Source organism: Sinorhizobium sp. P24N7 (assembly GCF_042436655.1).
Taxonomy (GTDB): domain Bacteria; phylum Pseudomonadota; class Alphaproteobacteria; order Rhizobiales; family Rhizobiaceae; genus Sinorhizobium; species Sinorhizobium meliloti_A.
Genome location: NZ_JBHMIW010000003.1, coordinates 225,238 through 280,416 on the forward strand (window position 1 = coordinate 225,238; position 55,179 = coordinate 280,416).

Sequence of the window (55,179 nt, forward strand, 5' to 3'; positions counted from 1 at the left end):
ATCGACCAGATGCCGGGGGTCGTGGAAACGGCAGTCATCGGCGTGCCGCATCCGGACTTCGGCGAAGGCGTCACGGCTGTGGTCGTCCGGAAGCCGGGTGCGACGATCGACGAGCGCGCCATTCTCGATGGTCTGGAAGGCCGGCTGGCGCGCTACAAGCAACCGAAGCGGGTGATCTTCGTGGACGACCTGCCGCGCAATACGATGGGCAAGGTTCAGAAGAACGTCCTTCGCGAAACATATGCGCGTCTTTATGCAGGAGCCGAGGCGCGCGCGTAGGCATCGCGCGCACGCCGAGAGATTGCTTCTAATCGGTCAGAGCATTCAACGTTTCACAGAAACACTGAAATGCTCTAACCATTTGATCCAAAGCACCTCCGGACGGAAAACCGTTACACTTTCCTCATCCCGCTCTACGAGATGGCGAGCACTTCGAGCTCCTGATCGCCGACACTCGCGATGTCCCCGACAGATTTGCCCATAAGAACCCTTGCCACGGGGGACACGTAGGAGATCGAACCGGCCTTGGGATCGGCTTCATCCTCTCCGACGATCCGATATTTCTGCACCCGTCCGTCATCACGGCTGAAGGTAACCGTGCTTCCAAATGCGACCACATCGAATGAAGCCGGATCGGAGACGAGTTGAGCCGTTCGAACTCTTTCCGCGAAGTAGCGCAGATCCCGCAAGGGGCCCGCCGCCTGTCGCCGCCGTTCGTTCACGTCCTCGATCGTGCTTGCGGCATCGTAGGCTTCGCGAGCCTGTTGGAGGTGCAATTCCAGATCCTTCAATCCCTTTGCGGTGACAAGGTTCGGATGGGGTGAGACCGGCCGGTCAGGCAGCAGTGTTTCCGAGGCCGTCTCGGCACTTTCTTCCTTGATGAAGGCAACGCTCACCGGCGAACTCCGCTTGGACGAGGCACTCTCTCCTTAGGAGCGATCGCACTCTGTTTTCTCGGAACTATATAGGGCGATGACAGGAACGGACAGTGTCGACACATCGAGTTTCTGCTCATTCTCTCCCCGACGGAATAGAAGCCTCGCCGTTCCGTTACTCCCGGGCCATTCAACGGGAGAAGCGGGATGTTAAGTTTCCTAAAGAAAGATCCGCGGGTCATTCAGTTTGTCTGCCATCCGGAAGACGACGGCGTCGTCGCGCGGCCGGTACCGGCCAAATCGGTTCTGCCTGATTGGTTCCGCCGGCTGCCGGCGGTCGACAAAGGGCACCTGTCGGCAATCAACAACGGTCTGACCGTCAAACGCTGCATGCCCTTTCTCGATGCCATGACCACTGGCTGGATCCTGCCGATCGCCGCGACGGTGCGCCTTGACATCAAGGATGACGGCCGCAGCGTCGAGGCCGGCTGGGAGTTCGACCGGGTAATGGTCAGCAACCACGGCGCCCATCAGGTGGCGGGAAATCCGAAAGAGCCCTCCCCGCCCTGCAAGTTTCACAATTACTGGTCGATCCGCACGCCGCCCGGATGGAGTTGCCTGTTTCTGCCGCCGCTAAACCGCCCGGGACAGCCTTTTGAATGCGTGGCCGGGATTGTCGATACGGACAGCTATAGCGCTCATATCCATTTTCCGTTCTTCGCGACGGCACCGGATGGCCTTCACGTCGTCGAAAAGGGAACGCCGCTTGTGCAGGTGATACCCTTCCGCCGTGCCGATGCGGCAGTCACAGCAGAAATCCGCGCCGAAACCCGCGTGGAAGCTGTTGAGCGCGAGACGGTCCACCGAAACACCATCGCCGCAGAAGGCTGGTATCGAAAGTCCGCGCGCGCCGCTCGCTAGGGCACTTCCAGAACACGTGTGTAACGGTTTGCCGTCCGGAAGTGCGCAGCTTCAGAGGTTAGAGCGTTTCACCGTTTCCAACGAGACCCTAAAACGCTTTGAAAGGTCCGGTAAAAAAGGCGGGGGCCGGAATGTCCGGCCCCCGCTCTCTTGTCGCACCGTCAGCTTTCCCGCAACCTCAGCGCCCTGTGTGCCACAGCTTGCCCGGACGATACGACCGGTCGGACCGGTTCGAGCTCGAATTGGACGAACGGTTGGAGGATGAGTTCGACGAGCTGTTCGAGGATGAATTGGAGCTCGAATTCGAGGAACTGTTGGACGACGAGTTGGAACTCGAATTGCTCGAGGAGTTGGAACTCGAATTGGATGAGCTGTTGCCGGCGACTATGATCTCGCCGTCGGTTCGGCCGGTCGTCTGGGAGGTTTGCGTCGAAGCGCGCTCCACGCCGGGAAATGAGGAGGTATATTCCCTTGCTTCGGCGGCAGAGCCCACGAGTGCCGCCAAGCCGGCGGCGATTGCCTTGTTCGTCCAGTTCTTTGTCATCTCATCTACTCCTTATGAAAACCGGACCGCTTCTTCGGTCCGCAGGAGTAACGGGCGGTGCGCGCCTCTATTCCATGATCGCGATTTTTGATGCACTCACCGTTGCGCACCTCGGAGTTCGCCGAGAGCTCTAGCCTCTTCCGCCGCCTCGAGCGGCGCCCCTGCATCAATCGCTGTCAGATAGGCGTCGAGCGTTTCCGTGGAAGATGCAGGAGCATAGCCGCCGCTCGCTACGGGTGCGATGACGGCGAAGGTCACACGCCACTCGGCCCCGGTGCGGCAGGCAACCGAAACCACTGTTGAGCCATCGGCCGAGTCCAGCTCGAACTCGCGGCACAGCGCCTGCGCATTGTCACGGAATGTCGCAATCGCCCGGAAGCGTTGCTTGGAACCCGGCAGCCGCCGTTCCTCGCCTGCGGCGACCGTGGCGAGCGCCTCATCAAGCGCAGGACTGCCTATGGCGGCAACGCGCAAGCCACCTTCGATCGGTGCCTCGACACTTCCCCGCAGCCAATATCCGCCGAATCCCGCAACGACAGCCGCCAGCGAGGCAGCGACGGGAGCGAGCCATCGCCTTCTGTTAGATTCGTTCGCAACGCGGCGTGGGAAAGGCAGGATGCCCGCGCCCGATACAGGAGGTGGCGACGTCTTCTCCGTCACCATTCTTTCGACCGCACGCTTAAGGCCGGAAGGTACCGGCTCATCGAGCAGCGGCTCCATAGCGGTCTTGGCAGCGTGGCGCGTTTCGATGAAGAGCGCCACACGCGCGACCAGCTCGTCATCCGATTCCATCGCTCGTTCTACTTCGGCGATCGTCCCGGCGTCGAGCTCGCCGTCGGCGAACCGCATCAGTGTCTCGTCGGAGAAGTCCGTTCCTGTCATTCGTTTGTGCCCTTTATTGACTGAGAACGTCCGGTCGTCTGTGTTATTCCGGCAGCCTCGGCCAAACTCTTGCGTGCCCTCGCCAGTCGGCTCATAACCGTGCCTGTGGGAATGCCCATCACATCGGCCGCTTCGCGATAGGATAGCTCCTCAACGCAGACAAGAAGAACCACCTCCCGCTGCTCGTCCGGCAATTCGGTGATCGCCTCCGCGACGGTTTTGAGGGTCAGCCGCGCTTCGGCTTCACGTTCGCCCGATGAACCGGCGATGTCATGACGCTCGGTGATATCGTCCTGCACGCCTGCGGTCTTCTGCCGGCGCACCTGGTCGATCCAGAGATTGCGCAGGATGCGGAATATCCAAGCGTCGAAGCGCGTGCCCGGCTCGAAGCGCTCGGCACTGGCCAGTGCCCGCTCGCAGGCCGCCTGCACAAGATCATCCGCAACATCACGCGAGCGGCAAAGCGAGATGGCGAAGCGGCGCAGATTGGGCAGGAACGCCATGAGGCGTTCGCCGACATCCTTCACCGCACTGCTCATGTCCCGAAACTCCGTAATTGGCTAGAAGAAGGAATAGACCGACGACTCAGCCGTTCTGACACAATCTACAGGTAGCGGTCTCACCGTCCAAAGGAATGCGCTATCCTCCTATTAGCCTGACCTAGCCGATTGAGGTTTTCAGATGCTGACCACGTCGAAACTGGCCCTGCTCGCGCCCATTGCTGCAATCGCACTCTTATCCGGCGACATCCTGGCTCCCGGGAACATGATCGTGCGTGACGTGCTCGGAACCGGGCTTGCCCTGGCCGACGATGACGACGATGATGACGGTGGCAATGACGGCAACCGCGGCTCGCGCGGTTCCGGCCGCTCCGGCTCCTACGGCGCCGGCGCCGGATGGAGTGGCGGCAAGAGCCTGTTTCCATTCCGAGAGTTCCTGCCACGTCGGACAGCCCCGCGGCGCTCGCGCGCAGCCGCACCGGCCGCACCGATACGAGCGCCCGATGAGATCGTCGGGCTGGGTTTCAGTTCGACGGAACTCGGCGGGTTGGCGGCCGCAGGCTTCGAGCTCCTCGAACGGAACACAATGGCTTCCTTCAACGCCGAGGTGATCAAGCTTCGCATTCCCCAAGGCCTGACACTGGAAGCCGCTCGGCAGCAGGCCCGCGCCCTGGCGCCCCAAGCGGTGATCGACTTCAACCATTATTTCCGGCCGGAACAGCATCCCGATGCCCCGTGCGTCGCAAGCGACTGCCTGGCACGCGACGTGATCGGCTGGCCCTCGGCTCAAACCTGGCCTGGCACTTGCGCGGCAGGCGTGCGTATCGGCCTTGTCGATACGGCGATCAACCCCGATCACATCGCATTCGAGGCTCGCAACGTAGAGATCGTCCGCCTCGTCGACGAAGAACTGCCGGAGTCCGGCAGGCAGCACGGCACCGCTGTCGCGGCTTTGCTCGTGGGCTCAGCCACGAGCCGCACGCCGGGCCTGATACCGGGTGGCAAGCTCATCGCCGTGGATGCGTTTCACCGGGCGGGGCGGCACGACGACCGCTCCGCCGCCTTCGATCTGGCGCGCGCACTCGACCTCCTCGCTGGGCGTCAGGTTCAAGTGATCAATCTCAGCCTTGCCGGCCCGCCCAATCTCCTGCTCGAACAGGCGGTCAAAAAGGCGGGGGAGCGCGGCATCATCATGGTCGCCGCCGCGGGCAATGAGGGTCCGAGAGCCGAGCCCGTCTATCCGGCTGCCTATGAAGAGGTCATTGCCGTCACCGCGACCGACAGACGCAAACGGCCCTACCGGCGCGCCGGACGAGGGGAGCATATCGACTTCGCCGCCCCTGGCGTGGCGGTCTGGACAGCAGCTTCGGTCAGCGGCGCGCGTCCGAAGACGGGAACCTCTTTCGCCGCACCTTTCGTGACCGCGGCGGTGGCGATGATGAAAGCATCTGAAGCGGACCTCGCTCCGGAATTGCTCCGCGACAGGCTGACCGGACACGCCGAAGATCTCGGAGAACCGGGAAAGGATCCTGTCTTCGGCTGGGGTCTGTTGAACGCGCGAGCGATTTGCAAGACGAAGTCCTGAGCTAAGCAGCGTCGTCCGGTGCAAGACTTGCATGGGAAGGGCCAAACCCACCGACCGGCCACTCGCAACAGCCGCGCCATCGGCGCTGTGTGAAGACGCTGCAGCGTTGCGAGGCCGCTGTGCCTGGCTCGTGCGGGCGCATTGAATACTTGGTGATCCGTGCGACTTTCGAAGCGCATAATGGGAGCCTCTTCCGTGAGGTAGCTCTACGTTCACTGGCGGCCGGGCAGGTGATTTCCCAATGTCGGCCGCTTGCGGCCCAAATCCGAATGTTTCCAAGCGAAAGGACCACGCAATGGCGAAAAATACGATTTGCCTATGGTACGATAAGGACGCCGAGGCTGCCGCTCGTTTCTACTGTGAGATCTTCCCTGACAGCGCGGTGCGTGCCGTGCACCGCGCACCCGGTGACTACCCCGCAGGCAAAGAGGGCGACGTGCTGACGGTGGACTTCACCGTTGCGGGCATTCCCTGTATCGGCCTCAACGGGGGTCCCGCATTCAAGCACAACGAGGCTTTCTCCTTCCAGATCGCCACCGACGATCAGGAAGAGACCGATCGCTACTGGAATGCCATCGTCGGCAATGGCGGCAAGGAAAGCGCCTGCGGCTGGTGCAAGGACAAATGGGGAATTTCCTGGCAGATCACTCCGCGCGTGCTGACCGACGCGATGGCGGCCGGCGGCGACGAAGCAAAGCGAGCGTTCGAGGCGATGATGGACATGAAAAAAATAGACGTCGCTGCAATCGAGGCGGCGCGGCGCGGTTGATGCTCCATCGGATTGCGGCCCGGTTTGCGGCAAGAGCGTCCGCGTGTCCCTGTGCAGACGCTCGGACCGCCAGTTAGCTGAGCATTTCGATGTTTTATGGAAACATTGAAAGCTCTAACCCTTTGGTCCAACGCACTTCCGGGACGGAAAGCCGTTACACCCTTTTCCTGGAAGTGCTCTAGAAGGAGGTTCCTTGAGCCTTGTCTCTCCCAAGAAGCTGACGAAGTGAATTCTTCGGCATCGGCTTGGACAAATGGAAGCCCTGCAATTCGTCACAGCCAAGCTTGCGTAGAATCTCGCTCTGCTCCTCGGTCTCCACGCCCTCGGCGGTGATGCGCAGGCCTTTCGCATGTGCGACACCGACGATGGACTGCACGACCGCCACGCCACCACCGGGCCGGTCGAAGGCGTGGACGAAAGAGCGATCGATCTTGATCCGGTCGACCTCCAGGCGCTGCAACCGCCCAAATGAGGAGAAGCCCGTACCGAAATCGTCAAGTGCGAACTTGACGCCGAACTCGCGTAGCGCGGTGATGTTTTTTTCACAGACACCGGCTTCGTCGAGGAGAGCCGTTTCGGTGATCTCGAGCTCCAGTCTCGACGGCTCGACCCCGAACTGCCGCAGCAGTGAGAGAACCTGCGCGGCATAATGCCGTTGTCCAAGCTCGACCGCGGAGACGTTCACTGCAATGTCGAGGCCCGGAAATTCGCGCGCCGTAGAACAGGCTTCCTTCAGCACGAAAGCGCCGAGCCGATCGATCAGGCCGGCAGTCTCCGCAAGCGAAACGAAGGCATCCGGTGCTATGTTGCCCTTGCTCGGATGCCGCCAGCGAATGAGAGCTTCCAGCGAGCTTATCTGGTGGGACTGCGCCGAATATACGGGCTGGTAGAAGACCTCGAGCTGATTGCCGGCATTCAGGGCCGCTCGCAGATCCTGTTCCAGATCCCGCTTCGTCCTGATCAGTTCGTCCATGTGAGGGCCAAACACCGCGTACCGGTTTCGCCCGGCCGACTTGGCGTGGTAAAGCGCGATATCGGCCTTCCGCGTGATCTCGACGGGATCGGCGCCATTCCCGGTCGCGACGGCCACACCTATCGAAAGTCCGATGAGAATCGGCTGTCCGTCTATCTCGAAAGGCCGGCGGATCGAAGCGATCAGCGCGTCACAGAGCTTCTCCACCTGGTCCTGGCGGGTGCGTTCGACGATGATGGTAAACTCATCGCCACCAATTCTGGAAATGGCGGCACCAGCAGCGGTTTCCTTAAGCCGCTTCGCGACCTCGACCATCAGCCGATCGCCAACAGGATGGCCGAGTGTGTCGTTCACTTGCTTGAAGCGGTCGAGATCGAGGTACAGAAGAGCATTGGCTTGATCGATTGTCGACGTAGCGACGACCCGCGCCAGCAAACCGTTGAAAGACGCACGGTTGGCGAGTCCCGTTAACGGGTCGTGACGCGCCAGATGGTTGAGCTCCGCCTGGCTTTCCTGCAGACGTCTCGACCGCCTCCCCAGTACGATACTGAGCGCGCTGGTGAGGGCAAAGAGGAGGGCGCCGGCGACCAGAAGCACCGGCGCCGTGGCCTTCATCACATCGGCACCGGGCCTGAACGGGAGCCAGGAGAAATACCCGATCGTTTCTCCTGACGATGAAACAATCGGAGCATAGGACCGCTGCCGGCCGAGTTCCGGCAAAACAGAAAAGCGCAGGTCCTCGAAACCATAATCCTCACCGAGATGGGTCAGGAGGTCGCCGTCGAGAAAGCGGACCGCCAAGTGCAGAAATTCCCTGCCGGGCTCCTGAACGATATCACCGGTGTCCGACACGATCGGCTTCACGCTGATAATCGCCGGGCGGCCCTCGATGCGTACGAGATCGCTCTCGCCGATGGACAGCACCTGCTCGCTCGTTCCTTCCTCGTCGCCTGCTGCGAGCCTCTCTTGCAGCTTGGCGATCAGCGGCATTGCTTCGGGTTCTATGTTGCTGAAAGCTTCGTCGGTCCGGCCGGCAAGAAAGGCGTATAACGGCTTACGGTCCGGACTGATCACGAATGCGCCGTCGTGTCGGAAATAGCTGTTCATCCAACTGCCCAGGTTGGAATCGACCCACCGCGAATCCCATTCCTGCGAAATTTTTCTGACGGCGTCATCCCAGACGGTGACGCTCTCCTGATCATGGGCGATGCTGCCTTGCATCTTGGAGATGACAAGCTCGACGAGGTGTTGCTGCCGCTTCACCGCCACAGCGTCCGATTGCTGCGCCGACCAGCGGACGGCCAGGTATATGCCTCCCATCAAAGCCATTGCGATGACCATGGGCAGCATCCACCTGAAAACCGCGACTTTGCCAGCCACAAACCTCATCCGCACTCCTCCTGATAGGGCTGCTCATCATTGAGCTGAACGTCTTAAAACGCCGTAAGCTTCGCGCATGCCCTTCGGCATCTCAACGCCTGTTGAGATTCATGCAGCAGCTCAAAGTGCTACAGCGACCTTTGCACTCTCATAAGACGCGCGGCGCTGTAGGAAACTTTTCGGAGACTGCAATCTCTCCTTACCCTCATCGCTGTGCTTGTCACAGGGATGATGCGATCAAACAAGCGGAGCGGGTGACCCCAATCTCCACAGGCCCTTAGTCCGCTTTGACCGTGCTTTCCCTATCCGCACGCTTGCTTCTCCGCATGGCGTATCCGGGTGCGATCTTCGGATGAGCGAGTTTCAAAGACCGAGGCAATTCGTCTGAGAGCGCCTCGCGGACGGCGTCGCCCATCCCGAATACCACGAAGTCCGCCTGCAGCGATTCAACGAGCTGGTCTCGTTCGGTTGTTTCCGGCCGGCCATCCTCTTGCCACAGCACGATCCCGATGCGCGCCGCAGGCGCCATGCGTTTCAGCCGCCGCACGGTGAATTTGGCATGTCTCATGAAATCCCGGTCGAGAACGCTCAGGACGACGGCGTTTCGCCCCTCTACCTTCAAAGCTTTTATATTGCCCGCCTTGAGGACGTCGTGACCGGCGTGGGCCGCCTCCGCGCCCTGGATCCATAGGGTCTGGGCGAGCATCGATGCGGCAACGTCATCGAGATCACTGCGCCCCCCGACGCACAGGACGGACTTGCCGTCGCCGAGGGGAAGATCATATTCGTCCGCATCATCATCATCACCATTTTCCTGCGCTTGCGCGCCCGTTTCCTCCTCCCCCTCCTCTTCGCCGGCAATCTCCTCGAGATTGGCGATGAGGGTGTTCGCACTCTGGGCAATCTGAGCCGCCTGGGCGTTCGTCAGGGCGCCCCGAGCGCGGTCCCGCTCCGCCAGGAGCAGTGCGGGAATAGCAACCGTGTCGTAGAACTCGACGAGATACTTCTCCTCCAGCATGTCTTCCGCATTGTCCGTCGCCTCATCCGGATCTCCGGCGAGCAGACGCTGATAGAGGCGCTCCTTCGGATCGAGCACGGGCTCGTTGCCCAGCAGTATCTCCAGAAACTCGAATTGCGGGACGTGGCGACCGAGAACGACAAGGCACACGGTGAGCGGCGTCGACAGCACCAGTCCGACCGGCCCCCAGAGCCATGCCCAGAAGATCGCCGCGACGATGATCGCAAGCGGCGACAAACCGGTGCGGGAACCGTAAAGCCAAGGCTCGACGACATTGTTGCTCACGAGCTCGAGGACAATGAACAAGGCCGCCGTCCAGACGAGCAGGCTCCATCCAGGTGCCGCGGCAAACGCCAGGAACAACGGCAGAGCCGCAGCGATGACAGGCCCGATATAGGGGACGAAGCGCAACACGATGGCGAGCATCCCCCAGAGGACCGCATTGGGGATACCGAGCAGCGAGAGGCCGATGGCCAGCGGAATGCCGTAGGTGATGTTCACGACCAACTGCATGAGCAGGTACCGGCCGACGCGAGCGCCCGCGTCCTGAAGTGCTTCGGTCGTTCGATGCAGGTCGCCGTAGCCGACCAGCCGAATGAAACGGTCGCGCAGCTCCTCCCTCTCGAACAGCATGAAGATGACCACGACGATGACGAGGCCGGTCGTCGCCAAGGGCCCAAGCAGAGGATTGATGATATTCTTCAGTGTTTCGACCGGCCGCTGCGGAGAGAAAATCTCCACGAGCAACGGCTGGGTCTCCGGCGCCGGTTCGGGTGAGGCGCGCATCTCGGGTTCGGGCCGGCTGATCTCCGTGCTGATCCTCTCTATGACGCGGCCAATCCGTTCAAAAATCTGGCTTTCCGATCCGGTCTCCTTCAGGGTCCTGACCTTCTCGACGATGTTGTACTGATAGGTCGGCAGGTTCTGAGCCACCTCGCTCACTTGCATCGCTATGACCGCGCCGAATGCGGACAGGAACAGAAAAGCCGCCGTCACCGTCCCGACGACGGCCACCGAACGGGGACAACCGACTCGACGCAGCCTCGAAACCAGCGGCGCGAGCGCAAAGGTGAGCAGAATGGCGATGGCCAGCGGTAGGAAGACGTCCCGGGCGAAATAGAGGACGGCAACCGTGGCAGCAGTTGCGACGAGGGTCGGTAGACGTGAGGGCTGCGCCGCGGCTGCTGCGCTGCGCGCAAACGCGATTTGCTGCAGGCCGCCTGCGGCGGCTGCACGATCCTGGTCAACGCCACGCGAGAACTTCAGCACCACACCCTCCACCACGTCACCCGGCGGTCGACCTGGTTGCGACCAGCAGGCAAGAACCTTGTTCGCAAGTAGGTAGGGCAGTGTTTGGCGCCGCCCAGCAGATGCTCCGTTGCAAGGAACCGCAGCAGTTGCCATTTCCCGGTGCCAACGCCAAGCCGCCCACCAGCATGGCGGTCGAAGCGTCGCGCCGGGAACCATTCTGCGCCCGGCGTGTTTCTGCGACGGGGGATCAATCGCGGTCTTCTGAAGAGGTAACCACATGAAAAATATGATCATTGCCGCGGCAGCACTGATGAGCGCCGTGGCCACGACTTCACTCGCGCAGACGACGCCTTCAGCGGAAGGAGAAACGCCTGCTGTCGCAACGCCCGATTCTGAGAACCCGACGGCACCGGTCGAAGGCGCGAACAGCTTTACTGAAGCGCAAGCGAAGGAACGGATCGAAGAGGCCGGATACACCGAGGTCAGCGGATTGAAGCTCGACGACAAGGGTGTGTGGCAGGCAACTGCGATGAAGGAGGGCAAATCCGTTTCGGTCGCTCTCGACTATCAGGGCAACGTAACGGCGCAGTAGTCCACAGACTCCAAAGGAAAAGGGAGAACGAATATGAGAACAGTAACAGGGCTCTTTGACGACTATGCAGATGCTCGCGAAGCCGTAAGCGATCTGGAAACGGCAGGCGTTCCTTCAGACAACATCAGCATCGTCGCGAACAATACGGGAGATCGCTACTCGTCGGACGGCTCGAACGCGGCCGAAGGGGCCGGTGCCGGAGCTGGCCTCGGCGCGGCCGGAGGCGGCGTCGTCGGCCTTCTGACGGGGCTTGGCCTTATGGCCATTCCTGGAGTTGGCCCAGTGGTGGCTGCCGGGTGGCTTGCCTCCACCGCGGCCGGTGCGGCCGCCGGTGCAATCGCCGGGGGCGCAGCCGGTGGCCTGATCGGTGCGCTGACGGACTCCGGCGTCGATGAAGAAGACGCCCATGTCTACGCCGAAGGCGTTCGCAGAGGGGGCACTCTGATCACTGCAAGGGTCGAGGACAGTGTCGCACCGCGAGCAGAAGCGATCCTGAAACAGCGCAAAATCGTGGATCCTGCGGCCCGCAGAAGCATCTATGCCCAGGAGGGATGGTCACGTTTCGACGAAAATGCCGATCCGTACACGCTCGATCAGGTCGAACGGGAGCGTGAGCGGTACCGCGGCATGATGCCATAACGGCAGGGCTGACGTCCGCCGCTGCGGGGGCTGCAAGCGCGGCCGGCCCTCGCAGCTATTTCCGCGGCCGTCGAGCAAAATCGGTAGCGCGCGCGCGCGCGCCCCATGCTTCTTCTGGGGCGTGCTCACTTGATCTTCAGAAGCATCATCTTGCCGGCCATGGTAATGCTGTGAGCCGACTCCTCAGGCGGAACATCTGTATCGAGCGCCTTCACGAGGTTGTGCTCGCGCAGCTCGTTGAGGGTCGCGCTCGTCAGGAACTTGATCTTCTGCGGCCGTTCCTTGAACCGGTCCTTCCTCGCATAGGTGACCTGGGCATTGAGGTGCGTCCACCTCTTCCCACCCTGAGGATGGACGTCACCGTCCTTGGCAAGCTTAAGGCCCCGGATCTGCGTTGGCGTCAATTCAATCATGTCGTCGTCTTTCGTCCATCTTCGGTAAGGGAGCGGCGCAGCGACCCTGCGGCGTCGCGGAATGAAACCAGCCTCCGGCGCCGGTCGTCCCAGAGCACGAGCCGGATGCATTTGAGGCTGTCCCACAAGGTAATCCGGCCGATGCCGGCAAGTTGCGGATGGTCACGCAGTACTTCCGGCAGACGGTAATAGGGGATCCGGCTTGACAGGTGGTGCACGTGATGAATGCCGATATTGCCGGTGAGCCACCGCAGCACCGGCGGAAGATCGTAATGCGAGGCGCCATGCAGCGCCGCCTGAGGAAACCGCCAATCCTCGCCCGCCGACCAGTGAGTCTCCTCGAACTGGTGCTGCACATAAAAGAGCCAAACGCCGGCCGCACCTGCCAGCAGCACGACCGGAAGATGGATCAGGAGAAATGGTCCCAACCCGACGGCCCACACCATCAAGCCGGCCAGCGTAATGATCGCAAGATTCGTCCCCATGGTCGAAATCCAAGGCAGAGCACCCGAGTTCATCATCCCGAACGGCAGGCGTTGCTTGAACAGGAAGAGCCAGGCCGGCCCGATGCCGAACATGACGAGCGGGTGCCGGTACAGCCGGTAGCCGAGGCGCTTCATTGGCGAAAGGGCACGGTACTCGGCAATCGTCAGCGTGGTGATGTCACCAACCCCGCGTTGGTCGAGATTGCCCGCAGTCGCATGATGGGCGGCGTGTGCACGCCGCCAATAGTCGTAAGGGGTCAGGGTCAGGATCCCGAGCACGCGGCCGATCCAGTCATCGAGCCCCCGACGGGCGAAAAACGAGCCGTGGCCGCAATCGTGCTGGATCATGAACAATCGGAGCAGGAAGGCGCTGGCAGGAAGGATCGCGATCAGCCCGGGCCAGAAGCCGTTGACCAGCGAAAAGCAGGCCGCTGCCCAGAAGATGGCGAAAGGAACGAGAGTGACGAACAGTTCGAAGGCGCTACGCCCCAGACGGGGCTGCCGGTATTTCGCCAGCGTCTTCAACCACGCTCCAGCATTGTCCTCAACAAGTGAAGCGGGTGGATAGACATGTGCGCTCATTATAACCGGTCCGTTTTTCGCTCGCCCCGCGATCATCCGCCAGGGCAATGGGCTGCGCCCGTGGAACGGGTGCAGGTGTTGAAGTGTTACGCCCGGCGGGCTTTGCGGGCCGCATAGCGGCGGTCGCGTTCGGCCTTGCGGGCCGCCTCGTCGGCGACGACACGCGACACCCGATCGGCAATTTCTGCCTGGCGGGCTTCGGCTTCAGCCCTTTGCTCGGCCTCGGCGGCCGCGGCCAACGCAGCGGCTTCTGCCAGGATTCGCTCGTTCTCGGCTGTCTTAAGCGCTTCGCGCTCGGCGCGACGGGCCTCCCTGGCACGGTTGGCCGCTTCGCGCGCAGCCAGCTTTTCCTGCATTTCAGGGTCGGTCGGCTTGGGAGCGGATGCAAATTTTGTCAGAAGCCGGCGCTTTGCATCTGCCGCGGCGTTGCGTCGTTCGGCAAAGCCGTTGTCGTTCGGGTGTCTCAATCGTTGTTCCTTTGATATCGTTTGGTCGCGAAGACCGCCTTAACGGAAAAAGGCCAGACATTCGCCTGGCCTCTTCGAACCTCTTGCCGCGATGCCAGTACATCCGTGGTCATCAGCGGCGAAAAAGCGTCAGGCAGCGCGGAGCTGGCCTGCGGACATCTTGCCCGATTTGTTGTCGCGCTCGAGCTCGAAGCCGAGCTTCTGACCTTCGACGATCGAATTCATGCCTGCGCGTTCAACAGCAGAGATGTGAACGAACACGTCGGCGCTGCCGTCGTCGGGCTGAATGAAGCCGAAGCCCTTGGTGGAGTTGAACCATTTAACTGTGCCAGTGGTCATAACGAACCCTTTCTTAGCAACATAGATCACCGCTGGGCGACGCACAGCGGGGTTTCGATTTTTGAGAGAGGGAAGTTCGTCAAGAGACGCGCAAAGCGCAGCAAAACAAATATCGGCAAACCAAGTATCGATGCACTCTCTTAAACGAGAGCGGCGACCACGTCAACTTTTTGTTTTTTCGGGAAGTCGAATGCAATCTTTGGTAGAGAAATGCAAGCGGTCGCGTTCTCGGAAAGTGCGGCCGGTAGAGCGCTCCTGGGCCAGCGGACTGCAGCGCCTTTGCGACAACAAATTGCGGTGCCGCAGGCTAATGCTGCTGGCTAATATGCGAAAAGAGCGACTGCTTCAATTGCTGGCGTACCTCATCAGGCTGCTTCGACAGCGCCGTCGCAATTGTTCTAAGCTCCCGCCTTAACCCATAGAGCTGATCCAGCAGCGCAAGGATGATCGGCACAGCGTCATCGTTGACGTTCATGTCGCGCCGGAGCTCACAAACCAGGCGGATTCGAGCGACGTCGACGTCGTCAAATGAGAGCCCGCTCTCGCCTTGAGCCGGCACGATCCAGCCGCTGTGCACCCACTGGCGCAGCTGTTTGAGAGTTACAGCATCGCACTGTTCAAGGACTTGCCTCTCCGACAATTTCATGTGGCCCTCCGTAGAGCTTCGCGCGGGTCATAGGCGTGGCTCTGCCGCCACGTTTCCATGAAACGCTCGAGATCGGGATCGGTCGCCGTCGGCAGAACGACCTTCAGCGTAACACGCTGATCGCCGGCGGGGCCGTTTTGAGACTTCACCCCTTTGCCCCTGAGACGCAGGATGTCGCCCGTATTTGAACCCTGAGGGATGGTCATCGACACGCGGCCGGAAATCGTCGGCACTTCGATCTTTGCACCAAGTACGGCTTCATAGAGCGTAATCGGCAGATCCATTTCGATGTCGTTGCCTTCACGACGGAAGACGGAGTGAGAGCGGACGCTGATTTCGATCAAGGCATCTCCGGGTTCCCCGCCAGCAATCCCCGGTGCGCCCTTGCCCCTCAGCCTGAGCGTGCTGCCGTCACGTGTGCCGGCGGGAATGGCCAAGTCGAGCGTATTCCCATCGGGAAAGGTGATGCGGCGTCGGGCGCCGTTTGCCGCGTCCTGGAACTCGATTTCGAGGTGATAATGACGGTCCTGCCCACGCGCCTTGAAACGAGCCCCTGCCCCGCCCCGCCCGAAAACATCCGCGAAGATGTCCGACACATCTTCGAATTCACCGGTTCCGCCCGCTGACCCATACCGCCGCGCGTGGTCTGCATCGGCGTAGTGCCTGTAAAAGTGCTGCTGCGGCCGTTCTGCCCCCGATGCATCGATCTCGCCCCGGTCGAACCGGGCCCGCTGCTCGGGATCGCTCAGCAAATGGTGGGCTGCGGAAAGCGCCTTGAATTTGGCTTCCACCTCCTTGTCGCCTGGATGCAGATCCGGGTGCAGCTCCTTTGCGCGCTTGCGGTAGGCTTTGCGGATCTCATCCGGTTTGGCGGTACGCGGAACGCCGAGTATCTGATAGGGATCATCAGTCACCGATCACCTCCACCAATTTGACGTGCACGTCGACTGCGCGGCTGCGGCAAGCTGCGCGTCAACATCTTCGGGCCTCTGCTCGCTAGACTTCCTTTGAAATCTGCACCAGCGCGGTTTCCAGTTCGCTGTCCAGAAACGGCTTCGTGAGCAAGGGGATGTTCGAGTACCTTGTATCCAGGCCTTTGCTGCCATAGCCCGTGGCAAAAATGAAGGGTACGTTGCGTTCCGCCAGAACGTCCGCAACCGGATAACTGGGCTCCCCGTCCAGATTGACGTCGATGATGGCGATGTCGAACTGACCTTTCCGCGCGATATCGAGCGCCTCCTGCATCCGAGAGGCTATAGCGACGACCTCATGTCCGAGTTCGCATAGACTATCTTCAATCAGCATGGCGATCATGGATTCGTCTTCGACCACGAGTACCCGAAGTCTGCGCTCTGTCATGCGTCAGGCCTGTAGAAGCTTGAACGTCATGCCAGTGGCGCCTCGATGTGAAAGCGCACGCCGCTCGGCGCAAACACAAGATCGACCTTGCCGCCGAGTTCGCGAGCCAAAGCACGTTCGAGCAGGCGGGTGCCAAAACCCGTCCGCGCTGGGACTATGACAGATGGACCACCAGTCTCCTCCCATTGTAAATGCAGGTGAGATACGCTCTCACTATCGCTGATATGCCAGCTGACTTTGATGAGACCTCCGTCGTTCGTGAGCGCCCCGTATTTTGCAGCATTCGTGCAAAGCTCATGAAAAGCCATCGACAATGCCAATGCCATTTTCGGCCGCAACCGGATTGGCGGGCCGGAGGCCTCAACGCGCTGCTGGGGTTCCACGCAGATTGGATTGATCGTCGCGTGAAGGACCTCTTGAAGATCGGCACCCTGCCAGCTCTCCCGAGTAAGCACGTCGTGCGCCCTCGCCAATGCGACGAGCCGGCTTTGGAACCGGGCAAAATCCTGGCTTGCATTTACACCACGGAAGGTTTGCGCAGCCAGCGATTGAACCGTGGCAAGAGTATTCTTCACGCGGTGGTTCAGCTCGTTGACCAGGAGCTTGCGGTGTTCTTCGCTGCGTCGCCTTTCTGTAATATCGCGCGCGATCTTTGACGCGCCGACGACGCGACCGCGGGCGTCTTTCAAAGGGGAAACGGTCAAGGAGACATCGATCAGGGTTCCGTCCTTTCGAATCCGTACCGTCTCATAATGGTCGATGTGCTCGTCTCGCCGAATCCTTTCAAGAATGCCGGGCTCCTCGTCCTGGCGGTCGGGCGGAATGAGGATGATTATAGGCTTTCCGATCACTTCCTCGGCGCTATAGCCGAACAGGCGTTCGGCACCTCTATTCCAAGTCTGGATGATGCCTTGCGTGTCCTTGCTTACGATCGCATCGTCCGAGAACCTGACAATGGCCGCGAGCCGTTCTGCATATTGCGCAGCCTTCTCGCGATCGGAGATGTCCACCAGCATGTTGACCGCCCCAACGAGCTTGCCGGCGACATCATGCAGCGGAGTGGGATAGGGTATGAACGGCACACGGGTCCCATCCGGCCGTTCGGCCACGGCTTGTTCGCCACGGACCGGTCTGTCTTCTTTGAGCGCCACGGCCATTGGACATTGGTCGTGCGGCAGGTAGGTGCCGTCCGGTCTGTAGAGACGCCAGGTGACACACCATTTATCTCCGATCTGTGGGGTGCGGCCGGCCATCTCGACAGCCGCCTTATTGAAGAAAGTGATGCGACCTTCGGCATCTGTGGTGTAGACGGCCGCGGGCAGCGCCTCGAGCAAATCACGCATATGCTGTTCGCTTTCGCGAAGCCGGTCGTCCATGCGTTTCGCTTCGGTGACATCAAGCAGGACCCGCACGCCATAACGGAATCGACCGGCGTAATCGCGGACAGTCGAACTGTAAACATCGAGATAAACGACCGTACCGTCGGGCTTCACTGCACGTTTGCGAATTGCATAGGTATCAATCTCTCCGTCGACCTGCCGCGCATAGGAGCGGGCTTCCTCACCGCGGTCATCCTCATGCGTATAGTCGAGGAACGTCATAGTCAGGAGTTGTTCGCGCGAGCGGCCCAGCATGGTGCAGAATGCGTCATTGACCCGCAGCAGGCGGCCATTCGCATCGGATTCAGCGATCCCGATCGTCGCCGCCTGGTAGGTGGCTGAAAGGCGTTCCTCGCTCTCACGTCGTGCGTCTTCCGATTCGTACAGGCTGGTAACATCGGTCGTGAAGCATCGGGTGTTGACGAATTTTCCGTCATCGAAGCGGCTGTTGGATGTGATCAGCACATGTTTGATCGAGCCATCGCGTGCGCGCAAGCGGGCGGGATAGCGATCGAGTTTTTCGCCACAGGACAGGCGGTCAAGAATGTCGCCGATGACAGGCGGATCTGCGTGAAATTCAGCGATGTGCCGGCCTACATACTCGTCCGCCGGATATCCGAGAAGCTCCAGCTCTGCCTTGTTCGCCCGCAGGATGATGCCCGCGGCGCTGACGATGTGCAGCCCGATCGCGCTGTTCTCGAAGAAGTCCTCCAGGTCCTTGCTCTTGCGGATGACCTCCGCTTCGATCCGCTTCTGTTGCGAAATATCCTGGAAGCAATTGATCGCCCCTTGAATTGCTCCCCGATGGTCTCTGAGCGGGCGAATATTCACGAGCGCAAAGATGCGGGATCCGTCGGGTCTTTCGATGATCACCTCGGCGTTGCGCGTGGAGACACCGTTCTTGACCGCCTTAGCCATAGGGCAGTCCTGATGCTCCAAGAGCGCGCCGTCCGGAAGGAAAAGACGTTCGGACCCACAAAACCGCTCTCGCGGTGCGCTAAGGGATGGCTGTCTACCCCAAAGCTCGGCTGCCTCCGCGTTGTAGCGCACGAGCCATCCGTCGTGATCACAGACATAAACGGCTCCCGGGATAGCATCGAGCGCAGTTGGAGCTGACGTTATCAGCGCTTCGTATTCGGTCAATACGCGACCGGTAAGCGGAAATTCTTCGACATTCGACATGAAAACAAGTCCCTCGCGGCTCTTCAAGGGATCGATTGAATCTCAGCCGGAGTCATGGAGGGACAACTCTGCTCGACGCGCGACCCCAGGTGCGCAAAATTGCTTAACCGACATCAACGCACCGGACGCGATTTTGTTCCAGACATTTTTGACTCGCCCCTTCTCGGACCAGCCACCTCATCCAGGCAATACCGTTGACCGCCCCCATTTCCTGCACCCTATCCAAAGCTCACATCTAGACCGCGGCGCTTTAGAGATCTACAGTCGAGCTTCTGTGAGCCTGAAATTGCATCAGGTCCAGCCCTTCGCATCGCCCACCGCAATGAATTGCGGTTCGGGCCCGCGCTTCAGCCCTCAATAAACGCAATCTCACCGTGCAAGCGGGAGGAGTTTCCATGGCCACTGCCCAATGCGCCTGCGGCGCTCTAAGATTGATGCTTAACGAACCGCCACGACTGACCGCGCTGTGTCACTGTTTCGCCTGTCAGCGAAGAACTGGTGCACCTTTCAGCGCGAATGCGTTCTACTCGATTGACTGTGTCGAAATATCTGGCGTGTCTACGGAATACATTCGTACTGCCGAGAGCGGTCGCAAGGTCCGGATGTATTTTTGCCCAAGCTGCGGCTCGACCCTCTATTGGAAAGCCGATGCTTCGCCGTCCTGGATCGGGGTGGCGGTAGGGTCATTTGCCGACCCGAACTTCGCGCCACCTGCCATGTCAGTATTCGAGCAATCGAAACATAAGTGGGTGCAGCTTGATGAAACGGTAGAGGAATTCCAGGGCCTTCCAATCGGGCAGTATCAGCAGGAACCGACACGGGGAGGCTAGAGCCGGTGGGCGCGCACGAACTTTCCACGCGCTGCAGACGTTCTGCTCACCGCTGAAAGCGACGGCCCGCGGCTCACCATCTGCAGCTCTCTATCCGCCGCCTGAAACGATCCGAAGCACCCGTGGTTGAGGTTTCTGATTCATCGGTGGTGCCAAGGATTAACCACGGTAAGTCCAGCCGCTTCGAACGGGCTGATATCGCGCGTTGCGACGATAAATCCCCTGGAGGCGGCAATGGCGGCAATATATCCGTCGGGCGTCGGAAATCCCTTCCCGGCAGCTCGAGCGATCACGGCAAGCCCGGCATAGTAGCGAGCAGCTCCAATATCGAACGGCAATACGCGATCGCCAAACAGTTCGAGCACGCCATCAAGCATTTCGGCCAGAGCCTTCTTGCGCCGACCGTCCGGCAGCGCACCGATTTCGAACAGCAGTTCGGCCAAGGTCACACTGGCCAGATAAAGGGTTTCAGCGACCTGCTCGTTTAACCAGGATCGCACGGCCGGATCGGCGGCCGGTTTCATCGCCTCGGAGACGACATTCGTATCGAGGACAATCATTCAAATCTCATTGGCTGCGCCGGCGCCTTGTCACTTGCCTCGTCGAACAATGCGAAATCGTCATTGGTCAGGCCCAATCGCCGGCCGAGCTCGGCCAGGGCATCGCCCATGCGAACGCGCTGCTTGGGCTTCACCGCACTTTCCAGAATCTCCCGCACTTCTGCCTCGGTGCTGCGGCCGTGCATCGCCGCTCTCACGCGCAATGCGCGATGCACTTCATCGGGCACATTCCGAACCGTCAGGATCGCCATAGTCAAGCCCTCGCATTCGCTTTCAATGATAGCAATCTAGTCCTTTTGCAGTCATGTCGCAAATTTTGGGCGACAGGGGGGCTTTACGCCTCCCAGACTAGAGAGTTTCCGCTTTCCAGGAATCGCGGAAACTCCCCTTTGTTTTCCGCAATCCGGACGGAAAACCGCTGCGCACTTTTCCTGGAATTGCGCTAGACGGCTGGCACCAATCTCATCCGATGGCCAGGCGCGATCTCGACCAGTTCGGAGGGCGGGGGCGCGGAAAAGACGTCCGGTGCCGTGCTGCCGTCAACTGCGAAGCGGCGACCGGCAGGAAGCGGCACATCGGCAAAGTGGTCTTTCGTCCGCGGGCTCAGCGCCGCATCCGGATCGGGAATGGCAGCGATGAGCCGGCGCGTATAGGGATGGGCGGGCCTTTCGAAGATGTCCCGCCAGCCGCCCTCCTCCACGACCTGTCCGAAGAACATCACCAGCACCCGGTCGCTCATATGCTCCACCACGCTCAGGTCGTGGCTGATCATCAGGTAGCCTAGGCCGAGCTTTTCCTGCAGGTCCAGCAGCAGGTTGATGATCTGTGCGCGGATCGACACGTCGAGGGCGGATACCGGTTCGTCCAGCACGACGATTTCCGGTTCGAGGATCAGGGCGCGGGCAATGCCGATGCGCTGGCGCTGGCCGCCGGAGAACTCGTGCGGATAGCGGTTCGCCTGCTCGGGCGTCAGCCCCACATTGGCGAGCATGACCTCGATCCGGTCGGCGATCTCCGATGCGGCCGTGATCCCGTGTAGCCTGAGCGGCGCAGCGAGCGAGGTGCGTACCGACTGGCGCGGGTTCAGCGAGGCATAGGGGTCCTGGAAAACCATCTGCACCGCCTTGGCGCGCTGCATGCGTCCGGGCGCACCCGGCCCGGTGAGCGGCTGACCGCGGTAGCGGATCGTGCCTTCGGTCGGCTCCTGAAGACCGAGAATCGAGAGCGCGGTGGTGGATTTGCCGCAACCGGATTCGCCGACGATCGATAGGCATTCGCCCCTGGCGAGCGAGAAACCGATGCCGTTGACGGCATGCAGCATGCGCCGCCCGGTTCCGAGCAGCCCTCCGCCGGCAACGGAAAAGCGGACATGCAGGTCGTCCACTTCCAGCAGAGGGTCGGTCATGACTGCTCCCTCTCTTCCACGCTGCGCTGCGCGATGAAGCGGGTCTCGGTGAGCTTCGAGCGGTCGGCAATGATGCTGTCGATGTCGACCAGCCGTTGGCGGCCGTGCAGACTGCGGCTGCCGAAGCGCGGCAGGGCGCCGAGGAGCCCACGGGTATATTCGTGCCGGGGTGCCGCGAAAAGCGCCCGTGTCTCGTTCTCCTCGACCAGGCAGCCGGCATACATGACGCCGACCCGCTGGCAGATGCTGGCGATCACGCCGAGATCATGGCTGATGAAGAGAACCGCCGTACCGCGCTCGGCGCAGAGTTCCTTGATCAGGCGCAGCACCTCGGCCTGCACGGTGACGTCGAGCGCCGTGGTCGGCTCGTCGGCGATCAGGAGGTCCGGATTGCAGGCGAGCGCCATGGCGATCATCACGCGCTGGCGCAAGCCCCCCGACATCTGGTGCGGATAGTTGCGCACCCGCCGGTCGGGATTGGGCACACGCACGCTGGCGAGCGCTTCGACCGCGAGCTTCTGCGCCTCGTCCCAGCTCTTTGCCTGATGCAGCACGAACATCTCGGCGATCTGCCGGCCGATGGTCGAGAGTGGGTTTAATGCCGTCATCGGCTCCTGAAAAATCATGGCAATGCGGTTGCCGCGCAGGCGGCGCATCTCGCGCTTAGGCAGCGCCAGCAGATTCTGCCCCTTGAACAGGATCTCGCCGCCGCAAACGGCGAGCGGCTTCTTGAGAAGTCCCATGACGGCGAGCGAAGTCACCGACTTGCCCGAGCCGGACTCGCCGACGAGACCATAGGCCTCGCCCGGCATGATCTGGAAGGAGACTCCTTTGAGGAGCGGACGATTGACGGAGCGGCCGACCGCGACGCCCAGGTGAAGTTCCTTGATGTCCAGAAGCGCGGTCATGGGGTGCGCGTCCTCATATGCGGGTCGAGACTGTCGCGCAGGCCGTCGCCAAGAAGGTTGAAGCCGAGCACCGAGAGGAAGATGGCAAGGCCGGGGAAGATTGCCACCCACGGCGCGAGCTGGATGAGCTGGCGCGCATCCGTCAGCATCGAGCCCCAGCTCGGGAACGGCGGCTGGATGCCGAGGCCGAGAAAGGAGAGCGCGGCTTCCGAAAGCACCGCCGAGCCCATGCCGAGCGTCGCCATGACGAGGATCGGTCCCATCATGTTGGGCAGGATCTGCGTGAACATGATGCGCAGGTCCCCGTAGCCGAGCGTCTGCGCCGCCTGCACATAGCCCAGCGACTTCAGGGAAAGTGTGGAAGAGCGGGCGATGCGGCAGGTCCAGCTCCAGTTGGTGAGACCGAGCGCGATGAGCAGCGACGGCAGGCCGGGACCCAGCACCGCCATCACCGCCAGCGCGAAGATCAGCGAGGGAATGGCGAGCATGACGTTCGTGAAGCCATTCACCAGATCGTCCCACCAGCCGCCCCAGTAACCGGCGGTCATGCCGAGCGTGACGCCGATGATCGAGTTGATCACCTGCGAGACGATGCCGACCGTCAGCGAGATCTGCGCGCCGTAGAGGATGCGGGTGTAGACGTCCCGCCCCTGCCCGTCCGTGCCGAACCAGAAGGTGGCGTCCGGCGGCAGTTCGGAGTTCATCAGGTCCGCGTCGAGCACGGGGTCGAAGGGCGCAATGCACGGGGCGAGGATGCCGGCGAGGATCACCAGCGTCGTCAGTCCGGCACCGAGCCAGAAATTGAAGCCGAGGCGCATTCCCGTCACTCCTGCTTGATGCGCGGATCGATCGCGGCATAGATCAGATCGACGGCCGTGTTGATGACCAGGAACCAGAGCACGATGACGAGGATCGTGCCCTGCACCACGGGAATGTCGCGGCTCGCCACGCTATCGACCAGAAGCGAACCGATGCCGGGCCAGGCGAAGAGCTTCTCGATCACGACAGCCTGGCCGATCAGCGAGCCGAATTGCAGGCCGACGGTCGTGACGATCAGCACCAGCGCGTTGCGCGCCACATGCCAGCGCACCACCTTGGCCTCGCTCATGCCCTTGGAATGGGCGGTGCGGATGAAGTCGGCGTTGAGGACATCGAGGACGCCGGCCCGCGTGGTGCGCGCGAGAAGTGCAAGGGGCGTGACCCCGAGCGTGACGGCGGGCAGGATCAGGTTCCGCAAGGACCCGTCGCCGTAACCGAAGCTCGGCAACCAGTTCAGCTGCAGAGCGAAGAGATACATCATCAGGAGGCCCAGCCAGAACTGCGGCATGGAGAGGCCGGACACCGCCCCGATCATGGTCACCGTATCGAGCACGGAGCCGGGCCTCAGCGCAGCAACGAAGCCGAGCGGCACACTGATGACGAGGGCGAAGACCATGGCGGCGAGCGCCAGTTGCAGCGAGGCCCACATACGGTCGTTGATGAGGTCGATCACCGGCTGACGGGTGCGGAAACTGGTGCCGAGATCGAATTGCGCAAGGTCCGTGACATAGGTCACGAAGCGCTCCATCAACGGCTTGTTCAGCCCGAATTCCTCGTTGAGGCGGGCGATCATCTGCGGGTCGGCGGCGCGCCTGCCATCGGCGAAGAGGCTCGCGGCGAAGGTCCCTGGTACGACACTGAAGATGACGAAGATGAGCAACGCCACCACCACGACCGTGGGTATTATCTGCAGGACGCGGCGGAGGGTAAAACGAAGCATGAGCGGTCCCGTTCTGGCCGCCCGTACGGGCGGCGACAATCGATAAGGGGGCAGCCGCAGCTACCCCCCTCCCCCTCAAGGTCTTACTGGCGCGATGACGGCGCCGTCTCGTCGATCCAGATTTCGTCATAGGGCTGGATCGCCAGTTCCGTGGCGTTCGGAACGAGGCCGTGGATCCACGGCTGGTAGGCCATCACCGCCTTGTTGTAGTTGAAGAACCAGACCGGAGCGTCGTCCTGCACGATGTTGTTGGCCTGGCGCAGGAGGTCGTTCTGCTTGGCCGGGTCGCGTTCCTGCTGTGCCGCCTCGTAGAGCTTGTCGAATTCCGCGCTTGCATAGCTGGTGTAGTTGCAGGCCGATTGCGCCGTCTTCGAATAGTAGCAACGCAGCGCGTTCAGCGGGTCGGGGCCGGAGAGGTTCGACCAGATGAAGGCCTGGAAGTTGTTGGTCGTCACCGCCTCGCCAAGCGTGGAGCTTTCGACCGGCTTCGGCTTCACGGTGATGCCGACCTTCGTCAGCATCGGCAGGATGGCTTCGACGATCGGCACGCCCCAGCTTTCGTTCGGGCTCGCCGTCACCTCGAATTCGAAGCCGTCGGCATAGCCGGCCTCGGCGAGCAGCGCCTTTGCCTTCTCCGGATCATAGGCGTAGGGCGCCTTGTCCTTGTCGAAGGCGGGCGAGGAAATCGGCAGCCAGCCGGAGGCCGGGTAGGCCTTGTTCTTGACGAGGCGCTCGATGATCAGCGGCGCATTGATGGCATGGTTGATCGCCTGGCGCACCCGCTTGTCCTTGAAGGGCTCGAAGGCGGGGTTGAAGCCGATGTTGCGGGTATACACCTCGGCGACTTCCAGAAGGTGATCCTTCAGCCCCTCCTCGCCCTGATAGGCCTGGTACTGGGTGGGGCCGAGGATCGACACGTCGATTTCCTTGTTGCGGAAAGCGACGTCGCGCGCGGCGTCCTCGGCCATCAGCACGATGTTGATGCGGTCCAGATAGGGCCTGCCCTCCTCGTAGTACTTGTCGAATCTTTCCACGACGACCTGCGAACCGGGCACGTGCTCCTCGAAGACGAAGGCGCCGAGGCCGACCGGATTCTTGCCGAAGATCGATTCGTCCTCGACATTCGAAGGGTAGATGACCGTCGTGTTCTGCATCAGCGGGAAGCCGGGATTGATCGTACCGGTATAGGTGATCTCCAGCGTATAGTCATCGATCTTCCTCAGCCCCGAAATCTCGTCGGCCTTGCCGGCGATATAGTCCTCGGCGCCCTTGATGACGGCGATGAAGCTTGCGCCGGGGAAGGCGTTTTCCGGGTTGGCGATGCGCTTGTAGCTGTAGATGATGTCGTCGGCCGTCAGCGGCTTGCCGTTGTGGAACACGGCGTTTTTACGCAGGTGGTAGGTGTGGACCCTGCCGTCCTCGGAAACCTCCTCCGAGGACGCCAGTTCCAGGACGGGCTTGTTCTGGTTCGAATCCCAGCTATAGAGCGCACGGTGGATGGCCTGCGTGATGAATTCTTCCTGCGTGTTGGGGCTCGACTGCACGTCAAGCGTGGCGAAGCTCGATCCGTAGGGTGCGGTGAAGACGAGCGTACCGCCATGGCGCTCGCCCGCGGCAAGCGCCCCGGCAGCCACGCCGAGGCTGAGCATCGCGGCCAATGTCAATCTCTTCAGCATTTCGTTCTCCCTCTCGTGCCGTTCTCGGCATCGTTTCGGTTCAGTCCGGCAGACCGTCAGCGCGCATCATGCACGACGCGGCCCGCAAGCAGGGTCAGCACGCACTTTGTGTCCGAAAGGATGGTTTCGGGCGCGGCGGCCAGAAGGTCGTTGTCGAAGACGGCGACGTCCGCCCACTGACCGCGCACGAGCCGCCCTTTCACCCCCTCGGCTTTTTGCGAATAGGCGCCGTATTCCGTATAGGCCTGCAATGCCTCCTCCCGGCTCAGCCGTTCGGATGCCTCCAACACCGTGCCCCTGCCCGTCTGGCGCGTGAGCATCGCGTGCAGGTTCGGGAACGGATCCGGCGAGCAGACCGGCGAATCCGAGCCGGTCGACGGTTTCAGGCCCATGCGCATCCAGGTGCCGATCGGGTAGGATGACCGGCCGCGCTCCTCCCCGAGCACGGATATGTAGCTGTCGCCGAAATCGTGGATGAAGGCCATCTGCGGCGCAGGGAGAATACCGGCTGCCTTCATGCGTGCATTCTGATCCGGTGTGGAAAAGCCGCAATGCTCGACGCGATGGCGGCGATCGGGATCGGGATTTGCGGCAAGCGCCTTCTCGTAGGCCGTGATGAGCTGCTCGATCGCGCCGTCGCCGATGGCGTGGCAGACCATCTGATAGCCGCGGTCGTGGCACGCCTTGACGACCGCCTCGACCTCCGCATCCGGCAGCATCTGCACGCCGATATTGTCCGGCTCGCCCCTGTAGGGCCTCATCATCCAGGCGGTGCGCCCGCCCGCCGAGCCGTCGAGGAAGACCTTGACGCCGCCGACGCGCAGCATGTCGTCACCGGCGCCGGAAAGAAGGCCCGCGCGCCAGCAATCGTCGACAATGGAGACGCCGGGATCGCCGAGCAGGGTCAACCAGACGCGCACCGGCAGCCGGCCGGAAAGCTTGGCCATCTCATAGGCCCGGATTTCGGCAAAACCGGAGACCTGCCCCACGGCCGCATCCATGCAGCTGGTGATGCCGAAGGAGAGCAGATATCGCCCTGCCCGCTCGATTCCGTCGATCAGGTCCTCGGTCGTTGCCCCCGGCATGGCGGCCCTGACGAGGCTCTGGGCATTTTCCGCCAGGAAGCCGTTCAGCCGGCCCTCAGTGAGGCCGATTACGCCGCCTTCCGGCACGACCGTCGCCTCGGTGATGCCGGCAAGCTCCAGAGCGCGGGAGTTGGCGACCGAGACATGGCCGCAGGCCCGTGTCAGCAGGACCGGGTGATCGGGGGCCACGCGATCGAGATCGTCGCGCGTCGGGTGCCGCCCGGTGTCGAGCTTGACCTGGTCATAGCCGCGGGCGCGCACCCAGCCGCCCTTAGGCGTCGCGGCTGCGCGGTCAGAAATCCGACCCATGAGCGCGGCAAGCGTCGGCGCGCTGGCGGGCGTCGCGTCGACCCAGCCCATGGCCATGCCGGTTGCAATGAGATGCAGGTGGTTGTCGATGAGGCCGGGGGAGGCGAAGCGGCCTTCGAGATCGATGACTTCGGTGTGCGGCCCCTTCAGGTCCGAAATGTCCGCATCGCTGCCGGTTGCGAGAACCTTGCCTTGCCACACCGCGAGAGCTTCGCTGATGCCCTCCTCCCGACCGCGCCAGATCCGGCCATTGATGAGGATAAGATCGGCTTCTATTCCGAGCGCCATTCGCAACTCCCCCCTGTCGGTCCCGGACGGCCGGCACCTATTTCCTCCAGACGCAACGTGGAAGGTTGCAGTTGGCTTGGCCAATTCGCTTTTGGCAACAACCCATGCAGAATCGACATACCTATTTCGATTGAATGACTTATGATCGGCCGCAGCACGCGTGCAGCAAAGGAAGCGGATATGGAAATCAAGTGGCTGGAGGATTTCGTGACCCTTGCCGACACGTCCAGCTTCTCGCGCGCGGCCGAGCTGCGCAACGTGACGCAGCCGGCCTTCAGCCGCCGGATCAAGCAGTTGGAGAGCTGGCTGGGCGCGACGCTCATCAGCCGCGCGACCATGCCGGCCGAACTCACGCCCGCGGGGCGCAATTTCCTGCCCGTCGCACAGGAAGCGATCCGCACCTTCTACGCGGCGCGCGAAGTGCTGCGTCTCCCGCACGAGCCGGGCCTCATCCGCTTTGCCGCGCTGCATACGCTGACGGTCACCTTCTTTCCGCGCTGGCTGAAGACGCTGGAAGCGGCGGGTGGATCATTCAGCACCTCGCTCATTCCGGACCGCGGCGGAATCGAAGCGAACCTCGACGCACTCGTCGGAGATGAGGCGGATTTCTTCCTGACCTATGTGCATCCGGAAGTGCCGTTTCATCTCGATAGCGGGCAGTTTTGCGCGCTGACCGTCGCCCATGACCGGCTGATCCCCCTGGTCGCGGCGGAGATCGTGCTGTCCGGCGATGCGCAGCCGGGACTGAACCTCCTCGACCGCGCCATCGCGCAGCCGCGGCTCGCCATCCCCTATCTCAGCTACGGCTTCAATTCCTTCTTCGGGGTCGCCCTGTCGCGCCTGCTGCTGCGCCGCCCGCCCTTCCGGCGCCGTACGACGCACGAAAACACGATCAGCGCCGGCCTGATGAACATGGCGGTGACGGGCGCGGGCGTATGCTGGCTGCCGGAGAGCCTGGCGCGCGAGGAAATCGACGCGCGCCGCCTCGTGCCTGCCTCTGCTGACGAGGGTTGGAACCTCGACCTCGAGATCCGCCTTTACCGGCACGCTGCGAGCCGCAACCGCAAGGTCGAGGAACTATGGGCGACTGCGCAGCGGCTCCTGGAACCCGCATTGGCCTGATCAGACCTTCACGAAGATCATGGGGACGGGTTCTCCTTCAGCCAGTCGACAAGGCAGGGATAGATGCGGCCGTTGCGCGCCGGCATGGCGGAGACCATGCAGAGCGCGTTCAGGACCGCCTCCTGCGTCGTCTCGGCGGCGGCGCGGAAGGCGATGTCGATGTGGCCGTCGGCGAGCCGCACCTGCGTTGCGAACGGCGCGGCGGGTTCATGGTCCACCGGGTCGGCGGTGGTGAAACAGAGGGCGACATCGCCGCTGCCATGGCCCCAGAAGGCACCGAGCCGGGCAAGGCCCGCGCCGGCACGCCGCGCGACCCGCTGCAATTGGCGATCTGCCAAGGGAAGATCGGTCGCCATGACGACGATGACGGAGCCGCGCTCGGGATCGGCCGGCGCCCGCGGATCGGGCCGGCGCCCGTCCGGCAGGACGAGGTCTCCCGTCGCGCCGAAATTGGCAAGAACCAGCGTGCCCAGCGTGAAATCGCGCTTGCCGATCCGCATGCGCCGCGAGGCCGTGCCGATGCCGGCCTTGAATCCGAAGGCGGTCATGCCGGAGCCGGCGCCGACCGCACCCTGCTCCACCGGCCCCGTGCGCGCGGCGTCCAGCGCCGCCTCCGCGTCGGCAGGCCTTACGGCCAGCGCCTGAATGTCGCTGATGCTGCCGTCATTGCACTCGCAGACCAGCGCATTGACCGTCGAGGTCCTTCGCCCGATCTCCGGATTGGCGGCGATGGCGCGGCGGACCAGCGCTTCGGTGCAGGCGGCGACGCCGAAGGTGTTGGTGAGCAGGATCGGCGTCTCGATCGTGCCGAGTTCGGCCACCTGCATCAGCCCCGCCGATTTGCCGAAGCCGTTGATGACCTCCACCGCCGCCCGCGGCTTCACGCGGAAGACGTCGCCTGCATGCGGGAGGATCGCCGATATCCCGGTGAAGAGGCCCTCGCCGCGCAGCGACCGGTGGCCGACCGAAACGCCCGCGACGTCGGTAATGGCATTGCCCGGGCCCGGTTCCAGCCTGCCCTGCGGGATCAGCCCCAATTCCCGTGCAGTCTTCATATCGCCCCTCCCTGCATCGCTTTTTCTGGTTCAGTGAACCAGTGAACGGATCTAGAGCATTTCAACGTTTCATAGAAACACTGAAATGCTCTAACCATTTGATCCAACGCACTTCCACACGGAAAGCAGTTACACACTTTTCCTGGAAGTGCTCTAGACCGGAACGCCGGCCGCTTCCAGATAGAGGGCCTGGAGTTTTCGGGTCATCGGACCGGGCTTGCCGTTGCCGACGACCCGGTCACCGATGCGCACGACCGGCATGACGAGGCTGGAGGCGGAGGTCTGGAACGCCTCGGCGGCGCCCTGCGCCTCGTGGGGCGCGAAGGGGCGCTCCTCGATCGCGAGACCCTCGGCGGCACAGAGCAGCGCGAGGGCACGCTGCGTGCAGCCCGGCAGCGTCGCGCGCGATGCCGCGCGGGTGAGAATGCGTCCGTCACCGGTGATGACATGGGCCGTGGAGGATGCGCCCTCCGTCACCAGCCCGTTCTCCACCAGCCAGACGTCGTCGAAACCGCGGGCGCGCGCTGCCTGCTTCGCCAGGACCTGACCCAGCAGCATGGCCGTCTTGATGTCGCGTCGGCTCCAGCGGGGGTCGTCGGCCAGATCGACCGATATGCCGTCGTGCTGAGCCTTCGTGCCGGTCAGTGTCTTCGCCTGCGTGAAGCCGACGAACCGCGGCACCAGCGCGTCGGAATAGAGAAAGTCGCGATCCGCCTCGCCGCGCGAGACCTGCAGATAGACCGTGCCGTCCCGCAAGCCGTTGCGGGCGATCAATTCTGCCTGGACGCCGGCAATCTCCTTGCGCGAGAGGGCGAGCGGAATGGCGAGTTCCCTCAGCGAACGTTTTAGACGGCCAAGATGCAGGTCGTTGTCGATCATCCGTCCGCCGATAACCGCCGTCACTTCGTAGACGGCGTCACCGAACAGGAAGCCGCGATCGAAAAGCCCGATGCGGGCTTCCTCCTCCGGCAGGAATTGACCGTGGACATAGACGATCCTGCCCATGTGTTCCCCTTGCTGTGCCTGCTGCCCTGCAGCGCCGCGCCTCTTTGGGACGCGCAAAGGTCGCTGCAAAACCGTCAACTTGCCGCATGTCTCGTTTCACCGGTCCGAGGAAAGGAGACATGCGGTCATCACGGAACATAGGAGCGACTTGCCGCGGCTGACCAATTCAATTCGCGCAGCATCCTATGCAAAATTTGCCTGAGATGATTTTCTGTCGGTTGGAGAAGTCTCCTGGTGCAGATCGGCCAAGCGCCTCGTTACCGGCACTGCTTGCGCGGGCCGCCGCTGTAAGGCTTGTAACTATTGTCTTCCGGGCGATAGGAGCGGTAGCGGCTAAAGCAATAGGCAACGTGTTCCTGCGTCAGTCTGATTGCCTCGCCATTGTCGGCCCCATTGTCGGCCGAGTATTCCATCTGCGTCGAGGGGTCATCGGCCTCTTCCACCTCGATACCGCGCGTTACAGGCGAAATATCCTCCGACGGCCCCCATGCCGCATCCATGTAGGGTGAGTTGCAGGTCCGCCTTCCGCCACTGAAAGATCTGTAGCTGTTGTCGAACGGACGATAACTGCGATAGCGTTTCGCGCACCATTCGGCATGAGCGGCGGGCACTGTCGACGCCGTCGGCTGCTCCTGCGCCGCCGGCGGTTGAATTGAAGCGGTGGCCGTCTTGTCCAAAGGCTCCGGGGCGCGTTCCTTTTCGGCCTCGTTGCCCATTGCGGGCGTCTCAGACTCTCTCGAAGCGTTAAGGTCGGTCGGGGCGGAGCGGGCGGGCAGCCGCTCGAATTGCTGGGCCGCTCTGTCGACTGCTCGCGGCTGCTTGGTCCATATTTCCGCCTGGTTCACGTCGAGCTGCGGCTGGCGCGCAGGCTTGCCGGTAAGGAACAAGACTGCGACGACCGCCCCGCTCAGAAACAACGCGAGAGACAGGACGAACCCGCCAAATATCGCCAACGCCGTTTTCACTTGAGCCTCCTTCGTCCTTCCACGAAGAAATGCAAGGGCTCGGTCTCAAGTTCCGACGATGCCTCAGAATGCTTGAGCTTTCGGGATAGTGGGCGGCGGTGCCGGTGCTCCGGTCGACGAAATCCTATGCCGCCTCGGGAATGCGCGCGATGACTTTGATCTCGAAATCGAACCCGGCAAGCCAGTTCACGCCCAGCGCGGTCCAGTTGGGATAGGGTGGAGCACTGAAGATCTGATTCTTGACGGCCATGATGGTTTCGAACTGGTTCTCGGGGTCGGTGTGGAACGTGGTCACATCGACTATATCGTCGAAGGTGCAGCCGGCCGCATTCAGCGTCGCGCGCAGATTTTCGAAAGCCAGTTGGACCTGGCGCCCGAAATCCGGTTCCGGACTACCATCGGAACGGCTGCCGACCTGCCCGGAGACGAACAGGAGGTCGCCGGAGCGGATCGCGGCTGAATATCCGTGAGCTTCGTACAGGGCATGCCGATCGGCGGGAAAGATTGCGTCGCGTCGCGTCATCTGGTCATTCCTTTTCAACGTTTCTGCCGGCGCTGGGTGATTGTGACATCGCGCTGCCGGCTCTACATACGCGGCGTATGTGAACCAGCGTCCGCAGCGTCTGTCAACTCAAATATACGCGACGTATGTGAAACGCCGGGTGCCACCCAAATTGTTCGGACGAACTTCTAAGAGTCGATCAGCCGCTTGCCACCTGCCCGGACACTCGCTGCAATGACGCAAGCGTTTGCCTTATTCGTACCTTGAAAGGGCACGTGCTACGGATTGGCGGCACTCGGGGAGCAGCGCACAACTCAATCCCTTGATCGAGCGTCGAGCTCGAACACATGGTGGTGGATGTGGCCTTCGAACATCTCCAGCAGACCCTTAGTCAGTTCGCGGCTCTCGTAGCGCACCGGCGACTCCAATGCTCGCGCCAAAGCAGCGCGATCATCATAGATGGTGGAAAGGATCATCGCGAAAACCGGTGCCCCTTCGTCCCGGTCGACGGCATGGAGCACCCGGACTTCCCTGACGCCCGGAAAGGCCTGCCACAGAGGCAGCAGCTTCTCCTCGACATAGTCGCGGAATGCCTGCTCCCGGCCAGGATGGATGATCCCCTCGAACAGGGCCTGGCGAACGATCATGATGTCTTCTCCCGCTTCAGTTGACGCTGTTCGGCGCTTTTTCGCCGGCAAAGTGGGCGGCGAGATTTGCAAGCACGAGCTTTCCCATTGCCATGCGCGTCTCGACCGTCGCGCTGCCCTGATGTGGCATGAGCACCGTATTCGGCGTGGTGTGGAATTCGCTTCGGATTGCGGGTTCGTTGACGAAGACATCGAGCCCGGCACCCGCGATCGTTCCGGACCTCAACGCCTCGATCAGGGCCTCCTCGTCGACGACGTTGCCACGCGCGACATTTACCACGATACCCTCGGGACCGAGCGCCTGAAGAAGGGATGCGTCAACGATGTTCTGCGTCGCCGCACTCGCCGCCACGCAGACGGCCAGAACGTCGCTGTCGCGGGCGAGATCGACGGGACTCTGATGCGCGATCCAGTCGACGCCGGAAAGCGCAGACCGATTCCAGTATCGCACCGACATGCCGAAGGCCTCCGCGCGCGACGCGAATGCCCGCCCGATCTGACCAAGACCGAGTACGCCGATCCGCTTCCCCTTCGGGCTGTGGCCGAGCGGTAATTGTTCGCCCGTGGCCCAGCGGCCTTCGCGCACCAGCCTGTCGCCATCGCCGACCCGCCGCAGGACGGCGAGCATGAGCGCGATACCGAGGTCAGCGACGTCGTCCGCAAGGACACCCGGCGTCGTCGTCACATCGATGTTGCGACTGCGCGCGCGGGCGAGATCCACCTTGTCCGTCCCGACTCCGTTGATTGCGATGATCCCCAGTGATGGAAGCTTCTCCATCCATTCATTGGAAAGGCCCGCGCCGCCGCCCGTGGCAACCGCGCGGATCGATGGGAGCGCCGCTTCGAGCGCTGGCCGATCGGCGGCCTGGTAAAGCCTGTGAACCGTATAATTCCGCTGAAGTTCGTCCATGACGAACGGCATCATCGGCTCCACGAGCAATAGATCTGGTTTCACGTTTCGAAACTCCAATTACCGGGGTGTGGCCATCAGGAGATCTGGCCGAGGAAGAAGCGCGTGCGCTCGTGTTGCGGGGCCCCGAAGAAGGCATCGGGCGGCGCAACCTCCAGGATCTCGCCGCGGTCCATGAAGACGACACGATCGGCGACGCTTCGCGCGAAGCCCATCTCGTGCGTGACGCAAAGCATGGTCATGCCTTCGTTGGCGAGATCCACCATCGTGTCCAGGACCTCCTTGACCATCTCCGGATCGAGAGCCGAGGTCGGCTCGTCGAAGAGCATGATCTTCGGGTTCATGCACAGAGCCCGCGCGATCGCGACGCGCTGCTGCTGTCCGCCCGAAAGCTGCGCCGGATATTTCGCGGCCTGCTCGGGGATGCGCACCCGTTTCAGATATTTCATCGCCGTCTCTTCGGCCTCTGCCTTGGCGAGACCCCGAACCTTCATGGGAGCCAGCGTGCAGTTCTCCAGCACCGTCATGTGCGGGAAAAGGTTGAACTGCTGGAAAACCATGCCGGTCTCCTGCCGGACCAGATCGACGTTCCGTCCGCCGGCGGTCAGGTCGTGACCGTCCACGACGATCCTGCCCGAATGAATGGTCTCGAGCTGGTTGATGCACCTGATCAACGTCGACTTGCCGGAACCCGATGGTCCGCAGATGACGATCCGTTCACCGCGGCCGACCGCCAAGTCGATGTTCTTGAGCGCGTGAAAGGCGTCATACCACTTGTTGACGCCCTCCATGCGGACGGCCGGGTCCGAAGCCTCGCGCGAATCCGGGGGCGAGGCGTTTTCGCGTTCCGTGTTCATCGCGAGGGCTCCATTCTTATTTCGCTTCAGTGACGAATTCCGGCAGCGGAGAGCCGAGCCACTTCTCGTGGATGGCGTTGAGTTGTCCGTCCGCCTTGACCTTGTCGAGGAAGCCGTTGACGAAGTTCAACATCTCGCTCGATCCCTTGCGAACGGCGATACCCTGAACCTGCTGGCTAAGCTGAAGCTTCTGATTGAACCGCCCCGGGGCGGCGGCTTCGATCTGGGCCGCGACGACATTGGAAACGCCGATCAGTTCGACCTGTCCGGAAAGGAGCGCTTGCACCGCACTGGCGTCGTCGTCGAAGCGTTGAATGTTGGCGTCCTCAGGGGCAATCTTTGTAGTCGCCGTGTCCTGCGTGCTGGCACGGGCGACGCCGATCGTCTTGCCGGCCAGATCTTCAGGCTTTGTGACGTCCAGGTCGGCGGCGCCGAACACGCCGATCGAAATGCCTGCGTAAGGTTGCGAGAAGTCGACGTTCTTGGCGCGCTCCTCGGTGATGCCTAGCGAGGCGACCAGCAGATCCACCTGGTTGCTCTGCAGGTAGGGGATGCGGTTGGGTCCCGTCACCGGCACGATCGTCACTTCGACTCCGAGCTCCTTGGCAAGCAGCTTCGCAACATCGGCATCGTAACCATCCGGCTGGTTGTTCGCGTCCATGATCCCGAACGGCGGGAAATCGACCAGCATGCCGATCTTCACCGTTCCGGCCGATTTGATCGCCTCCACCGTCTGCGCTGCGGCGGGCGCCACCAAACCCGCGACAATCGCAGCTCCGAGGACAGATATTGCCATGCGTCTCGAGATATTCATTAGCCCTTCCCTTCTCGTATGCCGGCCCTCCCGCCGGCGGGGCCCGTCAACGTGCCGTTGCCCGGGAAAAACGGGTTTCCATCCGGCGTGCGATCAGCGACAGCGGCCAGCAAAGCAGAAAATAGACGGCGGCAACGGTGCCGAAGACCAGAAACGGACTGAACGTCGCATTGTTGATGATCTGCCCTTGTCGGGTCAGTTCGGTAAAGCCGATGATCGATGCGAGCGAGGTGCCCTTTATGAGTTGCACGAGGAAACCGACAGTGGGCGCGACGGCGATACGGGCCGCCTGGGGCAGGATCACATGACGCATCGACCGAAAATAGCGCAGGCCGAGCGCTGTCGCCGCCTCGCGCTGTCCCTTCGGCACGGCCTCGATGCAGCCCCGCCAGATCTCGCCCAGGAAGGCGCTGGCGTGGAGCGCGAGCGCAATCGTCGCGGCGATCCAAGGATTGATCGAAAAGCCGAAGATGTTCATGCCGAAGAAGACCAGAAAGAGCTGCATCAGCAGCGGGGTTCCCTGAAAGACGCGGATGAAGCCCGTCGCGGAGAGACGCAGCACTCGCGTATCGGCGACGCGCATCAATGCCACCAGTAGTCCGCCGACGCTGCCGCCGGCAAAGGCGATCGCGGAAAGGGCGATCGTCCACTGTGCCGCGGCGACGATGACGAGAAACTCGTTCCAGCCGAAGGCTCTGATCATGACAGTGCTCCTAACGGCCGAGGGGATATTTGAAGGCCATTTTCTCGACCGCATAAAACAGCGCGGAGAAACCGACCGACAGGGCAAGATAGATCAGAGTGACCGCGATATAGACCTCGAAGCTCGCAAAGGTCGCGGACTGAAGGTCGTTGCCGGCCGCAGCCAGGTCATCCGCCGAAATCACCGACACGACGCTGGTATTCAGCATCAGATAGATGAACTGGCTGGTGAGCGCGGGATAGACGGTGCGCAAAGCCGGCTTCATGACGATGTAGCGGAAAATCTGGGCCCTCGACAGCCCAAGCGCCCAACCGGCCTCCACCTGTCCCCTGTGAATGGATTCGATCCCGGCGCGGATGATCTCCGTGCCGTAGGCGCCGAAGTTGACCACCAGCGCCAGCAGCGCCGCACTGTTCGGCGAAAGCCTCAGGCCAAGCGAAGGCATGCCGAAGAAAATGAAGAAGATCTGCACGAGGAAAGGCGTGTTGCGGATAATCTCGATATAGCCATCGATCACGGTACGCAGGATCGCCGGTCCTGCTGTCTTTCCCCAGGCGCAGAAGACTGACACGACGAGGCCGATCAACATGGCTGCACATGACAGGCGAACCGTGAGCCAGGCGCCGATCAGCAACTGGTCGAAGGACGCGAGCACAGGCGCGAAGTTGAACTCGTACATGCCGGGACCTCCTCCCACACTACCGCCGCCACACCTCGCGCTTCCCGCGATATGCGTCAGTTAGATCGATCTAAAATGTTTCGTGACGTGCGTCAACCGCAAATGACGTCCGGGATCGGGCGCGGTCAGGCGGGCCGGCCGCAGGACTGCCGAATGTTCAGCGTCGTGTCGTTCACCATGCGCCGCGGCGGCAAATCCGGATTGGCGATGCGCTCGACGAGGAGCAGCGCCGCCTTTTCGCCGATCGCAGTCGGGCCGGTCGAGACCGAGGTCAGTCTCGGCCGGATGGCCTCGGCGTCAGCCACGTCGTCGAAGCCGATCAGCGAGAGATCGCGTCCGATCGTCAGTCCGCAATCGTGAAGTCCTGCGGCAAGGCCAAGAGCGACAAGATGATTGAAGCAGATCACGGCAGTCGGCTGTGTGGCCTTTGCAAACAGAAGGTGGGTCGAGCCGGCGATTTCTCCGAGCTGTGCCGGCAAATGGATCAGGATCTCGGGATCGAACCCCTTTGCCAGCATGGCGGCACGAAAGCCGTCCACGCGCTCCCGATAGGCAGAATGAACCGGGCCGTGGGCGGCAAAGGCAATCTTCTCATGACCGAGCGTTGCGAGATAATCCACCGCCTGACGCATGCCGCCGGCATAATCCACGCCGACATAGTCCATATCGGCGGAAATGTGGCGCAATACCTGGACGACGGGCATACCCCACGCCGCCAACTGCTCGGACAGGTCGGGTTCGGTGCCCGCGGCGGGGCAAAGAACGACCCCGTCCACCCCATGTTCGCGCATGCGCTGGAGCAGCATCGCCTGCCGCTCCACCCTCTCCCCGCTATTGGCGAGAATGACCACCTTGCCGGTGGCCCCGATAGCCTCCTCGATACCTGAAAGGAGTTCCGCGAAGAATGGATTGGTGAGATTTGGGACGATTGCGCCGATGATCTGGCTGCGTTCGACGCGCAGGCGGGCTGCGCCGATGTTGTAGACATAGCCCAAATCCCGCATCGCCTGCTCGACTCGCGCGCGCGTCTCACTGCCGACCAGCGGGCTCTTGCGAAGAACGAGAGAGGCGGTCGCGCGGGAAACATTGGCATGCCGCGCGACATCCAGAAGCGTGACGCGAGGCTTCTTTCGTTCTTGGAAAGACATTGGATACCGATCGGGTAAAAAAGCGTGGAGAGGACTATAGTCGACGGGCGAACACTAGGGCAAATCGAGCGAAGCTGCGCAACGGTTTCCGCCCGGCGCGGCGCCCGGGAGCCCGCGGCTGACGACATGCTCAGCCAGATTTCGCGGCGATACGCGTGGAGACGCTCAGCGATTCACCCGGCCCGAGAATCTTGAGGCCGCGGGCTTCGGCCTTGCCGGGAAGGTTGAACGCATCGACGGGGTGCGTCACCGGTTCGAAGCAGAAGAAGCCGGCGTCGGCAGCCGGTGAAAAGACGACGTATTGGCGCAGCGCCTCGCTCGCATCCACGTCCGCCACGAGCCCACGCCTCGGCCAGTGAATGCGGGCCTTGCCGTCCCAGCCGTCGAACCAGTTGTTGATCCATCGCTCCGGCAATGGCTGCGGCCTGCTGAAATCCATTTCCGGATGTGCGGCTATGGCATCATAGGCCTTTGGCAGGTGATCGGATTGCTCCAGCCAGACGCCGCGGGCGGGCGCGTGCAGCGTCGTATCCGGCTCGCGCACGAACCAGGGATGAAAACCGGCGCCATAGGGCAGACGGATCCGGGCGCGGTTGACGAGGCTCAGCTCCATCGCCAGGCCGGCGCTCTCCAGGCGGTAGGACATCCTCGCATCGTACCGGAAAGGCCCCGGTCCTTCTGCCGAAAGGGTGAGCGTGATCGAATCCGCGCTCACGGAGGCAACGTCCCACGCGGCCGAAAAGCCGTTCCCGTGGATCGGGTATGGCTCCGTCTCCACGTTCCGGGGCAGGGCATAAAAGGTTCGGTCAAACGTGAACCCGCCGCCGGAAACCCGCCCGGAAAAAGGAACAAGCAGAATGTTCGAAAGCGCGAGGGGATGCGCGGTGGACGGATCGACCCTGCGGAAGATCGGTTGCCAGGAGCCATCGTGCAGCACGTCGAATGCCGTCAGCCCGGCGCCGAGATCGGGCCGCAGGACGATGCGTGCATCGCCGTTGGAGAGCTCGATCGCCGGCATCACCAGCCGCCGTCGATCGCGATGTTCTGGCCGGAAATCATGTCGGAGGCAGGCGAGACAAGGAAGTGGACCAGGTCGGCGACGTCGGAGGGCTGGATGCGCGCCTTCAGCGACTGGTTTTCGACGATCCAGTCATTGTATTGTTGCAGGCGGTCGGCAAAGACCCGCTCTTCGGCGTCCGAAACCACCGCGCCCGGCGACACCGCGTTGACGCGCACGCCGTGCGGGCCGAGTTCGCGCGCAAGCGCCTTCGTCAGCCCCAGCATCGCGCCCTTGGACGCCACATAGGGCACATAGCCGTCCCAGCGGCCGTTCAGCGTCAGGGAGCAAAAGTTCACGACCTTGCCGTAGCGCTTTTGCTTCATCCCGGGCGCGACGGCCCGGGCAAGCGCGAAAGCCGCCGACGAGTTGACGCGGACCTGGTCCTCGTATTCCTCCAGCGAAAATTCCTCGAAAGGCTTATTGATGATGAGCGCCGCATTGTTGATGAGAATATCGATGCCGCCATGCTCGCGGGAAAGCGTAGCTGCGCGCTTTTCCGCCGAAGCCAGGTCGTTGAGGTCCTCGCCGACATAGATCGCGCTCACACCGTGAGCCGCGGCGACACGCGCCGCGAAGCCCTCCCCGGCTTCGGAGCCGGGCCTGTCGAGCAATATCAAGGCGGCGCCGGCGCGCGCCAGCCGCTCGGCCTGGGCGCGGCCGAGGGTGCCGAGCGCACCGGTAATGAGGGTGGTCTTTCCGGAAAGCTCTGTCATCGTTACCTCACAGAAGCGCGTGAACCTCGTCTATCGACGTCTCGGCGGTCGGCTTGTCGAACACGATCTCGCCGCGTGCCATGGCGACGATGCGGTCGCAGGATTGGAAAACGTGCTGCATGTTGTGCGAGATGAAGATCCCGGTCAGGCCCTGCGCCTTCAATCCGCGAACGAAGCCGATCACCTTGTCGGTCTCCTTGACCGAAAGATGGTTCGTCGGCTCGTCCAGGATCAGCACCTTCGACTTGAAGTGCATGGCGCGCGCGATGGCTACGCCCTGCCGCTGGCCGCCCGAAAGCTCGCCGACCAGCGCATCCGGCGAGCGCAGATGCAGATCGACATCGGCGATGGCACGGATGCTTTCGGCGCGCATGCGCTTCTGGTCCATGATGCCGATGCCTAAGACCGACCATTTCATCGGCTCGCGGCCGATGAAGAGATTGCGGGCGATCGACATGGATGGGACCATGGAATTGTACTGATAGATCGTTTCCAGCCCGTGGCGCATCGCATCCTTGGGGCTGCGAAGAGCCACCTTGCGGCCTTCGATCAGCACGTCGCCGGAATCCTGATGGTGAACGCCCGAGAGAATCTTGATGAGCGTCGACTTGCCGGCGCCATTGTCGCCGACGAGGCCGACGGTCTCGCCGGGGTGGATCGTGAGGTCGACATTCTTCAGCGCATGCACGCCGCTGTACCATTTCTGGAGGTTGCGGCACTCGATGATCGGCGTGGTCATTTGTGCGCCTCCACCTTGATCTTGCGGGACATTTTGCCCATCCAGGCATTGGCGATGACGGCAAACATGGTGAGAACCCCGATCGCGAACTTGAACCAGTTGGCATCGACACGGGAAAGGACCAGGCCGTTGTCGATCGTGCGGATCAGAAGGGTGCCGATGATGGCGCCGAAGACCGTCCCGATCCCTCCTGCGAGCGCCGTACCGCCGATGACGGCCGCGGCGACCGCCTGCAATTCCAGCCCTTCGCCGATCGACGGCAACGGCGAACCGAGACGCAGCACCTGAAGCAGTCCCGCAAAGCCCGCCAGTACCGAGCAGAGCATAAAGCAGACGATCTTCACGCGCTTGACCGGAATGCCCATGGAGGCGGCGGCCTCGTTGAAGCCGCCGGTCGCCCGGATCCAGTTGCCGAAATTGGTGAGCGACAGCAACGCCGCCACGAGTGCGGCAATGACCACGAACCAGAGGAAGGACATGCGGAAGGGCGAGCCCTGCCAGATATAGTCCGTGAAAAGCCAGGTCGGCAGGTCGGGCGGCAGAAGCGGGGGAAAACCGCCTGATATGACGATGGTCAGCGAGCGCGCGATGAAGAGCATCCCTAGCGTGGTGATGAAGCTCGGTATCGAGAATTGCAGCGTGACATAACCATTGATGAAACCGATCGCCCCGCAGATCATGAGACCGAGCAGCACCGCGACGGTGAAGGGCACGCCGGAATTCAGTATCACCGCCATCGACATGGGCATCAGCGCAAAGACGGACCCGACCGACAGGTCGAATTCGCCGCAGATCATCAGGAGCGTCACGCCGATGGCGACGAGCGCCATTTCCGGCAGAAGGCCCAATACGCCGCGCATGTTTTCGAAGGAAAGAAGAATGCCGTTCGACTTCGCCTGGAAGACGAGAACGAGGACGATCAGCAGTGCAAGGCCGGCAAGCTCGGGCTTGTCGAGATAGATTTTCAGAAATCGCTTCATGGGCTGCCACTCATGGTTCGGCGTCGTGCCTGACCGATCACGACGATCTCAGGTCGGGTGCCTGAGATCGTCGACGCGATCGATTCCGAGAGCTGGGACGGGATACCGGCGGAAAGCCGCATGAATTCCCCCCGGCTCCGGTTTCGAGCTCGGGCAAGACGCCTGTTGCTTATCGGGAGCGCCGGATCAGCGCAGACCCTGCTTCGCCAGTTCGAGGATCGTCGGCACGTCCTTCGGCGTGACGATGCCCTGCCCCGTATCGACATCGGAGGGTGTCAGGCCGGCGGTTTTCCAGAGATAGGCCTGCATGACCGGGATGAAGCCCTGCATGTAGGGTTGCTGGTCGACCTGCACCTGAACATAGCCGGCCTCCATCTGCTGCAGCACCTCGGGCACGAGGTCGAAGCCGCCGAGCAGGACCTTGCCGGGCTCGATGCCGCGATCCTTCAGGACCTTGGCGACGCCGGCATGCCAGTAGCCGGTATCGAAATAGGCGGTCGTGTCCGGATTGGCATTGAGATAGGCGCCGATGCGGTCGGCGGTAAGCGCGAGGTCGGTGGCCGAATCGATGCGGGTGATGTTCACCTCGCGGTCGGAATGCTCGGCCTTATATTCCTCCAGAAATTTCGTGACGCCGCCGGCGCGCTGCTCGGACCAGGTCTGGCCCGGCGCGTTGACGCCGACCAGCAGGTTGAGCGGGCCCTCCTTCGGGAAGTTTTCCGACTGGGCCTTGGCGAGCGAGTAACCGGCCGCGGTGAAGCCCTGGCCGATGAAGGCCTTGCGGGCGTTCCCCTTGGCGCCTTCGCTGTCGTCGACATTGACGGCGAGCACCAGGATGCCGGCGTCGACGGCTTCCTTGATCACGTTGTCATAGGCATTGTTGTCGACGATCGCGACGAAGATCGCGTCCGGCCTGGAGGCGATCGCCGCCTGCAGATTGGCGACGGCCTGCTCGACCGCGCCTTCCGTCTGCGTGAGGATCAACTGGCACGAGGCGCCGACCTTTTCGCAGGCGTCGTCATAGCCCTTCTTGACCGCCTGCCAGAACGTGTTCGAGGCCGACGAATGGCTGACGAAGGCGATGCTGAGACCTTCCGCGCTGGCGGCTGGAGCCATCAGCGTCAACCCCAGGGCCGTTCCTGCTATCAATTTCCTGATCATGATGCGTTACCTCCCGTTGAACATCGATCATATTGCGGCGGCCGGTCACCCCGTGCCGTCGAAGAACTCCGCCCGCGATCGCGCGATCTCGGGCAAAGATTTCAGAATTTCGCGCAGATGCATGCGCAGCGCCTGCTCTGCCCCGCCGACATCACCTGCCGCGATCGCATCGACGATCTGCTCGTGCTGTTCGATCAGCCGGCCGATCTGCGGGTCGTCGACGCTCAGGAACCGGACGCGGTCCATCTGCGCCTTGACGCTTTCGATGACGCTCCAGGCATAGGCGCGGCCGGCGGCCGTCGCGAGCGTGTGGTGGAAGAGTTCGTCCAGCCGCAGGAACGCGGCGCGATCGTCATGCGGCACCTGCTTCTGGCGGGCGATCTGTTCGCGCAGTTCGTCGACGATCGCCACCTCATGCTCGCCGGCGACCTGGCGCACAATGTCGGCCTCGATCGCCTCGCGCACGAAGCGCACGTCCATGACCGATGCCGTCGAAATCCGCGTCACATAGGTGCCGCGTTGGGGCAGCACTTGGACCAGCCCCTCCTCTGCCAGCTTGATGAAGGCTTCGCGAACCGGTTGGCGGCTGATCGACAGGCTTCTTGCTATCTCGGCTTCGGAAATGCGCGCGCCGGGCACCAGCTCCGCCTGGATGATCTGCTCGCGCAGGATGCGATAGACCTGCGGACCGACAGCTTCGATCGCGGACAGAACGCGCTGCGGTTTAATGTTCTGCATCCGGCCCCCCTCCAAGCTTCCGGCAGTGTTGGCCTACTACCATACAAGCTGGTCGAACTTCAATCCTTCGAACTGCGCCGCGACACTTCGAATTTCCGGTCGAGATCGGGAGCGAGGTCGACCCCGTGCCCTGCCCCCGGCGGAATGGTAATCATGCCGTTCGTCACAGTGGGCAGCTGCGTCGTAAGATCGGCATACCAGGTCTTGTAATAGGCACGCACGCTTTCCTGGACGAGCGCATTCGGAGCATTCAGCGACAGATGCGTCGAGGCTGCGAGCACCACAGGGCCGGTGCAATCATGCGGCGCGACCGGAAGGTGCCAGGCTTCCGCCATGGTGGCGATCTTCTTTGCCTCGGAAATCCCGCCGCACCAGGAGAGGTCGAGCATGACGACCCCGGCCGCATCCGTTTCCATGAGATCGCGGAAGGCCCATCGGGTCGCGAGCGTTTCCGACGCGCAGAGCGGCGCGCGGCTTGCCGCCGCGTAGCGCTTCAGACTGGAGAGCGAGTCCATCTTGATCGGGTCTTCATGCCAGAAGGTGGCATAGGGCTCGAGTGCCCGGGCGATCTGGATGGCGGGCGTCAACTGCCACATGGAGTGGAACTCGACCATGATGTCGATGCGGTCGCCGACGCGCTTGCGGATCTTCTCGAAGGGCTCCAGCGCCTTGCGCAGGTCCGGCCCGGAAATATACTGGCCGCCGCTTTTCTCCGCCGCGATATCGAACGGCCAGATCTTCATGGCAGTAATGCCCTCCGACAGGAGATCCTCGGCGAGTTCGTCCGCCCGTTCCAGAAATCCGTTCAGGTCGTCATAGTCGCGCCGCGGGCCGCCGATGCCGTAGTTTGCCGTCTGCTGGCCCTTCGCGTCGCGCATATAGGTGTTGCCGGCGCAGGTGTTGTAGGTGCGGATCTCGCGCCGCGAGAAGCCGCCGAGAAGCTGGGCGATCGGCAGGTTCGTCGCCTTGCCGAAAAGGTCCCAGAGCCCGATATCCACCGCCGAATTGCCGCGCATCTCCGCCCCGGTCGAGCGGAAGCCGAGATAGCCTGTCAGATCCTTCGAGATGCGGTCGATCTCCAGCGGGTCGCGCCCGACGAGTTTCGGGGCCACCACCTCGTGAATGTAGGTTTCCACGGTCTGCGCCATGAAGAAGGTCTCGCCAAGTCCGACAAGCCCCTCGTCCGTGTGGATGCGGACCCACAGAATATTGGGAAAGTCGCGGACGCGGACCGTTTCTAATTCCGTGATCTTCATGCTCAATAAACTCCTGCCGCCAAAAGCGCCTTTACCGTCAGATCGAAATGCTCGACCATCGCCTCCTCGCCTTTCGCCGGGTCGCCGTTGGCGATGGCCTGCGCGATGGTCATGTGGCCGTCGATACTTTCCTGCCGCGTCTCATTGCTGGCGCGGCTCGCCCAGCCGATGGGCCAGGTATGGCGCGTCACGACATGGAAGGAGCCGACGATCAGCGCGAACATCGGGTTGCGGGACGCCGTGCCGATCGCTTCGTGAAAGGCGATATCATGTTCCATGACCCTGACCGGCTGGTCGAAATCCCGCTGCATCGCTTCGGCAAGCGCGACGATTTCGGCGGCCTCCTTGTCGGTGCGGCGCATGGCTGCCAGCACGACGGTGCGGCGCTCGACAGTCCGGCGGACATCGAAAATCTGCTGGATCGTCACCTGGTCGGTATGCACGGCATGGTCGGTCACCAGGGCGAGCACGTCCGCCTTGGGCGCGGCCACCCGCGGACGCCGGCCATTACCGATGTCGATCAGCGTCAGCGCGGCGAGCGAACGATAGGCCTCGCGCACGACGCTGCGGGATACGCCCAGCTTTTCTGCAAAGGCTCCCTCGCTCGGCAACGAATCGCCGACCTGAAGACCGTTCTCGCGAATGTGAACCTTCACGGCAGTCATGACGCCGCCGAGCAGTCCATCCGCGCCGGACCGTCCGGATGAGGACTCTTCCTCCGCCTTGAGCTCTATCAAGTTAACCTCCTACCTATCAGATAGGTTTGCGATGACCTGTGAATAGATTTGCCTTCGGCTGTTGTCAACGCCGAATTGCAAAATCTGTTTGGAAGGCACGGAAGTAACCGCTCGACAGAAGCGGCCTAACGGGCATCGCCTCCCGTATCCGACGCGAAATACGCCGAAAACCGCTGAGCAAGCTCGCCCAGATCGACCATCGCGCGCCGCAGATGCAGCCGCATGATCTCCTGCGCGCTGGTCGCGTCCCCTTCGCTCACAGCCTCGAGAACGCGCCGGTGATCCTCGACCAGCTGGTCGAGTTGCCCCGCCTGTATCGACAGACGGCGGACCCGGTCCATATGCTTCTTGGCATCCGAGATGAAGGCCCAGACTCCGTCGCGGCCCGCGAGGCTGCAGTAAAGCGCGTGCATGCGTTCGTCGCACTCGAAAAACAGGTCGGGGTTGTCCTCGAGGACAGCAAGCTCCTGCTCCTCGATGGCCTGCCGTATGCCGAGCAGGACGCGGCGGTTCGATTGCTGCGCCGCTTCGGCAACGATCGCCAGCTCCAGCTGTTCGCGAACGAACTGGGCGGTCCTGACCGCGTCCATGCGGATCGGCGCCACCACGACGCCTGCCCGGGACCGGAGGTCGACAAGTCCTTCCGCACTCAGCCGCGAAAGGGCCTCGCGCACGGGCGTGCGGCTGACCCCCAGCAGCCCGGCCAGCGCATGCTCGCCGATCGGTTCGTTCGGCTTCAGTTCGAGCCCGATGATCTTGCGCGAAAGTGTGCGGTAGCAATGCTCCGCGGCCGAGATTTTTATGTCACGCGTCATAAATTGAAAGTCCTATGTATTTTTGCATGCAATTGTTCATCGCGAGCAGATTACCCGCACAACGTTTCGTTTGCTACTCGCCATTGAAGCTCCTTGACGCTTTCTGAAATCTTGCATACAAGAATGCAAACGGGTTTGGGAGGACACCAATGACCAACCGCAAGCGGCGACGTCCCGCAGCGTTGCATACCGGATTCATGGCGCGGCCATGAGTGCCACGGTTTCCCTGCTCCTCGATGCGAAGGACATCGTCGGCGAGAGCATTCTCTGGTCCGGGGACGAGAAGGCGCTTTACTGGGTCGATATCGTCGGCAAACGCATCCATCGGCTCGAACCCGAAAACGGCCGTCATGACACATGGCCGACGCCGGACTTCGTGACGTCGATCGGCATGCGGGCGGATGGCGGGTTCATCGTCGGCCTCAGCCGCAACGTCTGCCTATGGACGCCTGGCGGGCCTTTCGAGGCGTTTGCCGTGCCGGAGCCGGATCTGCCGGAAAATCGCCTCAACGAGGGTCGGGTCGCACCGGACGGCTCCTTCTGGGTCGCGACGATGCAGAGCAATCTTGACGCAAGCGGCTCACCGAAGGCCCTGGACCGGCAATCGGGCGCGGTCTACCGCATCGATCCCGCCGGTCACGTGTCGCAGCTCACGCCCAACGAATACGGCATCACCAACACCATGGGCTGGACGCGGGACAACCGCTTCTTCTTCGCCGACACGCTCGCCAACGAGATCTACGTGTTCGATTGCGATCTTGCCGCCGGGAGAATCGACAACCGGCGCACCGTCGTGGCCGGCTTCGCCCGCGGCCTGCCGGACGGCTCCTGCCTCGATGCGGACGACCGGCTCTGGAACTGCCGGGTGGCGGGAGGCGCAGCCGTCGCGGGCTTCGACGGAACCGGCCGTCTCGTCCAACTGATCGAGCTGCCGGCAAGCTGGCCGACGAGCTGCACATTCGGCGGCACGGATCTTTCCACCCTCTATGTGACCTCGGCGCGTTTCACCATGACGAACGATCATCTCGATACGCATCCGCTGGAGGGCGGGCTCTTCGCGGTCGAGGGCGTGGGGCACGGCGTCGAAGAGCCAAAATTCGGGCCGGCGTCCGACAAGTTCCCCTCTGTTACGGAGACAGCGTGATGAGCGATTTCAACGGCAAGAGCATCGTCGTCACCGGCGGCAGCCTCGGCATGGGTCTCGCCTGTGCCCATCGCTTTGCTGCCGGCGGCGGCAAGGTGACGATCGTGGCAAACGACAAGGCTTCGGTCGACGAGGCCGTTGCTTCCATCGGGGACAATGCCGCCGGGTTCGTCGGCGACGTCCGCTCCAAGGACGACATGGAAGCGGCGGTTCAGACCGCGGTATCGCGCCATGGGGGCGTCGATATTCTTGCCTGCTGCGCCGGCATCCAGCGCTACGGCACCGTGGTCGACACACCGGATGAAGTCTGGGACGACGTTCTCGACATCAATCTGAAGGGCATCTTCCTCGCCTCCAAATTCGCCATTCCCGAAATGCGCAAGCGCGGCGGCGGCGCGATCGTCGCCATCTCTTCCGTGCAGGCCTATGCTTCGCAGGCGGGCGTCGCCGCCTATACGGCGAGCAAAGGCGCGATCAACGCACTCGTGCGCGCCATGGCGCTGGATCACGCCGGGGACAATATTACTGTCAATGCCGTCTGCCCCGCCTCTGTCGATACCCCGATGTTGCGCTGGGCCGCCGATCTGTGGAAAGGCGAAGGCACCGCCGAGGCGACCCTGGAAGCTTGGGGAAGAGGACATCCGCTGGGCCGCGTCGGCAAGCCTTCCGAAATTGCCGAACTGGTTGCCTTTCTTGCCGGCGATAAGGCCCGCTTCATCACGGGCGCCGACATCAAGATCGACGGCGGCGTTCTTTCCAAGCTCGGCATCGTCATTCCAGATTGACCGGAGGTCCGTCATGAAACCGCTTCCCGATTTCCGCTCGAAAGACTTCCTGCGCGCCCATATGCGCGAGATCATGGATTTCTACCATCCGATCTGCCTCAACGAGGAAGACGGAGGCTATTACAACGAATACCGCGACGACGGTTTCATCACCGACCGGAAGACCCAGCATCTCGTCTCCACCACGCGCTTCATCTTCAACTATGCCACCGCCGCGGTGCTCTTCGAGCGCCCGGACTTCGCGGAAGCGGCCGCCCATGGCGTAAGATATCTCGACGAGGTTCACCGCGATCCGAAGCATGGCGGCTATTTCTGGCTGATGCGCGGCCGCGATGCGGTGGATGCGACGAAGCATTGCTACGGCCACGCCTTCGTCTTGCTCGCTTATGCGACAGCCATGAAGGCCGGAATTCCCGGTATGGACGCCCGGGTTTCGCAGACCTGGGAACTTCTTGAAAGCCGCTTCTGGGAGCCGGACCGCGAACTCTACAAGGACGAAATCAGCCGCGACTGGGGGGCGACTTCGCCCTATCGGGGACAGAACGCCAACATGCACATGACCGAGGCGATGCTGGCCGCCTATGAGGCGACCGGCGAGATCCGTTACCTGGACCGCGCCGAAACCCTCGCCCGGCGCATCTGCGTCGAGCTTGCCGCCAACGCTCAGGACGTGGTCTGGGAGCACTATCGCGAGGACTGGTCGATCGACTGGAATTACAACGAGGACGATCCGAAGCACCTCTTCCGGCCCTACGGCTACCAGCCGGGCCACATGACGGAATGGACCAAGCTGCTCCTGATCCTCGAGCGCTATCGCCCGCAGGACTGGATCCTGCCGAAAGCCATCCTTCTCTACGAGACGGCCTTGGCAAAGAGCGCCGATCTCGAATTCGGCGGCATGCATTACAGCTACGGCCCCGACGGCAAGCTCTACGACCTCGACAAATATCATTGGGTCCATTGCGAAACGATTGCCGCCGCGGCCGCGCTCGCCGCACGCACCGGACGGGAGCGCTACTGGCAGGATTACGACAGGCTCTGGCGCTACAGCTGGCGGCACCTGATCGATCACGAAAATGGCTGCTGGTTCCGCATTCTCTCGCCCGACGGCGTGAAGCAGAGCGACATCAAGAGCCCTCCAGGCAAGACCGACTACCATCCATTCGGTGCCTGCTATGAAATCCTGCGCGTGCTGGGGGAGGCGCAATAGCAGGGCGACCTTTTTCGGCCAGCGCCGACGGACACGGCCGGCGCCCCGCACCCTAACCTTCGCACCCGACAGCCTGCATTGGAGCCTCCCATGAAGCGACCCAGGATCACCGATATCCGCGCGACCACCGTCACCGTTCCGCTGGAGGCGCCGCTGCGTCATTCCAATGGTGCACATTGGGGGCGGTTCGTCCGTACGATCGTCGAGGTGGAAACCGATGTTGGCATCGTCGGTCTCGGCGAAATGGGCGGAGGCGGGGAGAGCGCCGAGGCAGCGTTCCGGGCGTTGAAGCCCTATCTCGTCGGCCACGATCCCTTCGAGCTGGAAAATCTCCGCTTCATGATCTGCAATCCGACCGCCAGCCTCTACAACAACCGCACCCAGATGCATGCCGCCATCGAGTTCGCATGTCTCGACATCATGGGCAAATTTCTCGGCGTGCCGGTCTGCGATCTCCTCGGCGGCAAGATGCGCGATGCGGTTCCTTTTGCCAGCTACATGTTTTTCCGCCTTCCCAACAAGGACACCGGCGAGGGCGAGACGCGCACGGCCGATCAGCTCATCGAGCAGACGCTGGCGCTGAAAAAGAAATGCGGATTCACCTCGCACAAGCTGAAGAGCGGCGTCTTCGCGCCGGATTACGAGCTGGAGGTCTTTCGCGCATGGGCGAAGGCCCTCGGTCCCGACAGCGTCCGCTACGACCCGAACGCGGCGTTCAGCGTCGAGGAGGCGATCCGCTTCGCCAAGGGCATCGAGGATCTCAACAACGATTACTACGAGGACCCCACCTGGGGATTGAACGGCATGCGGCGCGTCCGTGAGAACACGACCATGCCGCTCGCCACCAATACCGTCGTGGTGAATTTCGAGCAGCTCGCCGCCAACATCCTCAATCCCGCCGTGGACGTGATCCTGCTCGACACCACGTTCTGGGGCGGCATTCGCCCCTGCGTGAAGGCGGCGGGTGTCTGCGAGACCTTCCAGCTTGGCATCGCGGTTCATTCATCGGGCGAACTCGGCATTCAGCTCGCGACGATGCTGCATCTCGGCGCGGTTCTCCCGAACCTCGTCTTCCACGCGGATGCGCATTATCACCAGCTGACCGACGATATCATCGTCGGCGGTCCGATGCGCTACGAGAACGGTGCCATCAAGGTACCGACGGCGCCCGGTCTCGGAGTCGAGCTCGATCGCGACAAGCTCGGGCAGTACGCCGACCTCCATAAGACGCTCGGCGGCTATCCCTACGACCGGGATCCCTCCCGCCCCGGCTGGTTTTCCGTCGTCCCGAACACCCGATGGGCGGATCCCAACGACGATCGCGCCGTCGATTACTGAGGCTGCACCCGGGACCTATTCGCAACCTCACCGAAATGGAACCCATCCTGCCGAGACCTGATCGTCGTCATTCTAGTAACCGGGGCAAACGGAAGAGAATTGCGATGTGTCTCACCTGACGGCCGACCGCTTGGAGCTGGAAACTGTTCCAACTCTGAAAGGTGGCATATCTGCGAGAGCAGCCGGATATTGGCCGAAGGCTCAGGCTTTAAAACTCGGACCTGGGGCAGCGCAAAAGCCGATACCCACTGTTCAGTGCTCCATGAATGCCATGGTCAAAATTCGGTCTTCCGTCATGTCGGCTCGGTCGACGACGCCGGCGAGCCGTCCCTTGGAGAGAACGGCGACGCGATCACACAGCGCCAGGATCTCCGGGACCTCCGACGAAGCGATGAGGACGGTCAGCCCCTTTTCCGTTTCCCGGGCGACGATGTCGTAGAGCTCGGACTTCGCGCCGACATCCACTCCGTGCGTGGGCTCGTCCAGGAGCAACAATCGCGGTTCGGCCATGAGGGCGCGGGCGAAGATCGCCTTCTGCTGATTGCCGCCCGAAAGCGTCGAGATCGGTTGCGTGTCGCGAACCATGCGAATGCCGAGCGTTTCGCGATAGAACGCCATACGCCCGGCCTCTCCTGCCCGATCGGAGAACAGGCCCTTCGAAAAACGGCGCAGGCTGCTGATCGCGGCATTGTCGCGCACCGAATGCTGCGGCAGGATGCCTGCCGTCTTGCGGCCTTCCGGCACGAGCGCAATCCCCGCCTTCACCGCCTCGCTCGGGTCGGCGAAGGCCACCTTTTCTCCGAACAGCGAGATGTCGCCGGCCTTTGGCCGGTGCACCCCGTGTATAAGCTCCAGCAGCTCGGTGCGGCCGGCACCGACGAGACCGAACAGGCCGAAGATTTCGCCTTTGCGAATGTCGAGGCTGATGTCGTCCAGCAGACGATCGTCCGACAATCCCGCGACCGACAGCGCAGGCGTCCCGCTTGCAAGGGAACGCTGCCTGTACTGGTAGATGGCGGGCTTCCCCGTCATGTCCTTGATCAGCTGTTCGCGGCTCGTTTCGCCGGGGCGTCGCTCGCTGACGATCGCCCCGTTCCGCAGCACGACGACCCGGTCGCAAAGGGCCATCGCCTCCTCGAGGCGATGCGTGATGAAGATGATGGCCGCTCCTGCCTCTCGCGCCTCGCGGACATAGGAGAAGAACCCGGTGACCTCGTGCGGCGTCAGGGATGACGTCGGCTCGTCGAGGATCAGCAACCGTGGCTTTCTTGCCGCCGCCTTGGCGATCTCGACCAGCTGCTGTTCACCCGCCCGCAGGGTCCCTGCTTCCCGGTCCGGCTGGATGTGACCGGCGCCGACCCTTTGAAGCAGGGCACGGGACGCGTGCTGCATCAAGTCGATATCGACGAGGCCCATACCGGTCCGCGGCATCCGACCGAGATGCAGGTTCTCGGCGACGCTCAGCGCGCCGACGACAGACAGTTCCTGATGAACGAAGCTGACGCCCGCTTCGATGCCTTCCGACACTGAGCCGAAACGGACCGACAGGCCGTCCATTTCGATCGTGCCACCGTCGGCCTGAAGGCCGCCGGACAGAATATGCATCAGCGTCGATTTGCCGGCGCCGTTTTCACCGAGCAGGCCCACGATCTCACCCGCCTTCAGGTCGAGGTCGACCGAGTGAAGTACGGAATTGCCCGAGAAACTCTTGGCAATCCGGCGCGCGCGAAGGAGCGGCACGGAGACGGCGCGCGCGGCTTCTGCGCCGGGCGCAGCCGCCGCGCGTGGGCTGTTACTTGGCGTCATCGGGCGTCAGCAGCTTTCCGGTCACCGGGATGACCTTTGCGGGCGGCTCCTGGCCGGCGACGATATAGTTGTAGAGCATAACGCTCGAATCGAGCGCCTGCTGGTAGGGCGCCTGGTCGAGCAGGCCGACCATCTCACCGGTTTTCAGGTACTGGATATTGTCGGGCGTATGGTCGAAGCCGACGACGCCGACCTTGCCGGTCAGGTTGAGATCCTTGACGGCCTTTGCCGCACCGAACGGCCCGCCGGCGGTCACGTAGACCATCGAGAGATCCGGATTGGCGGTCATCATGTCCTGGACGAGCGAATAGGCCGACTCCGCCTTGTCCTTGTTCTCGAAAGGACCGACGATCTGAATGTCCGGGGAGTTCGCCTTCAGATATTCCAGCGCGCCGTTCATGCGCTGCGTGTGCTGGGTGGCGCCGAAATAGCCGGTGATGACGCCGAGCTTGCCCTTTCCGTTCATCTTCTTGGCGATGAATTCGCCGATCTGCTTGCCGGCCGAGGTCGCATCCTGGCCGATGAAGGCAAGGCGCTGCGATTCCGTCGCACCTTCCGCAATGATGTTGAAGACCGGCACGCCCTCTTCCGTGGCTTCGTTGATAATGCGCGCCGTGCCGTCGAAGATCGGCACCACGACGATGCCGTCATATTTCTTGGCGAGTGCGCCCTCGATGCCGGCGACGACCGCCTCGGCGGAGAGGTCGTCCCCGAGATCGACGAAATCGACCTTGGCGTCGTATTTCGACAGATAGTCGTTCGCCGCCCTCGCCCCTTCCGTGACCGGGGTCCAGAACGGATTGTTCTGAAACGACAGGAACGCGATCCTCACCGGCCCCTTGGTGTTTTCCACCGCGGCGACGGTGCCGCCCTGCGGTGCTTCGCCCGCCAGCGAAGGCAATGTGACCGCCGCAACGGCCGCAGCGGCAAAGGCCATGGTTTTAAGTCTCTTGAGCAACATGCTTGTCTCCTCCGATAAATGATCAGTCGTCGTCGCCGCCGCGCTGCAGCCCGTCCAGCCCGACGGCGAAGATGATGACGAGCCCCTTGGTGACGACCTGCCAGTAGGCAGAGATGCCGAGGAGCACAAAAGCGTTGTTGAGCAGCGCCATGAGCAAGGCGCCGATCACGACACCGAGGATCGAACCGCGGCCGCCGCTCAATGCGGTGCCGCCGAGGATCACGGCGGCGATGACGTCCAGCTCGTATCCCATGCCGAGATTCGGGTCAGCGCTTGCCAGGTTGCCCGCGAGGATGAGCCCGCCGAGCCCTGCCAGCAGGCCGCACAGCGCGAAGACGAACAGCCGGGTCGAGCGCAGGTTCACGCCGGCAAGACGGGAGGCCTTGGGATTGTCGCCGATCGCATAGATCTCCCGGCCTGTGACGGTCCGGCTCGCGAATACATGGACGATCGCGGCGAGCACGATCATCAGCAGGAAGGACACGGGTATGTCGAAGATGCGCCCCGCACCGACGAACTCGGCAAAGCCGCCAAACGATACAGGGATGCCGCCGGTCATGAGGAGCGCGATCCCGCGCGCGATCGAGAGCGTGCCGAGCGTGGCGATGAAAGGATTGATTTTCAGCCGCGTGTAGAGAAGTCCGTTGGCAAGACCGCAGGCGAGTCCGGTCAGAAGGCCGCCGACGAGGCCGACGGTCTCGCTGCCGGTGTCGCGCATCAGCACGGCTGCGACGACAGCGGACAGACCGATGACCGAACCCACGGAAAGATCGATGCCGCGGGCGATGATGACCAGGGCCTGCCCCAAGGCGACGATCGCCACGACCGAGGCCTGGCGGCCGACGTTCAGCAGGTTGCGCGGCTCCAGGAAATAATCGCTGGCGAATGTCAGATAGAGCGCCACGACGGCGAGCATGGCAAGCACCGATGCTTCGCGATGCCGGCCCAGTCCTCGTGCGAAGGTCAATGCTGACTGCATCGTCATCACCGCCTTTCGAAATTGGGGGCGCGCTTCTCCTTGAAGGCCGCCCGGCCCTCGGCCGCGTCCGCGGTCGCAAAACAGATCGTCTGCAGATCGCGTTCGTATTCGATAGCCTTGTCGAGCGGCATCGAAACCGCCGCCTTGAGGTTGGCCTTCGCCGTTTCCGCCGCGATCGGTGCCCGCGAGGCGATGATTTCGGCGATCGCGCGGGCACGTTCCAACAGGTCGGTCTGGGGAACGACCTCGCTGACCAGCCCCCAGGCCAGCGCCTTGCCCGCCGGTATCGGGTCGCCCGTCATCAGCATGAGCGCGGCATTCGAGGCGCCGATGGAATGCATCAGATGTGCCGCCATGCCGCCGCCGCCGATCCATCCGAGCTTGATCTCCGGTGCCGCGAACTGCGCGTTTTCCGAAGCGATCCTGATGTCGCAGGACATGGCCGTTTCCAGGCCGCCACCGAAGGCATAGCCGTTCACCGCGCAAATCGTCGGCTTGAGCAGGGCGCGGAACGCATCGCAATAGTCCGGCCGATTGCGGAACTGCCAGGGCGTCCGGTAGGTGTCGAGCTCGCGGATATCGGAGCCGGCGCAGAAGGCGCGATCACCGGCGCCGGTAAGGATGACGCAGCGAATGCGGTCGCTGTCGTTGCTTTCCTTCACGGCCTCGACGATCGCATCGGCCATTTCCGGCGTCACGGCATTGAGCTTCTGGGGCCGGTTGAGGGTGATCGTGGCGATTGCACCGTC

58 protein-coding genes (2 of these 58 cut by a window edge) are annotated in these 55,179 nt (G+C 62.4%); 13 read left to right on the forward strand and 45 right to left on the reverse strand.

The features are described from left to right. Positions 1 to 279, forward strand: the 3' end of a protein-coding gene (locus ACFHWW_RS06200) for a malonyl-CoA synthase (protein ID WP_379937671.1). It extends 1,248 nt beyond the left edge of the window; the window shows 279 of its 1,527 coding nt (coding positions 1,249-1,527); the start codon falls outside the window, past its left edge; its stop codon occupies positions 277 to 279. Between the two features lie 134 nt (positions 280 to 413). Here the strand turns inward: ACFHWW_RS06200 and greA are convergent, their stop codons facing one another. Next, a complete protein-coding gene (gene greA / locus ACFHWW_RS06205) occupies positions 414 to 896 on the reverse strand; it encodes a transcription elongation factor GreA (RefSeq protein WP_275598162.1) in 483 nt (160 codons plus the stop codon). Positions 897 to 1,082: 186 nt separating this feature from the next. Here greA and ACFHWW_RS06210 point away from each other — a divergent pair, with 186 nt between their 5' ends. Together ACFHWW_RS06210 and ACFHWW_RS06215 are read left to right on the forward strand one after the other, a co-directional pair. Further along, positions 1,083 to 1,796 carry a DUF6065 family protein gene (locus ACFHWW_RS06210; RefSeq protein ID WP_379937672.1) on the forward strand — a complete coding sequence of 238 codons (714 nt, stop codon included), beginning with the start codon at positions 1,083 to 1,085 and terminating at the stop codon, positions 1,794 to 1,796. A gap of 242 nt (positions 1,797 to 2,038) precedes the next feature. Then, positions 2,039 to 2,431, forward strand: coding sequence for a hypothetical protein (locus tag ACFHWW_RS06215; RefSeq protein ID WP_379937673.1), 393 nt, complete (start codon positions 2,039 to 2,041; stop codon positions 2,429 to 2,431). 5 nt (positions 2,432 to 2,436) lie between these two features. Here ACFHWW_RS06215 and ACFHWW_RS06220 read toward each other — a convergent pair whose 3' ends face one another. Continuing rightward, positions 2,437 to 3,222, reverse strand: coding sequence for an anti-sigma factor (locus tag ACFHWW_RS06220; protein ID WP_338279916.1), 786 nt, complete (start codon positions 3,220 to 3,222; stop codon positions 2,437 to 2,439). Then, complete coding sequence (locus ACFHWW_RS06225; protein WP_379937674.1) at positions 3,219 to 3,761, reverse strand: RNA polymerase sigma factor; 543 nt, start codon at positions 3,759 to 3,761, stop codon at positions 3,219 to 3,221. The genes ACFHWW_RS06220 and ACFHWW_RS06225 overlap by 4 nt, the downstream gene beginning before the upstream one ends. Positions 3,762 to 3,903: 142 nt before the next feature. On the opposite strand from ACFHWW_RS06225, the gene ACFHWW_RS06230 reads away from it, so the two are divergent. Continuing rightward, the gene (locus tag ACFHWW_RS06230) at positions 3,904 to 5,307 is read left to right on the forward strand and encodes a S8 family serine peptidase (RefSeq protein ID WP_379937675.1); all 1,404 of its coding nucleotides are present in this window, start codon (positions 3,904 to 3,906) and stop codon (positions 5,305 to 5,307) included. Between the two features lie 295 nt (positions 5,308 to 5,602). Further along, positions 5,603 to 6,076, forward strand: a complete 474-nt coding sequence (locus ACFHWW_RS06235; protein ID WP_102762054.1) for a VOC family protein — start codon at positions 5,603 to 5,605, stop codon at positions 6,074 to 6,076. Positions 6,077 to 6,254: 178 nt separating this feature from the next. Here the strand turns inward: ACFHWW_RS06235 and ACFHWW_RS06240 are convergent, their stop codons facing one another. After that, positions 6,255 to 8,438, reverse strand: coding sequence for a putative bifunctional diguanylate cyclase/phosphodiesterase (locus ACFHWW_RS06240; RefSeq protein WP_379937677.1), 2,184 nt, complete (start codon positions 8,436 to 8,438; stop codon positions 6,255 to 6,257). A gap of 268 nt (positions 8,439 to 8,706) precedes the next feature. Beyond that, on the reverse strand, positions 8,707 to 10,716 hold the full coding sequence (locus tag ACFHWW_RS06245) for an AI-2E family transporter (protein ID WP_379937678.1): 2,010 nt from the start codon (positions 10,714 to 10,716) through the stop codon (positions 8,707 to 8,709). Positions 10,717 to 10,975: 259 nt separating this feature from the next. On the opposite strand from ACFHWW_RS06245, the gene ACFHWW_RS06250 reads away from it, so the two are divergent. Continuing rightward, positions 10,976 to 11,290, forward strand: coding sequence for a PepSY domain-containing protein (locus tag ACFHWW_RS06250; protein WP_018096480.1), 315 nt, complete (start codon positions 10,976 to 10,978; stop codon positions 11,288 to 11,290). A gap of 33 nt (positions 11,291 to 11,323) precedes the next feature. Further along, the gene (locus tag ACFHWW_RS06255) at positions 11,324 to 11,929 is read left to right on the forward strand and encodes a general stress protein (protein ID WP_379937679.1); all 606 of its coding nucleotides are present in this window, start codon (positions 11,324 to 11,326) and stop codon (positions 11,927 to 11,929) included. A 125-nt stretch (positions 11,930 to 12,054) separates the two neighbouring features. Here ACFHWW_RS06255 and ACFHWW_RS06260 read toward each other — a convergent pair whose 3' ends face one another. The 8 genes from ACFHWW_RS06260 to ACFHWW_RS06295 form a co-directional block, all read right to left on the reverse strand. Then, positions 12,055 to 12,342 carry a hypothetical protein gene (locus tag ACFHWW_RS06260; RefSeq protein WP_379937680.1) on the reverse strand — a complete coding sequence of 96 codons (288 nt, stop codon included), beginning with the start codon at positions 12,340 to 12,342 and terminating at the stop codon, positions 12,055 to 12,057. Further along, entirely contained in the window at positions 12,339 to 13,409 is a 1,071-nt protein-coding gene (locus ACFHWW_RS06265; RefSeq protein ID WP_379937681.1) for a fatty acid desaturase, read from the reverse strand. Before ACFHWW_RS06265 ends, ACFHWW_RS06260 begins: the two co-directional genes overlap by 4 nt. Before the next feature lie 86 nt (positions 13,410 to 13,495). After that, positions 13,496 to 13,876: a DUF6481 family protein gene (locus ACFHWW_RS06270; RefSeq protein WP_100673567.1), complete on the reverse strand. Its 381-nt coding sequence runs from the start codon at positions 13,874 to 13,876 to the stop codon at positions 13,496 to 13,498. 129 nt (positions 13,877 to 14,005) lie between these two features. Beyond that, a complete protein-coding gene (locus tag ACFHWW_RS06275; protein WP_011970048.1) occupies positions 14,006 to 14,215 on the reverse strand; it encodes a cold-shock protein in 210 nt (69 codons plus the stop codon). Between the two features lie 307 nt (positions 14,216 to 14,522). Then, a complete protein-coding gene (locus tag ACFHWW_RS06280) occupies positions 14,523 to 14,861 on the reverse strand; it encodes a chaperone modulator CbpM (protein ID WP_379937682.1) in 339 nt (112 codons plus the stop codon). Continuing rightward, positions 14,858 to 15,775, reverse strand: coding sequence for a DnaJ C-terminal domain-containing protein (locus ACFHWW_RS06285; protein WP_379937683.1), 918 nt, complete (start codon positions 15,773 to 15,775; stop codon positions 14,858 to 14,860). Before ACFHWW_RS06285 ends, ACFHWW_RS06280 begins: the two co-directional genes overlap by 4 nt. A gap of 82 nt (positions 15,776 to 15,857) precedes the next feature. Continuing rightward, entirely contained in the window at positions 15,858 to 16,220 is a 363-nt protein-coding gene (locus ACFHWW_RS06290; protein ID WP_379937684.1) for a response regulator, read from the reverse strand. A 26-nt stretch (positions 16,221 to 16,246) separates the two neighbouring features. After that, positions 16,247 to 18,781, reverse strand: coding sequence for a PAS domain S-box protein (locus tag ACFHWW_RS06295; RefSeq protein WP_379937685.1), 2,535 nt, complete (start codon positions 18,779 to 18,781; stop codon positions 16,247 to 16,249). 395 nt (positions 18,782 to 19,176) lie between these two features. On the opposite strand from ACFHWW_RS06295, the gene ACFHWW_RS06300 reads away from it, so the two are divergent. Continuing rightward, entirely contained in the window at positions 19,177 to 19,611 is a 435-nt protein-coding gene (locus ACFHWW_RS06300; RefSeq protein WP_379937686.1) for a GFA family protein, read from the forward strand. Positions 19,612 to 19,751: 140 nt separating this feature from the next. On the opposite strand, the gene ACFHWW_RS06305 is transcribed toward ACFHWW_RS06300, so the two are convergent. From ACFHWW_RS06305 to ACFHWW_RS06340, 8 genes are all read right to left on the reverse strand, one after another. Further along, positions 19,752 to 20,171 (reverse strand): type II toxin-antitoxin system VapC family toxin, encoded by a 420-nt coding sequence (locus tag ACFHWW_RS06305; RefSeq protein ID WP_379937687.1) that lies wholly within the window; start codon positions 20,169 to 20,171, stop codon positions 19,752 to 19,754. Beyond that, complete coding sequence (locus ACFHWW_RS06310; protein WP_379937688.1) at positions 20,168 to 20,422, reverse strand: FitA-like ribbon-helix-helix domain-containing protein; 255 nt, start codon at positions 20,420 to 20,422, stop codon at positions 20,168 to 20,170. The genes ACFHWW_RS06305 and ACFHWW_RS06310 overlap by 4 nt, the downstream gene beginning before the upstream one ends. A gap of 191 nt (positions 20,423 to 20,613) precedes the next feature. Then, the gene (locus ACFHWW_RS06315) at positions 20,614 to 21,576 is read right to left on the reverse strand and encodes an ATP-binding cassette domain-containing protein (protein WP_379937689.1); all 963 of its coding nucleotides are present in this window, start codon (positions 21,574 to 21,576) and stop codon (positions 20,614 to 20,616) included. Next, positions 21,573 to 22,484: an ABC transporter ATP-binding protein gene (locus ACFHWW_RS06320; protein ID WP_379937690.1), complete on the reverse strand. Its 912-nt coding sequence runs from the start codon at positions 22,482 to 22,484 to the stop codon at positions 21,573 to 21,575. Before ACFHWW_RS06320 ends, ACFHWW_RS06315 begins: the two co-directional genes overlap by 4 nt. Further along, entirely contained in the window at positions 22,481 to 23,302 is an 822-nt protein-coding gene (locus ACFHWW_RS06325; RefSeq protein WP_379937691.1) for an ABC transporter permease, read from the reverse strand. The genes ACFHWW_RS06320 and ACFHWW_RS06325 overlap by 4 nt, the downstream gene beginning before the upstream one ends. 5 nt (positions 23,303 to 23,307) lie before the next feature. Next, on the reverse strand, positions 23,308 to 24,243 hold the full coding sequence (locus ACFHWW_RS06330; RefSeq protein WP_102762039.1) for an ABC transporter permease: 936 nt from the start codon (positions 24,241 to 24,243) through the stop codon (positions 23,308 to 23,310). A gap of 83 nt (positions 24,244 to 24,326) precedes the next feature. Further along, positions 24,327 to 25,919 carry an ABC transporter substrate-binding protein gene (locus ACFHWW_RS06335; protein WP_379937692.1) on the reverse strand — a complete coding sequence of 531 codons (1,593 nt, stop codon included), beginning with the start codon at positions 25,917 to 25,919 and terminating at the stop codon, positions 24,327 to 24,329. A gap of 56 nt (positions 25,920 to 25,975) precedes the next feature. After that, positions 25,976 to 27,601, reverse strand: coding sequence for an amidohydrolase (locus ACFHWW_RS06340; protein WP_379937694.1), 1,626 nt, complete (start codon positions 27,599 to 27,601; stop codon positions 25,976 to 25,978). A 180-nt stretch (positions 27,602 to 27,781) separates the two neighbouring features. Between ACFHWW_RS06340 and ACFHWW_RS06345 the strand changes: the two genes are divergently transcribed. Continuing rightward, entirely contained in the window at positions 27,782 to 28,723 is a 942-nt protein-coding gene (locus ACFHWW_RS06345) for a LysR family transcriptional regulator (RefSeq protein WP_379937695.1), read from the forward strand. Between the two features lie 17 nt (positions 28,724 to 28,740). Here ACFHWW_RS06345 and ACFHWW_RS06350 read toward each other — a convergent pair whose 3' ends face one another. From ACFHWW_RS06350 to ACFHWW_RS06445, 20 genes are all read right to left on the reverse strand, one after another. Next, the gene (locus ACFHWW_RS06350) at positions 28,741 to 29,778 is read right to left on the reverse strand and encodes a P1 family peptidase (protein ID WP_379937696.1); all 1,038 of its coding nucleotides are present in this window, start codon (positions 29,776 to 29,778) and stop codon (positions 28,741 to 28,743) included. A gap of 153 nt (positions 29,779 to 29,931) precedes the next feature. Further along, positions 29,932 to 30,783, reverse strand: coding sequence for a D-amino-acid transaminase (locus ACFHWW_RS06355; RefSeq protein ID WP_379937697.1), 852 nt, complete (start codon positions 30,781 to 30,783; stop codon positions 29,932 to 29,934). A 257-nt stretch (positions 30,784 to 31,040) separates the two neighbouring features. After that, the gene (locus tag ACFHWW_RS06360) at positions 31,041 to 31,748 is read right to left on the reverse strand and encodes a BA14K family protein (RefSeq protein WP_379937698.1); all 708 of its coding nucleotides are present in this window, start codon (positions 31,746 to 31,748) and stop codon (positions 31,041 to 31,043) included. Positions 31,749 to 31,872: 124 nt separating this feature from the next. Further along, complete coding sequence (locus ACFHWW_RS06365) at positions 31,873 to 32,271, reverse strand: RidA family protein (RefSeq protein ID WP_275598656.1); 399 nt, start codon at positions 32,269 to 32,271, stop codon at positions 31,873 to 31,875. Positions 32,272 to 32,564: 293 nt separating this feature from the next. After that, positions 32,565 to 32,897: a hypothetical protein gene (locus ACFHWW_RS06370; RefSeq protein WP_379937699.1), complete on the reverse strand. Its 333-nt coding sequence runs from the start codon at positions 32,895 to 32,897 to the stop codon at positions 32,565 to 32,567. Positions 32,898 to 32,913: 16 nt separating this feature from the next. Next, positions 32,914 to 33,852, reverse strand: a complete 939-nt coding sequence (locus tag ACFHWW_RS06375) for a 2-hydroxyacid dehydrogenase (protein ID WP_379937700.1) — start codon at positions 33,850 to 33,852, stop codon at positions 32,914 to 32,916. Between the two features lie 32 nt (positions 33,853 to 33,884). Continuing rightward, on the reverse strand, positions 33,885 to 34,664 hold the full coding sequence (locus ACFHWW_RS06380) for an amino acid ABC transporter ATP-binding protein (RefSeq protein WP_102762030.1): 780 nt from the start codon (positions 34,662 to 34,664) through the stop codon (positions 33,885 to 33,887). 16 nt (positions 34,665 to 34,680) lie between these two features. Beyond that, complete coding sequence (locus ACFHWW_RS06385; protein ID WP_198516857.1) at positions 34,681 to 35,478, reverse strand: transporter substrate-binding domain-containing protein; 798 nt, start codon at positions 35,476 to 35,478, stop codon at positions 34,681 to 34,683. A 46-nt stretch (positions 35,479 to 35,524) separates the two neighbouring features. Continuing rightward, entirely contained in the window at positions 35,525 to 36,181 is a 657-nt protein-coding gene (locus ACFHWW_RS06390) for an amino acid ABC transporter permease (RefSeq protein WP_018096512.1), read from the reverse strand. Between the two features lie 10 nt (positions 36,182 to 36,191). Beyond that, complete coding sequence (locus tag ACFHWW_RS06395) at positions 36,192 to 36,860, reverse strand: amino acid ABC transporter permease (RefSeq protein WP_100674071.1); 669 nt, start codon at positions 36,858 to 36,860, stop codon at positions 36,192 to 36,194. Between the two features lie 125 nt (positions 36,861 to 36,985). After that, the gene (locus ACFHWW_RS06400) at positions 36,986 to 38,008 is read right to left on the reverse strand and encodes a LacI family DNA-binding transcriptional regulator (protein WP_379937701.1); all 1,023 of its coding nucleotides are present in this window, start codon (positions 38,006 to 38,008) and stop codon (positions 36,986 to 36,988) included. Positions 38,009 to 38,138: 130 nt separating this feature from the next. Beyond that, positions 38,139 to 39,026 carry an aldose 1-epimerase gene (locus ACFHWW_RS06405; protein WP_379937702.1) on the reverse strand — a complete coding sequence of 296 codons (888 nt, stop codon included), beginning with the start codon at positions 39,024 to 39,026 and terminating at the stop codon, positions 38,139 to 38,141. Next, positions 39,026 to 39,781: an SDR family oxidoreductase gene (locus ACFHWW_RS06410; protein ID WP_102762026.1), complete on the reverse strand. Its 756-nt coding sequence runs from the start codon at positions 39,779 to 39,781 to the stop codon at positions 39,026 to 39,028. The genes ACFHWW_RS06405 and ACFHWW_RS06410 overlap by 1 nt, the downstream gene beginning before the upstream one ends. A 7-nt stretch (positions 39,782 to 39,788) precedes the next feature. Beyond that, a complete protein-coding gene (locus ACFHWW_RS06415) occupies positions 39,789 to 40,520 on the reverse strand; it encodes an ATP-binding cassette domain-containing protein (RefSeq protein ID WP_102762025.1) in 732 nt (243 codons plus the stop codon). Beyond that, complete coding sequence (locus ACFHWW_RS06420; protein ID WP_102762024.1) at positions 40,517 to 41,500, reverse strand: ABC transporter permease; 984 nt, start codon at positions 41,498 to 41,500, stop codon at positions 40,517 to 40,519. Before ACFHWW_RS06420 ends, ACFHWW_RS06415 begins: the two co-directional genes overlap by 4 nt. Positions 41,501 to 41,686: 186 nt before the next feature. After that, positions 41,687 to 42,661 (reverse strand): sugar ABC transporter substrate-binding protein, encoded by a 975-nt coding sequence (locus ACFHWW_RS06425; RefSeq protein ID WP_102762023.1) that lies wholly within the window; start codon positions 42,659 to 42,661, stop codon positions 41,687 to 41,689. 45 nt (positions 42,662 to 42,706) lie between these two features. Next, positions 42,707 to 43,399: a GntR family transcriptional regulator gene (locus ACFHWW_RS06430; RefSeq protein WP_102762022.1), complete on the reverse strand. Its 693-nt coding sequence runs from the start codon at positions 43,397 to 43,399 to the stop codon at positions 42,707 to 42,709. A 59-nt stretch (positions 43,400 to 43,458) separates the two neighbouring features. Next, on the reverse strand, positions 43,459 to 44,655 hold the full coding sequence (locus ACFHWW_RS06435) for a mandelate racemase/muconate lactonizing enzyme family protein (RefSeq protein WP_102762021.1): 1,197 nt from the start codon (positions 44,653 to 44,655) through the stop codon (positions 43,459 to 43,461). A gap of 2 nt (positions 44,656 to 44,657) precedes the next feature. Then, the gene (locus tag ACFHWW_RS06440; protein WP_018096518.1) at positions 44,658 to 45,392 is read right to left on the reverse strand and encodes a FadR/GntR family transcriptional regulator; all 735 of its coding nucleotides are present in this window, start codon (positions 45,390 to 45,392) and stop codon (positions 44,658 to 44,660) included. 125 nt (positions 45,393 to 45,517) lie between these two features. Next, positions 45,518 to 46,207 carry a GntR family transcriptional regulator gene (locus ACFHWW_RS06445; RefSeq protein WP_102762020.1) on the reverse strand — a complete coding sequence of 230 codons (690 nt, stop codon included), beginning with the start codon at positions 46,205 to 46,207 and terminating at the stop codon, positions 45,518 to 45,520. A gap of 208 nt (positions 46,208 to 46,415) precedes the next feature. Between ACFHWW_RS06445 and ACFHWW_RS06450 the strand changes: the two genes are divergently transcribed. From ACFHWW_RS06450 to ACFHWW_RS06465, 4 genes are all read left to right on the forward strand, one after another. Beyond that, positions 46,416 to 47,351: an SMP-30/gluconolactonase/LRE family protein gene (locus tag ACFHWW_RS06450; RefSeq protein ID WP_102762019.1), complete on the forward strand. Its 936-nt coding sequence runs from the start codon at positions 46,416 to 46,418 to the stop codon at positions 47,349 to 47,351. Next, positions 47,351 to 48,136, forward strand: a complete 786-nt coding sequence (locus tag ACFHWW_RS06455; protein ID WP_102762018.1) for an SDR family NAD(P)-dependent oxidoreductase — start codon at positions 47,351 to 47,353, stop codon at positions 48,134 to 48,136. The genes ACFHWW_RS06450 and ACFHWW_RS06455 overlap by 1 nt, the downstream gene beginning before the upstream one ends. Before the next feature lie 13 nt (positions 48,137 to 48,149). Continuing rightward, a complete protein-coding gene (locus tag ACFHWW_RS06460; RefSeq protein ID WP_379937703.1) occupies positions 48,150 to 49,346 on the forward strand; it encodes an AGE family epimerase/isomerase in 1,197 nt (398 codons plus the stop codon). A 90-nt stretch (positions 49,347 to 49,436) separates the two neighbouring features. Then, entirely contained in the window at positions 49,437 to 50,684 is a 1,248-nt protein-coding gene (locus ACFHWW_RS06465) for an enolase C-terminal domain-like protein (protein ID WP_338280027.1), read from the forward strand. 252 nt (positions 50,685 to 50,936) lie between these two features. On the opposite strand, the gene ACFHWW_RS06470 is transcribed toward ACFHWW_RS06465, so the two are convergent. The 4 genes in view from ACFHWW_RS06470 to ACFHWW_RS06485 are tightly spaced (at most 22 nt apart) and all read right to left on the reverse strand, a layout consistent with a single transcriptional unit that may run on beyond the window. Then, entirely contained in the window at positions 50,937 to 52,490 is a 1,554-nt protein-coding gene (locus ACFHWW_RS06470; RefSeq protein WP_338280030.1) for a sugar ABC transporter ATP-binding protein, read from the reverse strand. Further along, complete coding sequence (locus ACFHWW_RS06475; protein ID WP_338280032.1) at positions 52,477 to 53,451, reverse strand: sugar ABC transporter substrate-binding protein; 975 nt, start codon at positions 53,449 to 53,451, stop codon at positions 52,477 to 52,479. The genes ACFHWW_RS06470 and ACFHWW_RS06475 overlap by 14 nt, the downstream gene beginning before the upstream one ends. A gap of 22 nt (positions 53,452 to 53,473) precedes the next feature. Then, positions 53,474 to 54,436, reverse strand: a complete 963-nt coding sequence (locus tag ACFHWW_RS06480; RefSeq protein WP_338280035.1) for an ABC transporter permease — start codon at positions 54,434 to 54,436, stop codon at positions 53,474 to 53,476. After that, positions 54,436 to 55,179, reverse strand: partial view of an enoyl-CoA hydratase/isomerase family protein gene (locus ACFHWW_RS06485; RefSeq protein WP_338280036.1) — the 3' portion only. 27 nt of this gene lie beyond the right edge of the window; the window shows 744 of its 771 coding nt (coding positions 28-771); its start codon lies beyond the right edge, outside the window — the gene reads right to left on this strand; its stop codon occupies positions 54,436 to 54,438. The genes ACFHWW_RS06480 and ACFHWW_RS06485 overlap by 1 nt, the downstream gene beginning before the upstream one ends.

Excerpts from the sequence above, each read along its gene's own strand:
- ACFHWW_RS06295 (WP_379937685.1), bottom strand. The coding sequence starts at position 18,781 with ATGTCGAATGTCGAAGAATTTCCGCTTACCGGTCGCGTATTGACCGAA.
- ACFHWW_RS06300 (WP_379937686.1), top strand. The coding sequence starts at position 19,177 with ATGGCCACTGCCCAATGCGCCTGCGGCGCTCTAAGATTGATGCTTAAC.
- ACFHWW_RS06335 (WP_379937692.1), bottom strand. The coding sequence starts at position 25,919 with ATGCTGAAGAGATTGACATTGGCCGCGATGCTCAGCCTCGGCGTGGCT.
- ACFHWW_RS06350 (WP_379937696.1), bottom strand. The coding sequence starts at position 29,778 with ATGAAGACTGCACGGGAATTGGGGCTGATCCCGCAGGGCAGGCTGGAA.
- ACFHWW_RS06315 (WP_379937689.1), bottom strand. The coding sequence starts at position 21,576 with ATGACCGACCCTCTGCTGGAAGTGGACGACCTGCATGTCCGCTTTTCC.
- ACFHWW_RS06380 (WP_102762030.1), bottom strand. The coding sequence starts at position 34,664 with ATGAACACGGAACGCGAAAACGCCTCGCCCCCGGATTCGCGCGAGGCT.
- ACFHWW_RS06385 (WP_198516857.1), bottom strand. The coding sequence starts at position 35,478 with ATGAATATCTCGAGACGCATGGCAATATCTGTCCTCGGAGCTGCGATT.
- ACFHWW_RS06345 (WP_379937695.1), top strand. The coding sequence starts at position 27,782 with ATGGAAATCAAGTGGCTGGAGGATTTCGTGACCCTTGCCGACACGTCC.
- ACFHWW_RS06255 (WP_379937679.1), top strand. The coding sequence starts at position 11,324 with ATGAGAACAGTAACAGGGCTCTTTGACGACTATGCAGATGCTCGCGAA.
- ACFHWW_RS06230 (WP_379937675.1), top strand. The coding sequence starts at position 3,904 with ATGCTGACCACGTCGAAACTGGCCCTGCTCGCGCCCATTGCTGCAATC.
- ACFHWW_RS06225 (WP_379937674.1), bottom strand. The coding sequence starts at position 3,761 with ATGAGCAGTGCGGTGAAGGATGTCGGCGAACGCCTCATGGCGTTCCTG.
- ACFHWW_RS06310 (WP_379937688.1), bottom strand. The coding sequence starts at position 20,422 with ATGGCGATCCTGACGGTTCGGAATGTGCCCGATGAAGTGCATCGCGCA.
- ACFHWW_RS06400 (WP_379937701.1), bottom strand. The coding sequence starts at position 38,008 with ATGTCTTTCCAAGAACGAAAGAAGCCTCGCGTCACGCTTCTGGATGTC.
- ACFHWW_RS06370 (WP_379937699.1), bottom strand. The coding sequence starts at position 32,897 with ATGATCGTTCGCCAGGCCCTGTTCGAGGGGATCATCCATCCTGGCCGG.
- ACFHWW_RS06320 (WP_379937690.1), bottom strand. The coding sequence starts at position 22,484 with ATGACCGCGCTTCTGGACATCAAGGAACTTCACCTGGGCGTCGCGGTC.
- ACFHWW_RS06475 (WP_338280032.1), bottom strand. The coding sequence starts at position 53,451 with ATGTTGCTCAAGAGACTTAAAACCATGGCCTTTGCCGCTGCGGCCGTT.
- ACFHWW_RS06465 (WP_338280027.1), top strand. The coding sequence starts at position 49,437 with ATGAAGCGACCCAGGATCACCGATATCCGCGCGACCACCGTCACCGTT.
- ACFHWW_RS06395 (WP_100674071.1), bottom strand. The coding sequence starts at position 36,860 with ATGTACGAGTTCAACTTCGCGCCTGTGCTCGCGTCCTTCGACCAGTTG.
- ACFHWW_RS06445 (WP_102762020.1), bottom strand. The coding sequence starts at position 46,207 with ATGACGCGTGACATAAAAATCTCGGCCGCGGAGCATTGCTACCGCACA.
- ACFHWW_RS06240 (WP_379937677.1), bottom strand. The coding sequence starts at position 8,438 with ATGAGGTTTGTGGCTGGCAAAGTCGCGGTTTTCAGGTGGATGCTGCCC.
- ACFHWW_RS06480 (WP_338280035.1), bottom strand. The coding sequence starts at position 54,436 with ATGACGATGCAGTCAGCATTGACCTTCGCACGAGGACTGGGCCGGCAT.
- ACFHWW_RS06460 (WP_379937703.1), top strand. The coding sequence starts at position 48,150 with ATGAAACCGCTTCCCGATTTCCGCTCGAAAGACTTCCTGCGCGCCCAT.
- ACFHWW_RS06325 (WP_379937691.1), bottom strand. The coding sequence starts at position 23,302 with ATGCGCCTCGGCTTCAATTTCTGGCTCGGTGCCGGACTGACGACGCTG.
- ACFHWW_RS06425 (WP_102762023.1), bottom strand. The coding sequence starts at position 42,661 with ATGATCAGGAAATTGATAGCAGGAACGGCCCTGGGGTTGACGCTGATG.
- ACFHWW_RS06290 (WP_379937684.1), bottom strand. The coding sequence starts at position 16,220 with ATGACAGAGCGCAGACTTCGGGTACTCGTGGTCGAAGACGAATCCATG.
- ACFHWW_RS06420 (WP_102762024.1), bottom strand. The coding sequence starts at position 41,500 with ATGAAGCGATTTCTGAAAATCTATCTCGACAAGCCCGAGCTTGCCGGC.
- ACFHWW_RS06330 (WP_102762039.1), bottom strand. The coding sequence starts at position 24,243 with ATGCTTCGTTTTACCCTCCGCCGCGTCCTGCAGATAATACCCACGGTC.
- ACFHWW_RS06305 (WP_379937687.1), bottom strand. The coding sequence starts at position 20,171 with ATGATTGTCCTCGATACGAATGTCGTCTCCGAGGCGATGAAACCGGCC.
- ACFHWW_RS06410 (WP_102762026.1), bottom strand. The coding sequence starts at position 39,781 with ATGACAGAGCTTTCCGGAAAGACCACCCTCATTACCGGTGCGCTCGGC.
- ACFHWW_RS06435 (WP_102762021.1), bottom strand. The coding sequence starts at position 44,655 with ATGAAGATCACGGAATTAGAAACGGTCCGCGTCCGCGACTTTCCCAAT.
- ACFHWW_RS06260 (WP_379937680.1), bottom strand. The coding sequence starts at position 12,342 with ATGATTGAATTGACGCCAACGCAGATCCGGGGCCTTAAGCTTGCCAAG.
- ACFHWW_RS06250 (WP_018096480.1), top strand. The coding sequence starts at position 10,976 with ATGAAAAATATGATCATTGCCGCGGCAGCACTGATGAGCGCCGTGGCC.
- ACFHWW_RS06220 (WP_338279916.1), bottom strand. The coding sequence starts at position 3,222 with ATGACAGGAACGGACTTCTCCGACGAGACACTGATGCGGTTCGCCGAC.
- ACFHWW_RS06340 (WP_379937694.1), bottom strand. The coding sequence starts at position 27,601 with ATGGCGCTCGGAATAGAAGCCGATCTTATCCTCATCAATGGCCGGATC.
- ACFHWW_RS06280 (WP_379937682.1), bottom strand. The coding sequence starts at position 14,861 with ATGAAATTGTCGGAGAGGCAAGTCCTTGAACAGTGCGATGCTGTAACT.
- ACFHWW_RS06450 (WP_102762019.1), top strand. The coding sequence starts at position 46,416 with ATGAGTGCCACGGTTTCCCTGCTCCTCGATGCGAAGGACATCGTCGGC.
- ACFHWW_RS06235 (WP_102762054.1), top strand. The coding sequence starts at position 5,603 with ATGGCGAAAAATACGATTTGCCTATGGTACGATAAGGACGCCGAGGCT.
- ACFHWW_RS06415 (WP_102762025.1), bottom strand. The coding sequence starts at position 40,520 with ATGACCACGCCGATCATCGAGTGCCGCAACCTCCAGAAATGGTACAGC.
- ACFHWW_RS06470 (WP_338280030.1), bottom strand. The coding sequence starts at position 52,490 with ATGACGCCAAGTAACAGCCCACGCGCGGCGGCTGCGCCCGGCGCAGAA.
- ACFHWW_RS06405 (WP_379937702.1), bottom strand. The coding sequence starts at position 39,026 with ATGCCGGCGATCGAGCTCTCCAACGGCGATGCACGCATCGTCCTGCGG.
- ACFHWW_RS06265 (WP_379937681.1), bottom strand. The coding sequence starts at position 13,409 with ATGAGCGCACATGTCTATCCACCCGCTTCACTTGTTGAGGACAATGCT.
- ACFHWW_RS06210 (WP_379937672.1), top strand. The coding sequence starts at position 1,083 with ATGTTAAGTTTCCTAAAGAAAGATCCGCGGGTCATTCAGTTTGTCTGC.
- ACFHWW_RS06390 (WP_018096512.1), bottom strand. The coding sequence starts at position 36,181 with ATGATCAGAGCCTTCGGCTGGAACGAGTTTCTCGTCATCGTCGCCGCG.
- ACFHWW_RS06355 (WP_379937697.1), bottom strand. The coding sequence starts at position 30,783 with ATGGGCAGGATCGTCTATGTCCACGGTCAATTCCTGCCGGAGGAGGAA.
- ACFHWW_RS06455 (WP_102762018.1), top strand. The coding sequence starts at position 47,351 with ATGAGCGATTTCAACGGCAAGAGCATCGTCGTCACCGGCGGCAGCCTC.
- ACFHWW_RS06275 (WP_011970048.1), bottom strand. The coding sequence starts at position 14,215 with ATGACCACTGGCACAGTTAAATGGTTCAACTCCACCAAGGGCTTCGGC.
- ACFHWW_RS06365 (WP_275598656.1), bottom strand. The coding sequence starts at position 32,271 with ATGACGCGACGCGACGCAATCTTTCCCGCCGATCGGCATGCCCTGTAC.
- ACFHWW_RS06430 (WP_102762022.1), bottom strand. The coding sequence starts at position 43,399 with ATGCAGAACATTAAACCGCAGCGCGTTCTGTCCGCGATCGAAGCTGTC.